Annotated in this window: 54 protein-coding genes (2 of these 54 running past the window's edge); 32 read left to right on the top strand and 22 right to left on the bottom strand. The window is 72.3% G+C overall.

The features are described 5' to 3' along the window. Together J2S57_RS34580 and J2S57_RS34575 are read left to right on the top strand one after the other, a co-directional pair. Positions 1–193: the end of a PASTA domain-containing protein gene (locus J2S57_RS34580; RefSeq protein ID WP_307251159.1), read on the top strand. Its footprint begins 647 nt before the window's first position; only the last 193 of its 840 coding nucleotides appear in the window; its start codon lies off the left edge, out of view; its stop codon occupies positions 191–193. Between the two features lie 79 nt (positions 194–272). Further along, entirely contained in the window at positions 273–419 is a 147-nt protein-coding gene (locus tag J2S57_RS34575) for a hypothetical protein (RefSeq protein WP_307250710.1), read from the top strand. Here J2S57_RS34575 and J2S57_RS34570 read toward each other — a convergent pair. Next, positions 416–1,012, bottom strand: a complete 597-nt coding sequence (locus J2S57_RS34570) for a TetR/AcrR family transcriptional regulator (protein WP_307250707.1) — start codon at positions 1,010–1,012, stop codon at positions 416–418. The genes J2S57_RS34575 and J2S57_RS34570 overlap by 4 nt on opposite strands. Positions 1,013–1,256: 244 nt before the next feature. On the opposite strand from J2S57_RS34570, the gene J2S57_RS34565 reads away from it, so the two are divergent. The 3 genes from J2S57_RS34565 to J2S57_RS34555 all read left to right on the top strand — a co-directional run bounded on the left by J2S57_RS34565 (position 1,257) and on the right by J2S57_RS34555 (position 4,472). Beyond that, positions 1,257–2,606: a sugar porter family MFS transporter gene (locus tag J2S57_RS34565; RefSeq protein ID WP_370882741.1), complete on the top strand. Its 1,350-nt coding sequence runs from the start codon at positions 1,257–1,259 to the stop codon at positions 2,604–2,606. Between the two features lie 248 nt (positions 2,607–2,854). Continuing rightward, positions 2,855–3,796: a serine protein kinase RIO gene (locus tag J2S57_RS34560; RefSeq protein ID WP_307250703.1), complete on the top strand. Its 942-nt coding sequence runs from the start codon at positions 2,855–2,857 to the stop codon at positions 3,794–3,796. Positions 3,797–3,905: 109 nt separating this feature from the next. Continuing rightward, on the top strand, positions 3,906–4,472 hold the full coding sequence (locus tag J2S57_RS34555; protein ID WP_307250701.1) for a fascin domain-containing protein: 567 nt from the start codon (positions 3,906–3,908) through the stop codon (positions 4,470–4,472). Between the two features lie 71 nt (positions 4,473–4,543). Here the strand turns inward: J2S57_RS34555 and J2S57_RS34550 are convergent, their stop codons facing one another. Further along, positions 4,544–6,889 (bottom strand): transglycosylase domain-containing protein, encoded by a 2,346-nt coding sequence (locus J2S57_RS34550; RefSeq protein WP_307250699.1) that lies wholly within the window; start codon positions 6,887–6,889, stop codon positions 4,544–4,546. A 140-nt stretch (positions 6,890–7,029) separates the two neighbouring features. On the opposite strand from J2S57_RS34550, the gene J2S57_RS34545 reads away from it, so the two are divergent. The 3 genes from J2S57_RS34545 to J2S57_RS34535 are packed head-to-tail and all read left to right on the top strand — an operon-like array spanning position 7,030 to position 9,030. Continuing rightward, positions 7,030–7,761, top strand: a complete 732-nt coding sequence (locus J2S57_RS34545) for an NUDIX hydrolase (protein ID WP_307250696.1) — start codon at positions 7,030–7,032, stop codon at positions 7,759–7,761. A 9-nt stretch (positions 7,762–7,770) separates the two neighbouring features. Beyond that, positions 7,771–8,259: a MarR family winged helix-turn-helix transcriptional regulator gene (locus J2S57_RS34540; protein WP_307250693.1), complete on the top strand. Its 489-nt coding sequence runs from the start codon at positions 7,771–7,773 to the stop codon at positions 8,257–8,259. A gap of 36 nt (positions 8,260–8,295) precedes the next feature. After that, positions 8,296–9,030, top strand: a complete 735-nt coding sequence (locus J2S57_RS34535) for an alpha/beta fold hydrolase (RefSeq protein WP_307250691.1) — start codon at positions 8,296–8,298, stop codon at positions 9,028–9,030. A gap of 45 nt (positions 9,031–9,075) precedes the next feature. Here J2S57_RS34535 and J2S57_RS34530 read toward each other — a convergent pair whose 3' ends face one another. Further along, positions 9,076–11,268: a P-loop NTPase family protein gene (locus J2S57_RS34530; RefSeq protein WP_307250689.1), complete on the bottom strand. Its 2,193-nt coding sequence runs from the start codon at positions 11,266–11,268 to the stop codon at positions 9,076–9,078. After that, positions 11,265–11,873 carry a TetR/AcrR family transcriptional regulator gene (locus J2S57_RS34525; RefSeq protein ID WP_307250687.1) on the bottom strand — a complete coding sequence of 203 codons (609 nt, stop codon included), beginning with the start codon at positions 11,871–11,873 and terminating at the stop codon, positions 11,265–11,267. The genes J2S57_RS34530 and J2S57_RS34525 overlap by 4 nt, the downstream gene beginning before the upstream one ends. Before the next feature lie 70 nt (positions 11,874–11,943). Here J2S57_RS34525 and J2S57_RS34520 point away from each other — a divergent pair, with 70 nt between their 5' ends. After that, positions 11,944–13,095, top strand: a complete 1,152-nt coding sequence (locus J2S57_RS34520) for a glycosyltransferase (RefSeq protein WP_307250685.1) — start codon at positions 11,944–11,946, stop codon at positions 13,093–13,095. Between the two features lie 63 nt (positions 13,096–13,158). Here the strand turns inward: J2S57_RS34520 and J2S57_RS34515 are convergent, their stop codons facing one another. Together J2S57_RS34515 and J2S57_RS34510 are read right to left on the bottom strand one after the other, a co-directional pair. Further along, complete coding sequence (locus tag J2S57_RS34515; protein WP_307250683.1) at positions 13,159–13,863, bottom strand: HAD family hydrolase; 705 nt, start codon at positions 13,861–13,863, stop codon at positions 13,159–13,161. Between the two features lie 29 nt (positions 13,864–13,892). After that, positions 13,893–14,738 carry a helix-turn-helix transcriptional regulator gene (locus J2S57_RS34510; protein WP_307250681.1) on the bottom strand — a complete coding sequence of 282 codons (846 nt, stop codon included), beginning with the start codon at positions 14,736–14,738 and terminating at the stop codon, positions 13,893–13,895. A 149-nt stretch (positions 14,739–14,887) separates the two neighbouring features. Between J2S57_RS34510 and J2S57_RS34505 the strand changes: the two genes are divergently transcribed. Further along, positions 14,888–15,421 (top strand): YbhB/YbcL family Raf kinase inhibitor-like protein, encoded by a 534-nt coding sequence (locus J2S57_RS34505; RefSeq protein WP_307250679.1) that lies wholly within the window; start codon positions 14,888–14,890, stop codon positions 15,419–15,421. 63 nt (positions 15,422–15,484) lie between these two features. On the opposite strand, the gene J2S57_RS34500 is transcribed toward J2S57_RS34505, so the two are convergent. From J2S57_RS34500 to J2S57_RS34480, 5 genes are all read right to left on the bottom strand, one after another. After that, positions 15,485–15,727: a hypothetical protein gene (locus tag J2S57_RS34500; protein ID WP_307250676.1), complete on the bottom strand. Its 243-nt coding sequence runs from the start codon at positions 15,725–15,727 to the stop codon at positions 15,485–15,487. Positions 15,728–15,878: 151 nt separating this feature from the next. Next, positions 15,879–16,847 (bottom strand): threonine ammonia-lyase, encoded by a 969-nt coding sequence (locus tag J2S57_RS34495; protein ID WP_307250674.1) that lies wholly within the window; start codon positions 16,845–16,847, stop codon positions 15,879–15,881. A gap of 49 nt (positions 16,848–16,896) precedes the next feature. Continuing rightward, positions 16,897–17,484: a sugar O-acetyltransferase gene (locus J2S57_RS34490; protein WP_307250672.1), complete on the bottom strand. Its 588-nt coding sequence runs from the start codon at positions 17,482–17,484 to the stop codon at positions 16,897–16,899. A 124-nt stretch (positions 17,485–17,608) separates the two neighbouring features. Further along, positions 17,609–19,024, bottom strand: coding sequence for an Nramp family divalent metal transporter (locus J2S57_RS34485; RefSeq protein ID WP_307250670.1), 1,416 nt, complete (start codon positions 19,022–19,024; stop codon positions 17,609–17,611). A gap of 121 nt (positions 19,025–19,145) precedes the next feature. Then, positions 19,146–19,445, bottom strand: a complete 300-nt coding sequence (locus tag J2S57_RS34480) for an SCO4225 family membrane protein (protein WP_307250667.1) — start codon at positions 19,443–19,445, stop codon at positions 19,146–19,148. A 166-nt stretch (positions 19,446–19,611) separates the two neighbouring features. On the opposite strand from J2S57_RS34480, the gene J2S57_RS34475 reads away from it, so the two are divergent. After that, entirely contained in the window at positions 19,612–20,184 is a 573-nt protein-coding gene (locus tag J2S57_RS34475; protein ID WP_307250666.1) for a dihydrofolate reductase family protein, read from the top strand. A gap of 86 nt (positions 20,185–20,270) precedes the next feature. Here the strand turns inward: J2S57_RS34475 and J2S57_RS34470 are convergent, their stop codons facing one another. Beyond that, positions 20,271–21,002, bottom strand: coding sequence for a GntR family transcriptional regulator (locus J2S57_RS34470; RefSeq protein WP_307250663.1), 732 nt, complete (start codon positions 21,000–21,002; stop codon positions 20,271–20,273). A 117-nt stretch (positions 21,003–21,119) separates the two neighbouring features. Here J2S57_RS34470 and J2S57_RS34465 point away from each other — a divergent pair, with 117 nt between their 5' ends. From J2S57_RS34465 to iolD, 10 genes are all read left to right on the top strand, one after another. Beyond that, positions 21,120–21,992 carry a TIM barrel protein gene (locus J2S57_RS34465; RefSeq protein WP_307250662.1) on the top strand — a complete coding sequence of 291 codons (873 nt, stop codon included), beginning with the start codon at positions 21,120–21,122 and terminating at the stop codon, positions 21,990–21,992. 67 nt (positions 21,993–22,059) lie between these two features. Then, entirely contained in the window at positions 22,060–23,028 is a 969-nt protein-coding gene (locus tag J2S57_RS34460) for a sugar ABC transporter substrate-binding protein (protein ID WP_307250660.1), read from the top strand. Next, a complete protein-coding gene (locus J2S57_RS34455; RefSeq protein ID WP_307250658.1) occupies positions 23,028–24,065 on the top strand; it encodes an ABC transporter permease in 1,038 nt (345 codons plus the stop codon). The genes J2S57_RS34460 and J2S57_RS34455 overlap by 1 nt, the downstream gene beginning before the upstream one ends. Then, positions 24,032–24,883: an ATP-binding cassette domain-containing protein gene (locus J2S57_RS34450; protein WP_370882531.1), complete on the top strand. Its 852-nt coding sequence runs from the start codon at positions 24,032–24,034 to the stop codon at positions 24,881–24,883. Before J2S57_RS34455 ends, J2S57_RS34450 begins: the two co-directional genes overlap by 34 nt. Further along, a complete protein-coding gene (locus J2S57_RS34445; protein ID WP_307250653.1) occupies positions 24,880–26,043 on the top strand; it encodes a Gfo/Idh/MocA family protein in 1,164 nt (387 codons plus the stop codon). Before J2S57_RS34450 ends, J2S57_RS34445 begins: the two co-directional genes overlap by 4 nt. Then, positions 26,040–27,011: a Gfo/Idh/MocA family oxidoreductase gene (locus J2S57_RS34440; RefSeq protein WP_307250651.1), complete on the top strand. Its 972-nt coding sequence runs from the start codon at positions 26,040–26,042 to the stop codon at positions 27,009–27,011. Before J2S57_RS34445 ends, J2S57_RS34440 begins: the two co-directional genes overlap by 4 nt. Then, on the top strand, positions 27,008–27,964 hold the full coding sequence (iolC, locus tag J2S57_RS34435) for a 5-dehydro-2-deoxygluconokinase (protein WP_307250649.1): 957 nt from the start codon (positions 27,008–27,010) through the stop codon (positions 27,962–27,964). Before J2S57_RS34440 ends, iolC begins: the two co-directional genes overlap by 4 nt. Positions 27,965–27,975: 11 nt before the next feature. Then, positions 27,976–28,845, top strand: a complete 870-nt coding sequence (locus J2S57_RS34430; RefSeq protein ID WP_307250648.1) for a Cgl0159 family (beta/alpha)8-fold protein — start codon at positions 27,976–27,978, stop codon at positions 28,843–28,845. Beyond that, positions 28,842–29,747 (top strand): 5-deoxy-glucuronate isomerase, encoded by a 906-nt coding sequence (gene iolB, locus J2S57_RS34425; RefSeq protein ID WP_307250646.1) that lies wholly within the window; start codon positions 28,842–28,844, stop codon positions 29,745–29,747. The genes J2S57_RS34430 and iolB overlap by 4 nt, the downstream gene beginning before the upstream one ends. Continuing rightward, positions 29,744–31,672, top strand: a complete 1,929-nt coding sequence (iolD, locus tag J2S57_RS34420; RefSeq protein ID WP_307250644.1) for a 3D-(3,5/4)-trihydroxycyclohexane-1,2-dione acylhydrolase (decyclizing) — start codon at positions 29,744–29,746, stop codon at positions 31,670–31,672. The genes iolB and iolD overlap by 4 nt, the downstream gene beginning before the upstream one ends. Positions 31,673–31,677: 5 nt before the next feature. On the opposite strand, the gene J2S57_RS34415 is transcribed toward iolD, so the two are convergent. After that, the gene (locus J2S57_RS34415) at positions 31,678–32,466 is read right to left on the bottom strand and encodes a phospholipase A2 (RefSeq protein ID WP_307250642.1); all 789 of its coding nucleotides are present in this window, start codon (positions 32,464–32,466) and stop codon (positions 31,678–31,680) included. Positions 32,467–32,581: 115 nt separating this feature from the next. Between J2S57_RS34415 and lexA the strand changes: the two genes are divergently transcribed. After that, positions 32,582–33,361, top strand: a complete 780-nt coding sequence (gene lexA / locus J2S57_RS34410) for a transcriptional repressor LexA (RefSeq protein WP_370882530.1) — start codon at positions 32,582–32,584, stop codon at positions 33,359–33,361. A 28-nt stretch (positions 33,362–33,389) separates the two neighbouring features. Here lexA and J2S57_RS34405 read toward each other — a convergent pair whose 3' ends face one another. Continuing rightward, entirely contained in the window at positions 33,390–34,661 is a 1,272-nt protein-coding gene (locus J2S57_RS34405; protein WP_307250638.1) for a hypothetical protein, read from the bottom strand. A 235-nt stretch (positions 34,662–34,896) separates the two neighbouring features. On the opposite strand from J2S57_RS34405, the gene J2S57_RS34400 reads away from it, so the two are divergent. After that, positions 34,897–36,459 (top strand): hypothetical protein, encoded by a 1,563-nt coding sequence (locus J2S57_RS34400; protein ID WP_307250636.1) that lies wholly within the window; start codon positions 34,897–34,899, stop codon positions 36,457–36,459. Positions 36,460–36,556: 97 nt separating this feature from the next. After that, positions 36,557–38,173 (top strand): FGGY-family carbohydrate kinase, encoded by a 1,617-nt coding sequence (locus J2S57_RS34395; protein WP_370882529.1) that lies wholly within the window; start codon positions 36,557–36,559, stop codon positions 38,171–38,173. Between the two features lie 50 nt (positions 38,174–38,223). On the opposite strand, the gene J2S57_RS34390 is transcribed toward J2S57_RS34395, so the two are convergent. Further along, positions 38,224–39,162: an EamA family transporter gene (locus tag J2S57_RS34390; protein WP_307250633.1), complete on the bottom strand. Its 939-nt coding sequence runs from the start codon at positions 39,160–39,162 to the stop codon at positions 38,224–38,226. Positions 39,163–39,241: 79 nt separating this feature from the next. Between J2S57_RS34390 and J2S57_RS34385 the strand changes: the two genes are divergently transcribed. Further along, a complete protein-coding gene (locus J2S57_RS34385) occupies positions 39,242–39,796 on the top strand; it encodes a CGNR zinc finger domain-containing protein (RefSeq protein WP_307250631.1) in 555 nt (184 codons plus the stop codon). A 211-nt stretch (positions 39,797–40,007) separates the two neighbouring features. Here J2S57_RS34385 and J2S57_RS34380 read toward each other — a convergent pair whose 3' ends face one another. After that, positions 40,008–41,963 carry an elongation factor G gene (locus tag J2S57_RS34380; protein ID WP_307250629.1) on the bottom strand — a complete coding sequence of 652 codons (1,956 nt, stop codon included), beginning with the start codon at positions 41,961–41,963 and terminating at the stop codon, positions 40,008–40,010. Between the two features lie 153 nt (positions 41,964–42,116). On the opposite strand from J2S57_RS34380, the gene J2S57_RS34375 reads away from it, so the two are divergent. Beyond that, positions 42,117–42,917: an Fpg/Nei family DNA glycosylase gene (locus tag J2S57_RS34375; protein ID WP_307250627.1), complete on the top strand. Its 801-nt coding sequence runs from the start codon at positions 42,117–42,119 to the stop codon at positions 42,915–42,917. Between the two features lie 4 nt (positions 42,918–42,921). Here J2S57_RS34375 and J2S57_RS34370 read toward each other — a convergent pair whose 3' ends face one another. Next, a complete protein-coding gene (locus J2S57_RS34370) occupies positions 42,922–43,518 on the bottom strand; it encodes a GNAT family N-acetyltransferase (RefSeq protein WP_307250624.1) in 597 nt (198 codons plus the stop codon). A 64-nt stretch (positions 43,519–43,582) separates the two neighbouring features. Between J2S57_RS34370 and J2S57_RS34365 the strand changes: the two genes are divergently transcribed. After that, on the top strand, positions 43,583–44,407 hold the full coding sequence (locus J2S57_RS34365; protein ID WP_307250622.1) for a DUF4253 domain-containing protein: 825 nt from the start codon (positions 43,583–43,585) through the stop codon (positions 44,405–44,407). 16 nt (positions 44,408–44,423) lie between these two features. On the opposite strand, the gene uxaC is transcribed toward J2S57_RS34365, so the two are convergent. Continuing rightward, the gene (uxaC, locus tag J2S57_RS34360; protein WP_307250620.1) at positions 44,424–45,839 is read right to left on the bottom strand and encodes a glucuronate isomerase; all 1,416 of its coding nucleotides are present in this window, start codon (positions 45,837–45,839) and stop codon (positions 44,424–44,426) included. Positions 45,840–45,934: 95 nt separating this feature from the next. Here uxaC and J2S57_RS34355 point away from each other — a divergent pair, with 95 nt between their 5' ends. The 3 genes from J2S57_RS34355 to J2S57_RS34345 are packed head-to-tail and all read left to right on the top strand — an operon-like array spanning position 45,935 to position 49,829. Beyond that, entirely contained in the window at positions 45,935–46,984 is a 1,050-nt protein-coding gene (locus tag J2S57_RS34355; protein WP_307250618.1) for a LacI family DNA-binding transcriptional regulator, read from the top strand. Beyond that, positions 46,981–48,498, top strand: a complete 1,518-nt coding sequence (locus J2S57_RS34350) for a UxaA family hydrolase (protein WP_307250616.1) — start codon at positions 46,981–46,983, stop codon at positions 48,496–48,498. The genes J2S57_RS34355 and J2S57_RS34350 overlap by 4 nt, the downstream gene beginning before the upstream one ends. After that, the gene (locus J2S57_RS34345) at positions 48,495–49,829 is read left to right on the top strand and encodes a mannitol dehydrogenase family protein (protein WP_307250614.1); all 1,335 of its coding nucleotides are present in this window, start codon (positions 48,495–48,497) and stop codon (positions 49,827–49,829) included. The genes J2S57_RS34350 and J2S57_RS34345 overlap by 4 nt, the downstream gene beginning before the upstream one ends. Positions 49,830–50,063: 234 nt before the next feature. Here J2S57_RS34345 and J2S57_RS34340 read toward each other — a convergent pair whose 3' ends face one another. Together J2S57_RS34340 and J2S57_RS34335 are read right to left on the bottom strand one after the other, a co-directional pair. After that, entirely contained in the window at positions 50,064–50,921 is an 858-nt protein-coding gene (locus tag J2S57_RS34340; RefSeq protein ID WP_307250612.1) for an SMP-30/gluconolactonase/LRE family protein, read from the bottom strand. After that, positions 50,921–52,627, bottom strand: coding sequence for an IlvD/Edd family dehydratase (locus tag J2S57_RS34335; protein ID WP_307250610.1), 1,707 nt, complete (start codon positions 52,625–52,627; stop codon positions 50,921–50,923). Before J2S57_RS34335 ends, J2S57_RS34340 begins: the two co-directional genes overlap by 1 nt. A 161-nt stretch (positions 52,628–52,788) precedes the next feature. On the opposite strand from J2S57_RS34335, the gene fabG reads away from it, so the two are divergent. Then, on the top strand, positions 52,789–53,565 hold the full coding sequence (gene fabG, locus J2S57_RS34330) for a 3-oxoacyl-ACP reductase FabG (protein WP_307250608.1): 777 nt from the start codon (positions 52,789–52,791) through the stop codon (positions 53,563–53,565). Then, entirely contained in the window at positions 53,562–54,020 is a 459-nt protein-coding gene (locus tag J2S57_RS34325; protein ID WP_307250606.1) for a MaoC family dehydratase, read from the top strand. The genes fabG and J2S57_RS34325 overlap by 4 nt, the downstream gene beginning before the upstream one ends. Before the next feature lie 45 nt (positions 54,021–54,065). On the opposite strand, the gene J2S57_RS34320 is transcribed toward J2S57_RS34325, so the two are convergent. Continuing rightward, positions 54,066–55,274 carry an acetyl-CoA C-acetyltransferase gene (locus J2S57_RS34320; RefSeq protein WP_307250604.1) on the bottom strand — a complete coding sequence of 403 codons (1,209 nt, stop codon included), beginning with the start codon at positions 55,272–55,274 and terminating at the stop codon, positions 54,066–54,068. A gap of 18 nt (positions 55,275–55,292) precedes the next feature. Then, positions 55,293–55,488, bottom strand: partial view of an acyl-CoA dehydrogenase family protein gene (locus J2S57_RS34315; RefSeq protein WP_307250602.1) — the 3' end only. The gene runs 986 nt beyond the window's last position; only the last 196 of its 1,182 coding nucleotides appear in the window; its start codon lies beyond the right edge, outside the window — the gene reads right to left on this strand; the stop codon is at positions 55,293–55,295.

Genomic DNA, 55,488 nt, shown 5'->3' with positions numbered 1-55,488 from the left:
TGAGGTCGAAGCGGAACCCGAGCCCGAGTGTCATCCCAGCTACACCGGCGCGTGCGTCCCCTTCGCCGCCGACGTCGACTGCGAAGGGGGTGGCGGCAACGGCCCGGCGTACCTGAGCGAGGAGGTCCGGGTCGTCGGGCCGGACGTCTACGACCTGGACCGCGACGGGGACGGCGTCGCGTGCGACTCCTGACGACCGGCGCGTCGGTTCAGGTGTACCCGGAGGTAGGCCGCAGGATGTCCGCGCCACACCACCTCTGGAGGGGGACACCATGCGCGCACCGCTGTGGACCGAGAACGCCGAGCAGGCCGAACGCACGGCGTCGAACCAGAACCACGGCCAGGAGGCGCTGCTGCTGATCCTGATCGAGGAGATCCGCGGCCTGCGTGAGGATCTGGCCCGGACGCAGAATCGCTAGGACCTGTCCTGGGGCGTGCGCATCCACGACGGCAGCATCGCGTAGAGCAGGCGGGAGGCCGTGCCGGACTCGACGGCGAGACCGTCGTGCAGCATCGCCGCGTAGTAGCCCTCGACCGCGGAGGCCACGTAGACGTCCTCGGCCTGGAGTTCGTGCTCCGGCCGGGCGTTCTGGCCGGCGCCGAACCGGTTCCGGTACTCGCGCAGCTGCTGGGCCAGAACGTCGGCGATGCCGCGCAGCCCCGACGGTGAGCGCCAGTCGGAGGCCAGCAGGTACAGGCCCCGGTGCCCGGCCAGGTACTCGAACGTGCGCCGGGTGGTGGCCAGGGCGGCCTCCTCGGGCGCGATGCCGGTGCGCCGGGCCGAGGCGTCCTCGCGCATGATCTCGTGCATGCCGACGCCGAGCGCGGCCGCGGCCGCCTCGGGCAGCGAGGTGAAGTGGTTGTAGAACGACGTGCGGTGCACCCCGGCGGCGCGGGCCAGCAGCCCCACGGAGACCTCGGCCAGGTCGTCGTCGCCGAGCTCGAGCAGCGCGGTGAGCAGTGCCTGGCGGGTGCGCGCGTAGCGGGGGTCGTCGGACGGCAGGGCTGGCATCGCCTCAGGATAGGGCCGCTCGCGGCCGGGGCCGCAGCCCTGCGATCCGGTGCGCCGAAGAGGGTGCGGACGTGATCGCGATGGACATCGCGAGCCAGAGGCCCGCGCCGAGAACCGGGCGCGCCGAACCTCGAATGGCCGGGAAGGCACCCTCTTGTCAGCATTGCGGGCGAGAGAGTGACGTTCGAGGGCCGGAGGCGCAATGACGAGCCAGGCACACGATGACGCGGGACTGACCGGATCGGTGGTGGTCGTGGCCCTGGTCTCGGCCATCTCCGGCCTGCTGTACGGCTACGACACCGGCATCATCTCCGGTGCGCTGCTGCAGATCGGCGACGACTTCGACATCGGCTCCGGCTGGGAACAGGTGATCGCCGCCTCGATCCTGGTCGGCGCCGTCATCGGGGCCCTGACCTGCAGTCACCTGGCCGAGCGGCGCGGCCGGCGGGGCACGCTGCTGCTGGTCGGCATCGTGTTCGTGGTCGGGGCCACCGCGGCCGCGCTGGCGCCCAGCCCGATCCTGCTGTCCCTCAGCCGTCTGGTGCTGGGTTTCGCGGTCGGCGGGGCCACCCAGACCGCGCCCGTCTACGTCGCCGAGCTCGCGCCGACCGCCTACCGCGGCCGGCTGGTGCTGTTCTTCCAGATCGCGATCGGCGTCGGCATCGTCATCGCCACGATCGTCGGGGCCAGTGAGGCCGTCGCCTGGCGTCTGGCCATCGGAATCGCCGCCGTACCGGCCGCTCTCATGTTCCTGCTCATGCTCCGGCTGCCCGAGAGCCCGCGCTGGCTGCTGCGCGGCGGTGATCCCGAGGGGGCCCGGGCGGCGCTGCAGCGGGTGCGGCACCCGGACGCCGACCTGGACGGCGAGTTCGGTGAGATCCGGCGCAACGTCGAGGCCGAGCGTGAGGCGGGCACCCGCGGCTGGTCGGGTCTGCGGGCCGGCTGGGTGCGGCCGGCGCTCGTGGTGGGTTGCGGGCTGGCCATTTTCACGCAGCTGTCGGGCATCGAGATGATCGTCTACTACACGCCGACCATCCTCACCGACAACGGCTTCTCCGACTCCACTGCCCTGCGCGTCTCGGTCGCGCTGGGCCTGACCTACCTGATCGCGCAGCTGATCGGGCTGGCCGTGATCGACCGGGTCGGGCGCCGCCGGCTGACCCTGACGACCCTGCCCTGCGCGGCCGTCGCCCTGTTCGTGCTGGGCTCGTTCTTCGTCACCGGTCACGACGGCAAGTCCGCGATCCCGTGGATCATCGCGACCCTGATCGCGTTCATGGCCTTCACCGCCGGCGGGATCCAGCTGATGGGCTGGCTCACCGGTTCGGAGATCTACCCGCTCGCCACCCGGGCCGCCGGGGCGGCCGCGCAGTCGGCGTCGCTGTGGGGCACCAACGTGCTCATCACACTGACGCTCCTGACCATCATGGAGACCATCGGCACCGGCCAGACCTTCTGGATGTACGGCCTTTTCAACGTCGCGGCGTTCGTGTTCCTCTACCGCACGATGCCCGAGATGACCGGTCATAGCCTCGAGGAGATCGAGACGCGCCTCGAGGAGGGGGAATTCACTCCCGCCGGGTTCGCCCGCTGATGATCCACGGGGGACGGATGCTCGCCCCGGGCGTGCCGGTCACCGGCCACCGGGGCGGGCCGCGGTAATTCGGTTGCGCCCGGAATCCGGACGCGCGACGATCTGCTCGAACTGATCACCGGGTGCCCGAGGGGTCCCGGAGCCGAGAGGAGGAAAGACCGTGCGAGTGACCGTGCTGACGCCTGTCCGACTGCTGCCTGCCCTTCTTCCTTCTCTCTCGACTCCGATCTTCACCGAGGACATCTCCCGTGCGCGAAAGCGAATATGACCAGCATCCCGGCCGCCGTCGTGGCCGCCCCCGTTTCGACGACGAGATCGACGAGCTGAGGTCCCGCTCGTCCCGCGGTCCGCTGCCGGACCTCGAACCCGACCCCGCCCCGGACGTCCCGGGCGGGGGCGACCGCTGGAGCACCTGGGCCGACTCGCCCCCGACCGGGCGCGGACCGCGTCCGTACCCCGACTGGCTGGTGACCGAACTGGCCGCCGTGGACAGCGATCTCGGCCTGCTCAAGACCGGCAAGGAGGCCGACGTCTCGCTGCTGCGCCGGGCCGTGCCGGACACCGGCCGTTCGTGTCTGCTGGCCCGCAAGCAGTACCGCTCCACCGAGCACCGCATGTTCCACCGCGACTCCGGCTACCTGGAGGGCCGCCGCGTCAAGGAGTCCCGCAGCAACCGGGCGATGGCCCGGCGCACCGACTTCGGCCGTGAGCTCATCGCCGGGCAGTGGGCCGGATCCGAATTCGGTGCCCTGAGCCAGCTCTGGACGGTGAGCTCGGCCTACGGCGCGCCGATCGTGCCGTACCCGGTGCAGGTGCTGGAGACCGAGCTGCTGATGGAGTTCGTGGGCAACCACGAAACCGGGGAGGGTGCGCCCCGTCTGGCCCAGGTGCGTCCGCCGGCCGCCCAGGCGCAGGATCTCTGGCAGCAGGCCATAGGGGCGATGGGCGTGCTGGCCCGGTGCAGCCTGGCCCACGGCGACCTGTCCGCCTACAACGTCCTGGTGCACGACGGGCGCCTGGTGCTGATCGATCTTCCCCAGGTCGTCGACCTCATCGCCAACCCGCACGGACCCGGCTTCCTGTACCGCGACGTCCGCAATCTGGCCGCCTGGTTCGGGAGCCGCGGCGTGCCCGGGATCGACGCCCGGCAGGTCACCACCGAACTGCTGGCGGAGGCGGGCGTGGAGTGAGCTTCCCGAAAGGGCCGATCCGGCCCGCATAGGTCGGACGACCGATGGCCGTCGCCGTGGGTCCCGTCAGGGTGAGCAGCACGAAACCAGTTCACCCGGAGGGGGAGACGTGACGATCACGGGAAGAATGATCAAGGCCGGAGCCGTCGTGCTCGGAGTGCTGGGCCTCGGCCTGGGCGGGGTGACGTCGGCGGGCGCGGCGAGCGCGGCGACGCCGGGCGCAGCGATGAAAGCCGATGTCGCGCCCGTCAACTGCACCATCCAGACCCGTACCGGCAACTACCTGACCGCGGTGGGCGGGGGCGGGCGTCTCACCGACGTCCTGCACACCGACGCCACCCGGGTCGGTTCGTGGGAGCGGTTCACGCTCGTCGACTCGGGCACCGGCCAGGCGTTCATCGAGTACGGCATCCGCACCACGACCGGCAACTACCTGACCGCGGTCGGCGGCGGCGGCCGGATCACCGACGTGATCCACTCCGACGCCACCCGCATCCAGGCCTGGGAGCGGTTCACGTTCCTGTCCCAGGGCAGCGGCTGGTACGCGATCCGCACCACGAACGGGCACTACCTGACCGCCGTCGGCGGGGGCGGGCGGATCACCGACACGATCCACTCCGACGCCACCCGGATCGGTTCCTGGGAGCTGTTCCGCCCGGTCTGCACCGCGGCCTGACAGGCACGCACGAGAACGGGGTGGTGTCCGCGAGCGCGGACACCACCCCGTTTCTCATCTGCCCTTTCGGGTCAGCGGCCGTTCCCGGGCAGGTTGGTGTTCTCGTTACCGGGGCCGGCGTTGCCCGGGGTGTCACCGTTGCCCGGGGTGTTGCCGTTACCCGGAGTGTCACCGTTGCCCGGGGTGTTGCCGCCGCCGGGGGTGGCCCCGCCGGGCGTCTCCTCCTCGGTCTCCTCGGGCTCCGGCGGCGCCGGCGGGGTGCCGACCAGGTTGCCCGCGGCGTCCGGGAACTGCTTGACCGGCTTGCCCTGGAGGGCCGCCGCCATGACGTCCTTCCAGATCTTGCCGCCGATGCTGGAGCCGTACACGGCGCTGTAGTACGTGCCGTTGATGGTGATGTTCCGCATGAACGGGCGCTTGCCGTTCACCGTTTCCGGGCCGACCCAGACGGCCGTGGCCAGCTGCGGGGTGAAGCCGACGAACCAGGTGTCCTGCGACCGGTTCGTGGTACCGGTCTTGACCGAGGCGGGCTGGCCCGAGGCGAGCGCGCCGACACCCTTGGCTGTGCCCTCGGTCAGGGTCTTGCTCAGGCCCAGGGCGACGGTGTTGGCGACCGCGGCCGAGATGGTGCGCTTGCAGTTGGCGCCGGGCACCTTGAGGCTCTTGCCGTTGCGGTCCTTGATCGAGGTGACCACCGTCGGGTTGCAGCGCACACCGCCCGAGGCGAACGTGGCGTAGGCGTTGGCCATGGTCAGCGGCGACTGGCTGGCGGTACCCAGGGTCACCGAGGGCTGGCACTGCGGGACCTTGTTCGTCATCTTGGGCGCCTTGGCGCTGTAGTTGCCCGCGATGCAGGGGTCGATCACCGACTGGGCGCGGTGCATGCCGAGCTTCGTGGCCATGTCCTGGATGTCGCACATGTCGAGCTTCTGGGTCATCCGGATGTACGGGCCGTTGACCGAGTTCTTGGTCGCGTCCCAGACGCTCATCATGCCCTGGCCCTCACCGTCGGCCGAGTTGGTGAAGGTGTAGCTGGCCGAGCTCTGCAGGTTCTGGCCGCAGTAGCTGAACGAGTTCTCGGGCAGCGTGCCGGCGGAGCCCTCGAGCTGGTCGTAGAGCGAGTGCCCGGCGTCGAGCCAGGCCGCGAGCGTGGCCGGCTTGAAGGTCGAGCCGGTCTGGAAGCCCGAGGAGCCGCCGTACTTGTAGTCGGTGGCGTAGTTGATCGTGGTGTTCTTCGCGCTCTGCTTGGGGTTGTAGAACTTGTTCTGGATCAGCGAGAGCACCTTGCCGGTGCCGGGCTCGACCGTGGCGGTCGCGGTGGCGACGCGGCTCGGGTCGTTCGGCGGGATCCGGGTCTTCACCGAGTCCCAGGCGGCCTTGAGCACCTTCGGGTCGAGGGTGGTGCGGATCGTGTAACCGCCGCGCTTGATGGCGGTCTCGCGCTCCTCCTGGGTCTCGCCGAGGGCCTCGAAGCCGGAGTCCTTGGTGATGACGTTGTAGACGTAGTCGCAGAAGTAGCCGCGGGTGCCGGCGTTGGCGCAGCCCTGGTAGGTCGGCGTGATCTTCGGGCGGATCGGCGTGCGCTCGGCCTCGTCGTGCTCGGCCTGGGTGATCTTGCCCTGGGCGAGCATGTTGCGCAGCACCAGGTTCCGGCGGACCTCGGCCTTCTCGAGCTTGTCCGGGTCGGAGATGTCGTACATCGTCGGCGACTGGATCATCCCGGCCAGCATCGCGGCCTGGGCCAGGGAGAGCTTCTCGGCGGTGGTGCCGAAGTAGTACTTGGCGGCGGCCTGCACGCCGTTGGTCTGGCGCCCGAACCAGGCGATGTTCAGGTAACCCTCGAGGATCTCGTCCTTCGTCATCTTCTTCTCGAGGGCCGTGGCCAGGCGGATCTCGCGCAGCTTGCGCGAGTTCGACTTGGCCGAGGCCGCGTTGTAGGCGTCCTCGTCGTCCTGGGCGTAGGCCGCCTGCTTGAGCAGGTTCTTGACCAGCTGCTGGGTCAGGGTGGAGGCGCCCTGCGAGGCGTCACCGGCGATCTGGTTGACCACCAGGGCTCGCAGCAGACCGGTGCTGTCGACGCCGCCGTGCTCGCGGAAACGCTCGTCCTCGATGGCGATCACGCCGTCCTGCAGGTACTTCGAGATCTTCGCCAGCTTCACCGGCGTGCGGTTCTCGTCGTAGAACGTCGCGATCAGGGAGCCGTCGGAGGCCAGGACGCGGGTGGTCGCGGAGACCTGGGTGGTCTCGAGGTCACTGGGCAGGGCCATGAACGCGTCGACCGCGTTGTTGGAGGCCAGGCCGGTGGCGGCGGCCCCGGGAACGGCCAGTCCCGCGGCCAGGAGCCCGGCCACCAGGCTGAGAATCCCGAAAGCGCCGAGCAGGCCTGGAATGTTCTGTGGGACAGGTGCCTTAGCCATGATCCGGACAATAAGGCACGAAAGTGTGTGCCCCGCGCCATCGGAGCGCCCGTGTGAGGATTCTCGCGCATCGAATTCGTGCCGGGCGGCGGGTGCACCCGTGCACTGTTTCAGCCGTCGGGAACGGGGAGGCAGCGACGATGAAATTTCTGGACGCCGACGGGCCGCTGAGGTTCACCGAGGTGCCGGTGCCCGCCCTCGCGCCGCACCAGGAGGCCGCACTCGCCGAGCGGTGGGGCGAGGGGGTGCACGCCAACCCGCTGATGTTCGACGGGCCGGTGGTCACCGTGCTCGGGGCCGAGCCGGACGGGCGCGGCGGCCTGCTCGTCAGATGGGCCCGCGCCACCTACCGCCGCCACCTGCTCAGGGAGATGCCGGAGGTCACGACACCCGCCTTCCTGTTCGTGGCCACGGCGCAGCCCACCCCGGCCGGCGTCGTGGTGGGGCGGACGGCGGCCTGGACGTCCACCGGGGCCGGGCGCTGGGTGATCCCGGGCGGCACGGTGGAGCCGCCGGAACCCGGCCGTCCCCTGCACGAGGAGCTGATCCGTCAGCACGCCGCGCGCGAGCTCGGGGAGGAGACGGGCGTCGAGGTGCCGGCCCCGGACCTGACCCGCTGGGCCGTGCTGTGGGCGCCGAACGGGAACCTGGGGGTGTGCTTCGGGGCACCGCCCCGGCCCGAGCCCGAGGTGCGTGAACGGTTCGCCGCGCTGCTGGCCGACGCGGTGCAGCGCCGGGAGGAGCCGGAGCTGTCCGCGATCGACTTCGTGAGCACGCCCGCCGACCTGGCCCGTCTGGACGGCACCCCGGCGGTGGCGCTGCCCGCGCTCCTGGAGCGCTACGCGTCCACCCGCGCCGGGGCCGGTCAGTAGGATGACGGGATGCCCGCCCCCGAACCGACGACCGAGGACGGCTCCCGCCAGGAGGTCTACGACGCGCTCGAACGCGAGTTCGGTGTGCTGGTGCGGCGGGCCCGGGGTTTCTCCGCCCGGATGTCGCGTGACCTGCACCCCGACCTCGAGCCCGGGGCGTACGCGATGCTGCTGTGGCTCGACGACGCCGGGCCGGTGCGGATGACCGACCTGGCGGCCTTCTTCGGCATCGGCAAGCCCACCGTGTCGAGGCAGCTGAAGATCATGGAGGGCCTCGACCTGATCACCCGGGAGGTCGAGGAGGGCGATCGGCGGGCGCAGCGGGTCACGCTGAGCGCCCACGGCGCCGAGCTGGTGCACCAGGCCCGGGGCGCGCGCTGGGCCCGGTACGAGTCGACGCTCGCGCACTGGCCGGACGACGACGTGCAGCTCTTCGCCCGCCTGCTGCTGCGCATCAACGCCGAGATGGGCCAGCCCTGGACGCCCCCGCCGGAGTGAACGGATTGTTCGTTCCCGGGTTACGCCCCCAGGGGTGTGACTGACTACCTGCTCATCCACGGCCTCACCTACGACCACCGCAGCTTCGGCCCGCTGCGCCGCCACCTCGACCCCGCCGACCGGGTGCTGGCGATCGACCTGCCCGGCCACGGCAGCTCCCCGCGACGCGAGAGTTACCCCCTGAGCGGCACGGTGGACGACGTGCACCAGCAGGTCACGGCGGCCCACCTCACGCGCCCGGTGGTCGTGGGCCACTCGGTCGGGGCGATCGTCGCGAACGCGTACGCCGCCGTGCACCCGGCCGCGGCCGTGGTCAACCTCGACCAGATGCTGCGGCCCGGGCCGTTCTTCGCCCTGGTCCGCGCCGCCGAACCGCAGCTGCGAGGCCCGGGATGGCGTGACGTCTGGAACCGGATGCTCGCCGGGATGGGCATCGACGCACTCCCGCCGCAGGCCCGCGAGCTGGTGACCACCGCGACCGACCCGCGTCCGGACCTGCTGCTCGGCTACTGGGACGAGATCCTGCGCGACAGCGACGAGACGATCGACGCGCGGGTGGGCGGGGAACTGGCGGAACTCGCCGCCCGGGGCGTCGGGTACCACTGGGTGACGTCGTCGGAACCGCCCGCGGCCTATGCGGACTGGCTGCGCTCGCTGCTGCCGCGGGTCGCGATCACGGTGATCCCGGGCAGTGGGCACTTCCCGCACCTGGCCGATCCGGCGGCCGTGGCCCGGGTGCTGGAGTCGGCCGGTTCGGGTCCCCGGCCGTAGGGCAGGGCTCCACGGCCCTCGCCCCCTGCGGGTGAGCGGCTTCGGTCAGGACACCCGCCAGCGCCGGGGTCCGGCGCCGGTGGGCTGGTAGCGGAAGTGGCCGCCGGTGCGCAGCGAGGCTCGCAGGTGGGCAGCGGCCCGGGGCGCCAGCGGGTCCAGCCGACCGAGGGCGGTGCCGAGCGCCCGGGTCGCGTTGACCCGGGCCCGCTCGGCCTCCGCCCCCGGGCGCCGCGGCCGTCCGGAAAGACCGCTCGCCGAGCGCAGTTCCGCGATCAGGGCGTCACGTTCGGTGGTCAGGTGGGTGGCGCGGGGGGCGTCGCCGGTGCGGTCGGCGTCGTCGAGCTCGGCCTCCAGGGCGGCCAGCCGGGCGCGGTAGGCCTCGCGGGCCGGGGCGTCGAGAACCGGATCCGGCGCGGACGTGCGCAGTCCGGCGCCCCCGGCCACCAGATCGAGCGCGGGGATCTCACGGCCGGGGGCGGAGACCAGCAGCCTCAGGTAGTGCAGCCCCCGGATGTCGCGCAGCCGTGCGGTCTCCCCGTCCGCCTCCAGCAGCCAGGCGTCGCCCTCGCGGGTCAGGCGCCACTCGTCCGTGCCCTCGGTGCCGGTGCCGGTGTCGGCGTCGGCGTCGGCACGCACGTCACCGAACCCGAGCCGCACCGCCAGTTCCCGCGCGCGTTCCCGGTCTCCCGGGGCCCCGCGCGCCTGCAGGATCGCCCCGAGCCAGCCCAGCGCCCCGAGTCGTTCGGCCTGGGCCACCGCGCGGTCGAGGTGGGCGCGGGCCTCGAGCGGGCGGGCGAGGCGGGTCGCGAGCCGTCCGAGCAGGTCGTCGACCAGCCCGGTCACCAGACTCGCCCCGCCCGAGACGACCAGCCGGCCCGCGAACGGCGTGAGCATCCCGTACAGCTCCCGTGCGGTGTCCTGATCGCCCAGACGGGAGGCCACGAACGACAGGTCGGCGACCGCCCCCAGCCAGCGCGGTCCGGTGCCCGCCCGCACCGACGGCAGCAGGCGCTCGAGCTCGAGGCGAGCCTCGTCGTCGCGTCCGCTCACGGCCAGCACCCGCGCGGCGGTCGCCTCGTAGAAGTGGCCGGGCAGCCGGCAGGCCGTGAGACGCAGCGGTTCCAGGTGGCTTTCGGCGTCATCCCGCAGCAGGGCCAGAGCGCCGATGACGGACGCGGTGAGGCGGCCGGTGTCAGCGACACCCGCGTTGCGGCCGGCCCGGGCGACGCGGTGCGTGAGTGCCTCCGCCAGATCGGGACGGCCCCGTACGACGGCCAGCACCGCCTGCCGCGACAGCACCACCACGGCGGCCTGGGCGTCGCCGACGAGTTCCCCGGTGCGTCCGTACACCACCAGCGCGGCCTCGGCCGCCTCCAGGTCGCCGAGTTCGACCAGGGCGATGAACCGCCAGAACAGGCCGCGCATCTCGAGGTCCGGGGCGGTGGCCCGCCGGGCGAGGTCGATGATCTCGGTGGCGGTGCCCAGGCGTTCCGCCGCGGCCCGCGGGTCCCACAGCGCGTGCAGGCGGCCGTCGAGAACCTCGGCCAGCACCCCCGGGTCGCCGGCGTCGCGCGCCCGGCGGGCGGCCTCGTCGGCGAGTTCGCGGCGCCGGGCCGCGGCCGAGGGGTCGCTCAGCAGCTCACGGGCCCAGCGGATCCGGACCCGGGCCTCGACCGCGGGCGGAAGAGGCTGAGAGGCGGCGGTTTCCAGCAGGCGCAGGCGGGTGACGTCCGGAACCAGGAACTCGCCGCCCGGCGCCGGGCGCAGTGCCAGGGCGGTGACGGGATCGGTGTCGTCGGCGAGAGTCTCTAGGTACGAGGCATTCTCGAGTGCCGGACCGGGAAAGCCCGCGGAGGCCAGCCAGATCGCGTGGATCGCCTCGGCCGGTCGCCCGGGCAGCAGCTGCCGCAGGTCGACCGGGCCGAGGCGGAAGTCCACGGGCAGCCCGGGATCGGGGCCTGTCACCACGACGGCCCGCCCGCTGGACGTGATGCGCCCGAGGTCCGCGGCGTCCAGCGGGCCGGCGTCGTCGAGCACGGTCAGGCCCGGTCCGGCACCGAAGTCCGTGGAGACCTCCAGGCCGAGCCGGGAGGCGGAGGCGACCGCCGCGTCCGTCATGCTCGTGCGCCCCGAACCCGGCGGGCCCGCGAAGACCAGCAGGCCGCCGACGCCCCTCGCCGATCGCGCGAGAAGGGTTTCGAGTGCGGCCAGTTCGCGCTGCCGCCCGATCAGGCTCACGCCGTGAGCAGCTGCTGGGGGAGGGTGCGGGTGAGCCACTGCTCGGACTCGTCGAGCGACCAGCCCAGGTCGTCGGTGCGGATGAAATAGGCCGCGTTGCAGAGGTTCAGCCACAGGATGTCGGCGGCCCGCTCGACCGGCACCGCCAGGGCGCCGAGCTCGCCGAGCCGCCGTGCGCCCAGGTCGAGACCGTGGCGCAGGGCGCGGTGGGCGATCTCCTGGCTCTCGCGCACCGCGGGTTCCTGTGGTGCGGCGGCGGCGACCTGACGCATGAGCGACGACCAGCCCTCGAACTTCTCGCGGGTGCTGCGGGCCAGGTAGGCGATGAGGTCGTGCGGGTCGTCGGCGGTGGTGATGCGGGTAAGGATGCCGTCGATGTCGTCGGTCTCGGTGCCGCTCAGCAGCAGGGCCCGCAGCAGACCGCTCTTGCCGCCGCCGACCGCGTAGACCGTGGCCGGGGCGACCCGGGCGGTGCGGGCGATCTCGTCGACCTTGGTGGCGAAGTAGCCCTGTTCGACGAAGAGCTCGCGGGCGGCCTCGAGGATCGCCTGCCGGGTCTGCTCCGCGTACTCCGCCCGCCGGCCCTTGCCTGCCTCTTTCACCACGGCTCGATCCTAGCTGCTATGTTCGCCAGAGTCGGCTCTGATGAAAATACTTGCCTCCAGAAACCGGAGAATGTTCTTGCGTATCCTGATCAGCAGTTGCCCCGCGGTCGGTCACCTGCTGCCGATCCTGCCCCTGGCCCGGGCGGCCCAGCGGGCCGGGCACGAGGTCGCCCTGCTCAGCCACCCGTCCGTCGCACACCTGGCGCCGTCGTTGACGCTGCTGCCGGCCGGGCCCTCGCTCGAGGAGAACCTGGCCGAGGTGATGCGCCGCTCCGGTGTCGACGCCCGCGACGTCGCGATCGACGAGACCGAGGCCAACGCCCGTATCCCCGTCGACTTCTTCGTTCACGCCCGGATGGACCTGGGGGCCGCGGCGGCCCGGGCGGCGGTGCGGGAGTTCGCGCCGGGGCTGGTCGTGGCCGACGCGGCGGATCTCTTCGGCCCGTACACGGCTGCGGCACTGGGAGTTCCGTGGGCCGTGCACGGTGCGAGCCTGCCGTTCAACGAGCAGCTGGCGAAGTTCTTCGACGTGGCCGCGGCCGAGCGGGTGGCCCAGGAGGGGGTGACGCTGACGAGTCCCGTCGCCTATCTCGACCCGTGGCCGGACGCCCTGCTGCGCCCGTCCGACGTGTACCCGGCGCCGCGCATCCCGGTGCGCGCCGTGCCGCACCGTGGCGAGGGAGCGCCGTGGCGGCGCACCCGGCGCGGCGATCGGCCGACCGTGCTGCTCACGCTGGGCACGCTCGTCGACGACCCGCAGGCCCTCGGCGGGGCGCTGGACTCCCTGCTCGAGCTCGACGTCGACGTCATCGTCGCCCCGCACGTCGCCGGTGACCTCGGCGATCGGCAGCCGGACCCCGATCGGGTGCAGGTGGCCGGGTTCGTGCCCATGAAAGACCTTCTCGACAGCGGTGTGGACGTGGTGGTCACCGCGGGTGGGGCCGGCACCGTGCTCTCGGCCCTGTCCGCCGGAATCCCGCTGGTGGTGCTGCCGATGGGGGTCGACAAGCCGATGAACGCCGAGCGGGTCGCCTCCGTCGGGGCCGGGCGCACGGTGACGGCACCCGGTGAGATCGCCGCGGCCGTGGCCGAGGTGCTGGCCACCCCGGCCCACGCCCGGGCCGCGGCGCACGTCGCCGAGAGTGTCTGCTCGTCCTACCCGGCCGAGGCCGCGCTCGACCGGCTGCTCGAGATCGCCTCGGGGAGAACGACGATCGGCTGACGGCAGGGTGCCGGGCCGGGTGGGCCCCGTCCTGCTCACCCTGCCCGGCTCATCCCGCCCGGCTCATCCCCACAGGCGGGCCACGTCGTCCGTCGTCCCGAGCCCGCCCAGCACGACGTCCGCACCCAGGCCGCTCAGCGCGTCCACACCCGTGCGCCCGCTCGCGACCAGCGCGCACCGCAACCCCAGCGCCTGCGCGCAGGCCAGGTCGCGCGGGGTGTCGCCGATGATCCAGCAGTTGTCGGCGTGCGCCGCCCAGTCGTCGCCGAACACCGCGACCAGGCTGGAACGGGCCACCTCGACCCGTGTGGTGCCGCTGTCGCCGTACCCGCCCAGCTCCGGGTCGATCGGCGGAATCAGCTCACCGGCGGTGAGTTTCGCCCGCGCGACGCTACGGATGTTGCCGGTGACGACGGTCTGCGGTACCCCCGCGTCCACCAGCCGGGCCATCACGCCGGTCACGCCCGGCAGCACCCGGGTGTGCGCGTGCAGGGCCTCGAGGTCGGCCTGGACCAGCTCGTCCAGGCGCTTCAGCACCGCCGGCACGTGGCTGTCGTCGTGGTCGATCGAGGCCAGCAGCAGCGTGGCGATCTCCGGGTCGATGCGCCCGCCGAACTCCAGCCCGTCGAGCACCGGCCGACGCCCCACGACCTCCTCCACCGCGCGCAGGAACGCCTGGGCCGCCACCCCGCCCGACGTCAGCAGGGTGCCGTCGATGTCCCACAGCACGGCCGACGCCGCTCCGAGCCCACCCACAGGTGCAGTCATCCGTGCACGATAGCCCGGGCGGTGCGGGATCAGCCGACCACGCGCAGACCCGGCCCCCGGGCGAGGATCGTGAGGAAGGCGTCCTGGGCGTGGGTGTCGGCCGGGGTGACCACCGACAGGCGCTGGCCCGAGCCGTCCTGCACGGCGAGCACGTCGTAGCGAACGGTGATCACGCCCACGGCCGGATGACGCAGGCGCTTGGTGCCGTGGGTGCGCTCGCCGACCGTCTGGTCGTCCCACCACTGCGCGAAATCGGCGCTGCCGCTGCGCAACTTCTCGATCAGGGCGCTCAGACGGGGGTCGGACGGGTGGCGGGCCAGGTTCGCGCGCAGGTTGCCGACGTTCTCGCGGGCGATGCGGGGCCAGTCGAGCTGGAAGTCGCGGGCGCCCGGATCGAGGAAGAGCTGCTCGGCGGAGTTCACGCCGACCGTGAAGCCGGGCCCGAACAGGGCGTTCGAGGCGGCGTTGTGGGCCAGCACGTCGAAGCGGTGGTCGAGGATCCAGGCCGGGGTCGTCGGCAGGCCGTGCAGCAGGGTCCGCAGCGAGTCGCTGACCGGGGCCGGCACCGGGGTGGGCGGCGGCGCCTCACCGCGGGCGATCAGGTGCAGGTGATGCCGCTCGGCCTCGGACAGCGCGAGGGCCTGGGCCACCGCGTCGAGCACGGCCGTGCCCGGCACCCCGACCCGGCCCTGCTCGAGGCGGATGTACCAGTCGATGCTGACGGCCGCGAGCTGCGCGACCTCCTGCCGGCGCAGGCCGGGGGTGCGGCGACGGGCGGCCGGCGGCAGGCCGACGTCCTCGGGCCGCAGCCGTGCCCGCATCGCCATCAGGAACGCGGACAGCTCCGGCCTGCTCTTCGTCCTCGGAACCGTCACCGCCCCAGCGTCCCTGCTCACGGGCACCGGCGTCCACCGCGCAGGGTGGCACTCCGGGCACCAGCATGCGGGAGATCTCCCTGTGCCGGCGGCCGGGCCGCAGAGTTGAGCCCGTCAGCCAGTCGCCCCGTTTCAGGAGCAGCACCCGCATGAACAACCCGTTCGACCGCCTCCCGCAGGTCCCCTCCTTCACCCTCACCAGCACCGCCGCCGCGCCGGGCCAGGCGTTCGCCGACGCCCAGATGTCCGGCGCGTTCGGTGTTCCCGGTGGCCAGGACGTCTCCCCGGACCTGACCTGGTCCGGCGCTCCCGAGAGCACGAAGAGCTACGCGGTGACCGTGTACGACCCCGACGCCCCCACCCAGTCCGGTTTCTGGCACTGGGCGGTCGCGAACATCCCGGCGGCGGTGACCTCGTTGCCCGCGGGCGCCGGGGACGACACCGGTTCCGGTCTGCCCGAGGGCGCTTTCCAGCTGCGCAACGACGCGGGCCTCGCCCGGTTCGTGGGTGCCGCCCCGCCCGCCGGTCACGGTGAGCACCGCTACTTCATCACGGTGCACGCGCTCGACGTCGAGGACATCGGCGTGCCCGTCGAGGGCACCCCGGCCTACCTCGGTTTCACCATCGCCTCGCACATCCTGGCCCGCGCGACCGTGGTCGCGACCGCCGAGATCACGGGCTGAGAGCGCGATGGCGGACGCGGCCCGCCCCGGTGCGGGTCGCGTGCGCCGTCGCGGGTGGTCACCTCAGCCCGACCACTTCGGGATGCCGAGCTCCCGCTCCAGGGCGGCCAGCGCCAGTTCCATCGTGACGCCCTCGCCGGCCACCCAGCGCAGGGGCCCGGTCGCGCGCACCGCCAGCTGGGCCACCCAGGTGCCGTCGTACAGCAGTTCGACCTGGCCGTCGTGGGCGTGTGAGCGGAGCACGTCGTAGCGCTCGTTCATCAGGTCGATGTACCGCTGCGTGGGGCGGTGCTCGCGGTACGTCATCCAGTCACGGTCGTCACGTCGAAGCCCCCGGGATAGACCCGTCCGGGTGACGACGCCCAGCGGTCGGGCGAACTCGTGAGCGGGGTTCGTGAGCGGGGTTCGTGAGCGGGGCCCGTCAGCCGAACCGTCAGCCGAACCGTCAGCCGAACCGTCAGCCGAACAGGAACTCGCGGGCGCGGGCCGGATCGATGTTGCTGCCGCACAGCACCGTGGCCACCGTGCGGCCCGCGTACCGCGCGGGATCGGCCAGCACCGCGGCCAGACCGGCGGCCCCGGAGGGTTCGGCGACCAGCCCGAGGTGCTCGTGCACCAGGCGCACGGCCCGCACCAGCAGCTCGTCGTCGACCTCGACCAGGTCGTGCACCACCTCGCGCATGACGTCGACGGCGTACGCCACGGCCGTGCGCCCGGCCAGGCCGTCGGCGATCGTGTCGACGCTGCTGGTCTCGACCAGACGGCCCTCCCGCCACGAGCGGGCCGTCGCGGGGGCCCCGGCCGCGGCGACGCCCACGACCTCGGTGCCGGGCGACGCGTGCCGGAACCACGTGCCCACCCCACCGGCCAGGGCGCCGTTGCCGACCGGGACGACCATCGCGTTCACCGTCTGCGGCACCGCCCTCTCGATCTCCAGGGCGATCGTGCCCGCCCCCTCGGCGATCGCGCGCTCGTCACCGTCGACGACCATCCGCAGACCGCCGGCCCGGGCGTGGTCGAGCGCGGCCTCCTTCGCCTCGTCGAAGTCGCGGCCCACGAGGTGCACCTGCGCCCCCAGCGCGCGCATGGCCTCGACCTTGGCCGGATTCGCGGCCCGCGCGGCGAACACCGTCGCGCGGAGCCCCCGGCTCGCCGCGGCCCGCGCGACGCCCTGACCGAAGTTGCCGGCCGACACCGTGACCAGCTCGGTGCCCGGCTCCGCGTCGAGGCCCCGCACGAACCAGTCGGTGCCGCGGCCCTTGAAACAGCGCAGCGGGCCCAGTGTCTCGACCTTGACCAGCATCCGGCACCCCAGGGTGCGGTCGAGTGAGGCCGTGCTCGTCAGGGGTGTGCCGGTGAAGACCGGGTCGATCTGCCGGGCGGCCTGCTCGATGGCGGACGCCTGGGGGAACGAGTGATCGGGCATGGTCACCAGGGTAGGGACAACAGTCTGGCCCCGCCCGGCCCGGACAGGCCTAGGCGCGGGTGGTGAGGTCGTCGTCCGTGATCGGTCTCAGCACCCGGCAGGGCGCGCCGAGGGCCACGACCATCGGCGGGATGTCCCGGCTGACAACGCTTCCCGCGCCGATGACGGAGCCCCGGCCGATCCGCACCCCGGGCAGGACGACGACGTTGCTGCCGATCCAGACCTTGTCCTCGATCACGATCGGCTCGGAGAAGCGGGCGAAGTCGACGCGGCGGTCGGGGTGCACCGGGTGCCCGGTGGTGGTGAGCGTGACGCCGGGCGCGATCATCACGCCGTGGCCGATGCGGATGTCCACGTCGTCGACGAACGTGAGGTTGACGTTGCCGAAGAAGTCGTCGCCGATATGCACGTTGCTGCCGAACCCGGCGTGGAACGGCGGCAGCAGCACCGTGCGGGCCCCGACCGACCCGAGGATGGCCTCGAGCAGTTCGCGGCGCCGGGACGCCTCGCCCGGCGGGGTGTGGTTGTACGCGAAGATCTCGTCGGTGCGGCGGAGGTGGTTCCGGAACGCGGCCTGCGACTCGGTGTGGACGAGCCCCTGCTCGATCCGGGCCCGGACCTCGCGTTCGGCGTTCATGCATGCTCCTTCGTCCGGGCGACTCGACGGGGCGAGTCTTCCAGACGACCTCTTCGGGGGGGGGAATCACGACGTCCGGTGAGGGGCGCGCCGGTGGTGACCGGCGCGTGCCCCGTCGGTGGGGTCAGAACTTCTGCACCTGCGTGGAGATCGTGATCACCGACAGGGTGCCGAAGAAACCCGTGCTGAAAAGCAGTGCGGCGGCGCGGATCCCGCCGACTCGGATGGCCTGGGGGAGGGCCCGGCGGTTCATGAGGAGCAGCAGGAAACTGTAGAAGAACATGCTGACGCCGGCCACGCAGGCGGAGATCACCAGCAGCACCAGGGGTTGATCGAGGCCGACGGCGAGGATCGACGCACCGATCAGCACCAGCACCCAGACGCCGGCGAAGTAGATCGTGTTCTCGCTGACCGGGCGGCGGCCCAGGTAGGTGACTTTCAGGTTGTCGGCGATCAGGCGGCTGGTGTAGTCGACGATCCCGGCGGCCGCGGCGAACAGGGAGAACGCGCCGACCGCCCAGAACAGGGTGCCGAACCAGCCGCCCACCGCGGTTTTCAGGGCCTGGCCCTCGACGTCGAGGAAGTCGATCGTGTTGACCAGGCCGGCCGAGCCGAGCACGGTCGAGTGCGCCAGCATCGACGTCAGCAGGATCGTCACGAAGGTGATGAGGGCGAAGGTCAGGGCCTGCTCCCAGTTGGCGAAGCGCCACCAGCGCTGCCAGCGGCGCAGGTTCACCGGGGTCGGTTCGAAGACCGTTGCGCCGGAAGCGGTCGCGGCCGTCGGCCGGCCGGTGATCGGGCTGGTCAGCCGGGGCAGGTAGGCGCCCATGCCGAAGCCCTTGTCACGGATCCAGTTGCTCTGGCACAGGTTCTGCCCGCCGCCGGCCCCGGCGAAGGCGATGGCCCCCATCAGGACGGCGAACTCGATGTCGCCGGGGAACTGCCCGGCGTGGGTGACGGCGTCGGGCAGGGCCTTCCAGGTGTCGGCCGTGATCGCCAGGCTCACCGCGACGACGAAGAACAGCCCGATCACCGCGACCTTGACCACGAGCAGCCGCTCCATCAGCGTGTAGACGACCGGGGCGAGCGTGAGCAGGGCCCCGATCGTCAGCAGCATGAGCACGGCGATCACCGTGACGTTCCCGCCGAACAGGTAGGTGAGCATCGTCGCGGCGGCGGTCACCCAGCCCGGCCAGAGATTCTGGAACACGGCCAGCAGCACGAAGAACAGGCCCCAGTGCTTCCAGTAGCGGTTGAACCCGCTGAGCGCGGTCTCGCCGGTGGCCAGGGTGTAGCGCTCGATCTCCATGTTCAGGAACCACTGCACGGTCAGGCCGAGCGCGGCTCCCCAGAGGAAGACGAGCCCGACCTGGCTGGTGATGTAGGGCCACAGGATGAACTCGCCCGAGGCCAGGCCGACACCGGAGGCGACGATGCCCGGGCCGATCAGCCGGGCCATTCTCCGCGGTGGTTCGGGCAGGTCGCGCACCTCGGGGGCGGGCAGGTTCCCGGTCTTCAGGTCGAAGGCGTCTGTGCTCATGCGTCGTCCTTGTCGCCAGGGAGCGGCAGGTGCGGGAACGACCATGATCCGACGGACGCGGGGTCGGTGGGGTGACGTGTCGGTGAACGGGCGCGCTGCCGGCGGCCCGGGTGGACGCGTCTCAGGAGCGACGCCGGGTGGCCCAGGCGATCAGGGTGGCGTTCACCAGAGCGCTGATCGCGATGACCGCGGCGAAGGCGGCCGGGTTCTCCGGCGTCACCGTCATCAGGGGCAGTGACCACGGCAGCGTCGCGAAAATCGGCCAGACACCGGACAGGTCGGCGTCCGGGGCGTCGTGGGTCGAGGTGGACCAGACGGTGAAGAGCCCGGCCGCGGTCACCACGGCCAGGTAGGCGAGGGCCGGGCGGCTGGCCAGGACGAGCTGGGCCGGGTTCGGCCGGTGGCCGGCGGTGCTGTTCATGATGTGCTCCCCACGTGACTGGAAGGCCTGGGTGGCGCTTCGTCCTGTTGATGAAGGTACGCACCGGATCGTTCACCGGCGTCCGCCCGAAGTGCGAGATCACCGGTCAACCAAAGGATGACCTGCGTAGACTCGCGCCGCTCGGACCCGACGACAGGAAGCAGCCATGCGCACTCTGATCAGCACCGCGTTCGTCTCGCTCGACGGCGTCGTGGAGGGCCCCGGCGGGGAGCCCGAGTACCGCAACTCGGGCTGGACCTACCAGGACATCGAGTTCGTGCCCGAGGCCTACGAGATCAAGGGCCGGGAGCAGACCGAGGCCGGCGCCCTGCTGCTCGGGCGGGTCAGCTACCAGGCGTTCAGCCCGGTCTGGCCCGCGATGGAGGAGTTCTCGACCTACAAGGAGATGCCCAAGTACGTCGTGTCGACGACGCTGGGTGAGGGCGACCTGGTCGACAACTGGGGGCCGACCACGATCCTGCGATCGCTCGAGGAGGTCGCCGCGCTGAAGCAGACCGAGGGCGGCCCGATCCTGATGCACGGCAGCGCCCGGCTCAACCACGCGCTGTCCGACGCCGGCCTGATCGACCGCTACCACCTGCTGGTCTTCCCGGTGCTGCTGGGCGCGGGCAAGCGGCTGTTCAGCGACACCGACAAGGCCAGGCAGAAGCTGGTTCTCGTCGAGCACGAGACCTACGGCAACGGTGTGCAGAAGAACGTCTTCGACGTCGTGCGCTGAGTGCGGCGACCCGTTCTGCCGCCGCACCCAGGTCTGCCGCCGCACCCAGGTCTCCTGCCACCCGAGGTCTGCCGCCGCACCCAGGTCTACCGCTGCACCAGCGTCGTCTCGAAGGAGTACAGGTCGGGTCGGTACACGTGCTGCCCGAACTCGACCACGCGCCCCGCGTTGTCGTAGGCCGTGCGCTCCATGGTCAGCAGGGGCGCGCCCGGATCCTCGCTGAGCAGAGCCGCTTCGGCGGGTGAGGCCCGGCGCGCCCCGACGCGCTGCCGGGCCACCGACATCGAGATGCCCGCCCGGCGCAGCGAGCCGTACAGACCCTGGCGCTCGAGATCGAAGGCCTCGAGGTCGACCAGGCCGGTGCGCAGGCAGTTGCGCAGGACCGCGAGCGGTTCGTCGCCCACCAGGCGCAGCCGTTCCAGGAGCCAGATCGGCTCGCCCGGCGCCACCTGCAGCGGCTGGGCCTGGGCGGGCTCGGCGGAAACCCTTCTCAGCCCGAGGATCTGGGTGCGCGGCGCCTGACCGGCGCGGCTCAGGTCGTCGAACAGGCTGGTCAGTTCCAGCGCCCGGCGCACCTGCGCGTGCACCACCTGTGTGCCGACGCCGCGCTTGCGCACCAGCAGGCCCTTGTCGACGAGCAGCTGGATGGCCTGGCGCACGGTCGGGCGCGAGAGCCCCAGCTGCCGGGCCAGGGCGACCTCGGTCTCGAGCCGGTCGCCCGGCCGGAGCCGTCCGTCCACGATCGCCTGCTCGTACTGCTCGGCGATCTGGAAGTACAGGGGGACCGGACTCGAGCGGTCGAGGGCGAAGGGATCCATGCTCGTCCACCCCTTCCGGTGCTGGTGATCGACCCTTGACAACGAGTGTGGCAGCAACCACAGTGCAGGGATCCGGAACAGTTTGTCATGACAAACTCGTGAGCGGAAGGAACAACGATGTTCACCGACCGTATTGCCGGGGCCCCGATCTCGTGGGGCGTCTGCGAGGTCCCGGGCTGGGGCCACCAGCTGCCCGCACAGCGCGTGCTGGGTGACATGCGCTCACTGGGTCTGAGGGCCACCGAGTTCGGCCCCGACGGTTTCCTGCCCGACGCCCCCGCCGACAAGGCCGCGACCCTGAGCTCGTACGGTCTGCGCGCGGTCGGCGGCTTCCTCCCGGTGGTGCTGCACGACGACCGCCACGACCCGCTGCCCGCGGTCGACGCGTTCGTCGATGCCTGCCGGGCGGCCGGCGCGGGCGTGGTGGTGCTGGCCGCGGTCACCGGGGGCCAGGGGTACGACGCGCGGCCGGTGCTCGACGACACGCAGTGGACGACGCTGCTCGCACGTCTCGACCGGATCTCCGAACACGTCGGTGCGCGTGGCCTTCTCGCGGTGGTGCACCCGCACATGGGCACCCTGGTGGAGAACGCCGACGACGTGCGGCGGGTGCTCGAGGGCTCGCGCATCGGCCTGTGCGTCGACACCGGGCACCTGGTGGCCGCGGGGGCCGATCCGGTCGCGATCACGCTGGCGAATCCGGCGCGGGTCGCTCACGTGCACCTCAAGGACGTGGACGCGGCGCTGGCGGCCCGGGTCCGGGCGGGGGAGATCTCGTTCTCCGACGCGGTCGCCGGGGGCCTGTGGAGGGTTCTGGGTCAGGGATCGGTGGACGTACGGGCCATGATCGACGCGCTCGAGGCCGCGGGGTATCGCGGGTGGTACGTCCTGGAGCAGGATCTGATGCTGCGGGACGGTGAGCCCGACGGCGAGGGCCCGGTCGCCGACGTGCGCCGTTGCCTGGCCTTCGTCGAAGATGCTCTGGCGTAGTTCAGCGTTCGGCCTGCGGTGCTTCCACGGAGACCGGTGGTGGTCTCCCTGACGACAGGGGATGCACGTGAACACCAAGCGAGTGCTCGGCACCATCGGGGCGGTCCTGCTGGCCGGCGGTGTGCTGGCCGCGTGCAGCGGCACGGGCAAGGAGGAGGACGCGTCGGGGACGGCGGACAGCGGGTTCACCTACGCGGTGATCACGCACTCCGGCCCGGGCGACGCGTTCTGGGACCGGGTGAAGTCGGGCGCCGAGAAGGCGGGCAAGGACTACGGCGCGACCGTGGAGTACAACGCCGATCCGGACCCGGCCAAGCAGGCGCAGCTGATCGACGCGGCGGTGGCGAGCAAGTCCGACGGCATCGTGGTCTCGATGGCCAACCCGGACGGGCTCGAGGAGAGCGTGAAAGCGGCCGTGGCGGCGGGCATCCCGGTGGTCACGATCAACTCCGGGGTGGATCGCTCGGCCGAGTTCGGGGCGATCACGCACATCGGCCAGAGCGAGTCGGTCGCGGGCGAGGCGGTCGGTGAGCGTCTGAAGTCCGAGGGGTTGAAGAAGGCGATCTGCGTGATCCACGAGGCCGGCAACGTGGGCCTGGAGGAACGCTGCAAGTCGTCGGCCGGTGCGTTCGGCGCGATGGAGAACCTCCAGGTCGACGGCACCGACGACGCGGCCGTGCAGGCCTCGGTCACCTCCAAGCTGCAGGCGGATCCGGACGTCGACACGGTGCTCACCCTCGGCGGTCAGTACGCGGTGGACGCGGTGAACGCGGTCGGGGAGTCGGGCAGCGATGCCAAGATCGCGACGTTCGACCTGTCCGAGGACGTGGTCAGCAACATCGAGGACGGCAAGATCCTTTTCGCCGTCGACCAGCAGCCCTACGTGCAGGGCTTTCTCGGGGTGACCACGCTGTACCTGAAGTCGGTCAACGGCAACGACGTGGGTGGCGGCCAGCCGATCAACTCCGGCCCGGCGTTCGTGACCAAGGACAACGCCGCGCAGGTGGCCGAGTACGCGGCCAAGGGCACGCGCTGATGGCGGCCGCGGTGGCGGAGGACGAGCGGGTCAGCGGTTCGTCGGGCGTCACGAAGGTGCTGAAGAGACCGGAGAGCGGCGCGATGGTCGCGGCGCTGGTCATCTTCGCCTGGTTCTCGTTCACCACCGACGCGTTCGCGACCTCGGGCGGCTCGAGCACGTGGCTGCTCGGCTCGTCCACCATCGGGATCATGGCGGTCGCGGTGGCGCTGTTGATGATCGGTGGTGAGTTCGACCTGTCGGCCGGGGCGATGACGGGGTTCACCGGTCTGCTGGTCGGCGTCCTCACCACCGAGTACGGCCTGAACATCTGGGTGGCGATCCTGGTCGCGCTGGTGCTGGCCCTGGCCGTCGGTGCGCTCAACGGGGTGCTGGTGATGAAGACCGGCCTGCCGAGTTTCATCGTCACGCTGGGCACGTTCTTCGTGCTGCAGGGCGTCGACCTGGCCGGCACCAAGGCGCTGATCGGGCAGGTCGCGATCCAGGGCATGTCCCGGGTGCCGTTCTACGACCAGCCCCGGGTGCTCTTCGGGTCGGCGCTGCACTGGGGTGAGAACGGCTCCGTCTACGCCTCGGTGTTCTGGTGGGTCGCGGTGACGGCGGTGGCGACGTGGGTGCTGATGCGCACCCGGGTCGGTAACTGGATCTTCGCGCTGGGCGGCGCGCAGGGGGCGGCCCGGCAGGTCGGGGTGCCCGTGTTCCGGGCCAAGGTGGGTCTTTTCATGACGACCGCGGCGGCCGGGTGGCTGGTCGGGATGCTGACGCTGTTCCGTACCTCCACCGTGCAGAGCAACACCGGTGTCGGCCAGGAGTTCATCTACATCATCTGCGCGGTGGTCGGTGGGTGCCTGCTCACCGGGGGCTACGGCTCGGCGATCGGGGCGGCCTTCGGCGCCCTGATCTACGGGATGGTCAACCAGGGCATCGTCTACTCCGGGTGGGACAGCAACTGGCTGCGCACCTTTCTCGGCGCGATGCTGCTGGGGGCGGTGCTGCTCAACGAATGGGTGCGCCGCCGGGCGGAGCTGGCCCGGTGAGCGCGCTCATCGAGGTCCGCGACCTGGGCAAGCGGTTCGGCAACGTCATCGCCCTGCAGGGGATCAGCACCTCGGTGCGTTCGGGGGAGGTCACCTGCGTGCTGGGTGACAACGGCGCGGGCAAGTCGACGCTCATCAAGATCCTGGCGGGGTCGCACCCGCACGGTGAGGGCACCCTGCTGATCGACGACCAGGAGCGCCGCCTCTCGAGCCCCCGCGAGGCGCTGGACGCCGGGATCGCCACGGTGTACCAGGATCTCGCCGTGGTGCCGCTCATGCCGGTGTGGCGCAACTTCTTCCTCGGCAGTGAGGTCACCCGCGGCCGGGGTCCGTTGCGGCGGCTGGACGTGGCGCGGATGAAGGAGACGACCCGCACCGAGCTCGCCGCGATGGGCATCGACCTGCGTGACGTCGACCAGCCGATCGGCACGCTCTCGGGCGGGGAGCGGCAGTGCGTGGCGATCGCCCGGGCCGTGCACTTCGGCGCCCGGGTGCTCATCCTCGACGAGCCGACGGCGGCGCTGGGCGTCAAGCAGTCCGGAGTGGTGCTGAAGTACATCGCCAAGGCGCGTGACCGGGGACTGGGCGTCGTCTTCATCACCCACAACCCGCACCACGCCCATCCGGTCGGCGACCGGTTCGTGCTGCTGCGGCGCGGGCGCAGCCTGGGCGACTTCGCCAAGAAGGACCTGCCGATGGACGAGCTGGTCTCGATGATGGCCGGGGGTGCGGAGCTGGAGTCGCTGGCGCACGAGCTGGAACGCACGATGGGCACCGACTCCAGCGTGGTCAGCGAGCTGAGGGCGGACCTGCAGTGAGGGAACTCGGGATCGGTGTCGTCGGGTTCGGCTGGATGGGGCAGGTGCACGCCCGGGCCTTCAGCCGCCTGCCGCAGCACTACCCGGGCCTGTCCCTCCGGCCGCGGCTCGTGGCGGTGGCCGACACCGCGTCCGACGATCGGGCCGAAAGAGCCTCGCAGGCGTTCGGTTTCGAGTACCGGTTCCGGGACTGGCGGGAACTGGTCGCCCGCGACGACATCGACGTGGTCTGCGTGACCGGGCCGAACTTCATCCACCGGGAGGTGGCCGTCGCGGCGGCCGCGGCGGGCAAGCACCTGTGGGTGGAGAAGCCCGCGGGCCGGGGCGCGGGCGAGACCCGCCAGATCGCCGAGGCGGTGGAGGCCGCCGGGGTGCAGGCGGCCGCCGGGTTCAACTACCGCAACGCCCCGGCCGTCGAGCACGCCCGCGAGCTGGTGCGCTCGGGCCGCCTGGGCCGGGTCGAGCACACCGCCGTGCGCTTCTGCTCGGACTACTCCGCGCACCCGGACGGGGCGCTGACGTGGCGTTTCCAGAACGAGTACGCGGGGTCGGGGGTGCTGGGCGACCTGGTCAGCCACGCGGTCGACCTGACCCGGTTCGTGGTCGGCGAGCTGTCCGAGCTGGTGGTCGACCGGGCCACGTTCATCCCCGAGCGCCCGGCCGCGGTCGGGGCCGCCTCGCACTTCAGCCGGGGTGCGGACGGGCCCCGCCGGCCGGTCGAGAACGAGGACTACGTCGCGGCCCTGCTGCGTCTGCGCGACGGGTCGCGGGGCGTGCTGGAGTCGAGCCGCACCGAGGTCGGCGACCAGAACGCTTACTCCATCGAGGTTCACGGCACCCAGGGGGCGCTGGCCTGGAACTACCGGCGCATGGGCGAGCTGCGCGTGTGCCTGGACCAGGACGTGCAGGACGCGCAGTACGCGACGCTGATGGTGACCCCGGCGCACGGTGAGCTGGGCGCGTTCCAGCCGGGCGCGGCCAACCCGATGAGCTACGACGACCTGAAAGTGGTCGAGGCGTACCGGCTGGCCGAGTCGATCGTCACCGGCAGGCCGGTCGGCGCCACGATCCGGGACGCACTGGTCGCCGCGGAAACCGTGGAGGCGATGAAGGTCTCGGCGGACGAACGCCGCTGGGTCACGCTGGAGGGAGCCACATGAACGAGGTCCGGATCGGCGTCGTCGGGGTCGGGGCGATGGGGGCCGACCACATCCGCACCCTGACCACGAGCGTCCCCGCCGCCCGCGTCACCCAGGTCTTCGACACCGTCAGAACGGGAGTCGGGATACCGCCGGCCGACAGCGCCGAGGCGCTGATCGAAGACCCGGAGGTGGACGCGGTCGTCATCGCCTCACCCGACTTCACGCACGCCGACCTGGCGGTGGCCTGCGTGAAGGCGGGCAAGCCGGTGCTGTGCGAGAAGCCGCTCGCGGTGACCGCGGAAGACGCCCGGCGCGTCGTGGACGCCGAGGTCGCCGCCGGAAGACGTTTCGTGCAGATCGGTTTCATGCGCCGCTACGACCCGGGCTTCGTCGCGCTGCGAGCGGCGATCGCCGACGGCGAGCTGGGGGAGGTGCGCCTGGTGCACGCCGTGCACCGCAACGCGTCCTCCACCACCAGCACCGACGACGTGAGCCTGGTGACCGGCTCGATGGTGCACGAGCTGGACACGGTGCCCTGGCTGCTCGGCGACGAACTCACCGCGATCCGGGTGGAATCGCCGGTGACGCAGGGCTTTCGCGATCCGCAGCTGGCGACGCTGTGGACCCGGCGCGGGGTGATGGCCAGTGTCGAGGTGTTCGTCAACGCCGGCTACGGCTACGACGTGCGCTGCGAGGTCGTCGGCACCAGGGGCAGCGGGAGCCTCGAGCCGGCCTCCACCCTCAGTACCCGGGTCGCCGGGCTGCACGGGCGGCGGGTGCGCGACGACTTCGTGGCCCACTTCGCCGACGCGTACCGCATCGAGCTGGGCAGCTGGGTGCAGTCGGTGGGACAGGGCACGCCCGGCGGCCCGAGCGCGTGGGACGGGTACGCGGCCACGGTGGCGGCCCGCGCCGGGGTCGCCTCGCTCGCCTCCGGCCGGACCGAGAGCGTCGATCCCGGGCCCCGTCCGGAGCTGTACCGGTGAGCTCCGACCGCTTCGACCTGGTCGCGATCGGGCGCACCGGGGTGGACATCTACCCGCTGCAGCACGGCGTCGGCCTGGAAGACGTGCGCACGTTCGAGAAGTTCCTCGGCGGCAGCGCCACCAACGTCGCGGTGGCCGCGGCCCGCTACGGGCGCAGCACCGCCCTGATCACCCGCACCGGCGAGGACGCGTTCGGCCGGTACGTGCGGCGCGAGGCCCAGCGGCTCGGCGTCGACCCGCGGTTCATCGCCGAGGTCGCCGGGCCACCCACCCCGGTCACCTTCTGCGAGGTGTTCCCGCCCGACGACTTCCCGCTCTGGTTCTACCGCTACCCGACCGCACCCGACCTGCTCATCGAGAGCGACGACCTGCCCCTGGACGAGATCCGCGAGGCCCGCGTCTTCTGGGCCACCGGCACCGGCCTGTCCCAGAACCCCTCGCGCGCGGCCCATCACGCGGCCTGGGCCGCCCGCGGGCGCACCCCGCTCACCGTGCTCGACCTCGACTACCGGCCGATGTTCTGGGCCGCGCCGGAACAGGCCGCCTCCGCCGTCGCCGCGGCTCTGGAGAACGTGACGGTCGCCGTCGGCAACCGCGAGGAGTGCGAGATCGCGGTCGGGGAGAGCGATCCCGGCCGGGCGGCCGACGCCCTCCTCGACCGGGGCCTCGAACTGGTGCTGGTCAAGCAGGGACCCCGGGGGGTGCTGGCCGCGACCGCTCATGAGCGCGTCGAGGTGCCGCCGCACCCGGTGCAGGTCGTCAACGGCCTCGGCGCCGGCGACGCGTTCGGCGGCGCCCTCGTGCACGGCCTGCTCGCGGGCTGGGACCTGCGCCGGGTCGTCGAGTTCGCGAACGTCGCCGGGGCCCTGGTCGCGGGCCGCCTGGAGTGCTCCACCGCCATGCCCACGGAGGGCGAGGTCCGGGCCGCCCTGTCCACCCACCCCACCAGGTAAGGACTTCCGACATGCTGGACCTCACCGAGATCCGCGCCCGGCACCCCGAGCGCATCCGGTCGGCCTGGGCCTCCCGCACCCGCCGCGACCTGCTGCCTCCCGACGGGCAGCTGCTCGTCGTGGCCGCCGACCACCCCGCCCGCGGCGCGCTCGGCGTGCGCGGTGACGCCCTGGCCATGGGGCGTCGCCGCGACCTGCTCGAGCGCCTGGCCACCGCCCTGTCGCGCCCCGGCGTCGACGGGGTGCTCGGCACCGCCGACGTGCTCGACGACCTGCTGCTCATGGGCGCCCTGGAGGGCAAGCTGGTCTTCGGCTCGATGAACCGGGGCGGGCTGCAGGGCGCCCGGTTCGAGCTCGACGACCGCTTCACCGGGTACACCGCCGACGAGATCGCCGCCCGCGGCCTGGACGGCGGCAAGACCCTGACCCGCATCTGCCTCGACGATCCGGGCACCGTCGCCACGCTCGAGTCGACCGCCCGCGCGGTGGACGCGCTCGCGGCCCGGGGGCTGGTCGCGATGATCGAGCCGTTCCTGTCGGTGCGCGACGCCCCGAGCGGCAAGGTCCGCAACCTGCTCGACCCGGACAGCACCATCACCTCCATCGGCATCGCCTCCGGGCTGGGCGCCGGCAGCGCGCACACCTGGCTCAAGCTGCCGGTCGTGGCCGAGCTGGAACGGGTGATGGAGTCGACCACACTGCCGTCGCTGCTGCTGGGCGGTGATCCCCAGGGTGATCCGCAGGACACGTACACGCAGTGGGCGGAGGCGCTGAAACTGGCGGCGGTGCGGGGGCTCGTCGTCGGGCGGGCGCTGCTGTACCCGCCCGACGGTGACGTCGCCGCGGCCGTGGACGTCGCGGCCGGCCTGGTGCACGGATGAGCGCCTGGGAGCGCCCCCTGGGCACGGCCGCCGGTGAGGGCTGCGACGTGCTCATCGACGATCGTGTCGAGGGCTGGGCGCACACCGGGCTGCGGGTGGTCACCCTGGCCGAGGGGGTGCGGCACGAGATGCCCGGGAGCGGCTGGGAATTCGTGGTCGTGCCGCTCAGCGGTGGGGTGACGGTGGACGTGGCGGCCGCTTCCGGGGAGCGGCACACGGTGCGTCTGGACGGGCGTGAGAGCGTGTGGGTGGGCCCGACCGACGTCGCCTACGTGCCCTCCGGTGCGCGCCTGGGGCTCTCGGGGGCCGCCGGGACCCGGGTGGCGGTGTGCGCGGCGAGAACTGTTGCGGAGCTGCCCTTCACGTATTACCCGGCGACCGGTGTGCCGGTGGAGATCCGTGGGGCGGGCGCCAGCACCCGGGAGGTGCGCAACTTCGGTGTGCCCGGGGTGCTGGAGGCCGATTCGATCATCGTCTGCGAGGTGATCACCCCGGCCGGGAACTGGAGTTCGTACCCGCCGCACAAGCACGACGAGCACCGGCCCGGGCAGGAGGCCGAGCTCGAGGAGATCTACTACTTCGAGACGCGGGTCGAGGGTGGCGCGGTGGTCGAGGGCGCGGATCCGGTGGGCTATCAGCGGGTCTACGGCACCGCGCAGCGGCCGATCGACGTGTTCGCCGAGGTGCGCACCGGTGACGTGGTGCTGGTGCCGCACGGCTGGCACGGCCCGGCCATGGCCGCGCCCGGTTACGACCTGTACTACCTCAACGTGATGGCCGGGCCGGGCGACGAGCGGGACTGGCTGATCCGTGACGATCCGGGCCACGGCTGGGTGCGGGGCACCTGGCCGGGGCAGGAACCCGATCCGCGACTGCCTTTCGGAGGGGGAGTGCGATCATGAGCGCAACGGTGCGTCTGACGGTGGCCCAGGCCACGGTCGAGTTCCTCACCCATCAGTTCTCCGAGCGGGACGGGGTGCGGCGCCGGCTGTTCGCCGGTTGCCTGGGCATTTTCGGGCACGGCAACGTCGCCGGGATCGGCCAGGCCCTGTTGCAGCACGAGCGGGCCGCGCTGGAGGCCGGTGAGAGCCCCGGCCTGCCCTACGTTCTGGCCCGCAACGAGCAGGCCATGGTGCACACCGCCGTCGGCTACGCGAGACAGAGCGACCGGCTGCGGACCTGGGTGTGCACCGCCTCGGTCGGGCCCGGCTCGACCAACATGCTCACCGGCGCGGCGCTGGCCACGATCAACCGGATCCCGGTGCTGCTGCTGCCCTCGGGCACGTTCGCGACCCGCCGCTCGGCGCCGGTGCTGCAGGAGCTGGAGCACCTTCAGGCCGGCGACGTCACGGTGAACGACGCTTTCCGGCCACTGTCGGCGTATTTCGACCGGGTGACCCGGGCCGAGCAGTTGCCCTCGGCGCTGCTGAACGCGATGCGGGTGCTCACCGACCCGGCGCAGACCGGTGCCGTCACCCTGGCCCTGCCGCAGGACGTGCAGGCCGAGGCCCACGACTGGCCGCTCGAGCTCTTCCACGACCGGGACTGGCACGTCGCGCGCCCGCCGGCCGAGGCGTCCGTCATCGAAAGGGCCGCCGCGATCGTCCGCGCCGCCCACCGGCCGATGATCGTGGCCGGCGGCGGGGTGCACTACAGCGGAGCGGAGGACGCACTGGAGGCCTTCTGCGCGGCGACGGGCATCCCGGTGGGGGAGTCCCAGGCCGGTAAGGGCTCGCTGCTGCACGGGAACCCGCAGCTGATGGGGGCGGTCGGCTCGACCGGCACCACGGCCGCGAACGCGATCGCCCGCGACGCCGACGTGGTGATCGGGATCGGCACCCGGTACGGCGATTTCACCACCGCCTCGCGTACCGCGTTCCAGGCCGAGGGGGTGCGGTTCGTCAACGTCAACGTCGCGAACTTCGACGCGGGCAAGCAGGCCGGGCTGGCGGTGGTCGCCGACGCCCGTGAGGCCCTCACCGCTCTCACCGCGGCGCTGGAGGGCTGGAGCGTGCCGGGGGAGTACCGGGCGGAGCAGGCCCGGTTGTGGTCGGCGTGGGACTCCTCGGTCGAGAGGGCCGGTGTCTCGCCGGAGAAGCAGCCGCTCGCCCAGAGCACGGTGCTCGGCCTGGTGAACGAGCTGAGCGACCCCCGGGACGTGGTGCTGTGCGCGGCCGGCTCGATGCCCGGTGACCTGCACAAGCTGTGGCGGGTGCGCGACCGGCGCGGCTACCACGTCGAATACGGTTACTCGTGCATGGGTTACGAGGTGCCGGCCTCGATCGGGATCCGCCTGGCCGACCCCTCGCGGGACGTGTTCGCGATGGTCGGCGACGGCGGCTACCTGATGATGCCGACCGAGCTCGTCACGGCCGTGCAGGAGCGGGTCAAGGTCGTCGTGGTGCTGGTGCAGAACCACGGTTTCCACTCGATCGGCTCGCTGTCGCAGAGCCTGGGCTCGCAGCGTTACGGCACGCGGTACCGGTTCCGGGGCGCGCACGGTCTCGACGGTGACCGGCTGCCGGTCGATCTGGCCGCGAACGCCCGCAGTCTGGGGGTGCACGTCATCGAGGCCCGCTCGTCCGCGGAGCTGGCGGCGGCGATCCGGGCGGCGAAGGCGGCGCCGCCCGACGGGGGGCCGGTGCTCATCCACGTCGAGACCGACCCGCTCGTGCCCTCGCCGGACAGCGAGTCGTGGTGGGACGTGCCGGTCAGCGAGGTCTCGGACCTGGACAGCACCACCGCGGCCTACGAGGAGTACCTGCGGCAGCGCCGGCGTCAGAAGCCCTACCTGGCGCCGGCGCGCCTGCGCCAGGACAGGGCCTAGTCGGCTCAGTCGTCGTCGCCGAAGGCCGTCACCGCCGCGTAGTACACGTTGGCCACGCCCTGGCAGGTGCCCCGCAGCGGGTTGAGCGAGCCGTAGGCGTAGTTGCAGTTCGTGACGAGGTCGCTCTTGAGGGCCGAGTCGCAGGCGGCCTTGTGGTCGCCCGGCGCCTCGTAGCACAGGTCGTGCCGGGCGCACGGGCCTCGGAAGTCGGCGCTGCCGAACGAGTCCGGGGAGCTCGTGCAGTAGTCGTGCAGGCTGCCCAGGTCGGGGTTGTACACGTAGTCCGACGGCACGCTCACGAACGTGGCGGCCAGGGGCGTGACGCCCCTGGAGGTGGCGGCCGGGGTGGTCCCTGTCGGTGTGTAGTCCGAGAACAGCACGTAGGCGGGAAGCTTCACCGACGCGTCCACCGTCACCGTCTGGATCAGGGAGGTGCCCTCGATGCGGTAGGTGGTCGGCAGGAACGCGCCGTCCTCGGTCACGGTGTAGGGCGCGTCGTAGGCGCCGACCACGTCACCGGCCGCGTTCTCGACGAGAACCTCGCTGGAGAAACGGGACCCGGTGTCGGCGTCGACCGGTTGCAGGCGGCCGCCGGCCGGTACCCGCGCCGCGAACTCGTAGGAGTAGGTGCCGGGTTCGGTGATCCTCACCGGGGGGACGCTCGCGCCCGGCACCTCGGAGACCGAGGTGACCGCGGCGTCCACCATGGACGCGTGTGCCGGGGTGGGGGCGACCAGGGCGAGAACGACGACGATCAGGGAACCGGCGAGACCGGCGGTGCGGATTGCCTTCATGGCGTGGTGCTCTCCTGCCTGCGAGTGCCTGCGAGTGCCTGCGAACGGGCGAACGGGCCTGCGGTGACGGGACGGACCTCGGGCACCAGGAACGGACGCGGCGGCTCGCGCGTCAATGCCCGCCCGGGGCGGGATTCTTCGGCGAGCGGTCGGTGAGCGTGTCCGACCTGCGACCCAGCGTCACGATGTGACCTGCGCCACGGGTGTCCTCGCGGGCAGCCGGTCCGCCCGGAGGGGCAAGTCCGGCCTCTGGCAGAATCCGGACGTGCTTGAAGACCTGGACACGTCCGTCCTGAACGACCGGCAGCGCCGGATCCTCGCGGTCATCCGGACGTCGGCCCTGCGCAACGGCTACTCGCCCAGCACCCGCGAGATCGCCGACGCGGTCGGCCTGGCGTCCACCTCGACCGTGAGCCGGCACCTGAAAGCGCTGGAGGGGCTCGGTTTTCTGCGCCGGGGCCGGGCCACCCGGCCGGTCGACGTGCGGATGTTCCTGGGCGGTGAGGAGAAGCGCGAGCCGGTCACGACGGGTGTGCCGGTGCTCGGTGACATCGCGGCCGGCGCCCCGATCCTGGCCGAGGAGAGCTTCGACGAGGTGCTCGCCCTGCCGCGTGAGCTGGTCGGGCGCGGCACCCTGTTCGCGCTGCGGGTGCGGGGCGACTCGATGATCGACGCGGCGATCTGCGACGGTGACATCGTCGTGGTCAAGCAGCAGCCCGAGGCGTACAACGGTGACATCGTGGCGGCCCTGATCGACGACGAGGCCACGGTCAAGGTGTTCCGCCGCCGCGACGGTCACGTGATCCTCGAGCCGCGCAACCCGGCCTACGCCGACATCGACGGTGACGGGGCGCGCATCCTGGGCAAGGTGGTCTCGGTGCTGCGTCGCACCTGAAACGGATTGCGGCTCAGGTGTTCTGAGGTCAGAAGCTCCCGCCGAACCCCCCGCTGTGCCCGCCGCCGGAGTACCCGCCCCCGCCGTGGTCACCACCGCCGTGCCCGGCCCCGAAGTCACCGCTGCCCGGAGTGGTCGGCCAGCTGCCGCCGGGCCGGTTCACCCGCTCGCGCCAGCGCCGTTCCTGCTCCTTCTCGCGCTCCTGGCGTTCGCGTTCGCGATGCCGGTCGGCCTCCAGGCTCACCGGGTCGGTGAGCTCGTCGGGCGGGGTGCCCAGACGCATCCGGTAGACCCCGTCGAACGTGGCCGGCACCAGCGTGACCAGGGGATCGCCGGTCGAGGTGAGCTGCTCGCTGCGCCACGAGGGTTCCGGCCCGGCGGAATCACCGGGGCGCGGCACCGGCCGCGGCAGGTCGGCCGACGCATCGGCCAGTTCCCGGTCGCACAACCGCACCGAGGCCTCGTCCCACAGCACCGCTTTCAGCTGGCCGAAGCGCAGGTCGCGGGCCTGGTGCTGGACGTCGTGGAGCAGCCCGGCCCGTCGGGTGGGGGCCTGCGGATCCAGGTCGGGGCGCACCAGCCGGAACGACTCGTCACCGGCCGGGACCAGCTGCCAGCGGGTGCGCCCGTACCACCCGTGCACGACCGACAGCCGGGTCTTCACGTCGGCCAGGGCCGAGGCCGTGGCGTCGAGGGCGGCCTCGATCTCCGGGATCACGGGGCGGTACTCCTCGTAGGCCGCGACCAGGCGGCCGGCGTGCGCTTCCAGGGCGTCGCGCCAGGCCCGGCGGCGCCAGGGCAGCAGACGCCCGGGCAGGGCGTCGGCCTCGGTCCAGTCGTGCCGGATGCTGTCGCCGATCTCCCCGGCCAGCTCGGTGAGCGCGGTGCGGGCGGCGTTCCAGCGGCGCAGGTCGGCGTGGTCGGCGATCAGCGCCCGACCCTGCTCACCGACCGGCACGGCGGGCAGCGAGCTCGTGTACGGCCAGCCGAGCTGCTCGAACACGTACACGTCACCGAGCGGGGCGAGGCGCTCGCGCAGCGCCACCGGCCACTGCTGGTCGAGGAGCAGGTGCAGGTGCCAGGCGGCCGTGGTCGTCGTCGGGTGTGGCGCGCTGATCAGGTAACGGTGAGCGCCCGCGCGGTCTTTCAGGGTCAGCTCGTGCGGCGTGGTGCGGAACCCGTTCGAGCGGCGGGGCACCCCGACCGCGCCGGCCGGGCGCTGCGCGCGGGTGAACTCGGCGACCGGGCCCCAGTCGGCCCAGCGGTGCCGGGCCGGGCTCGTCGGCTGCGTCACGGTCATGGTGACCTCCTCGTCATCCCTCTCCAGCGTGGGGGTGACGAGGGGGGCTGCCCAGCCCGGCTGCGGTGCCGGGGCCAGGTGCGGTGAACGGCCCGCCGAAAGACGGATCGGCCGTTCGGTGGGGTGGTCCGCCGGATCGGCGCCCGCGTTGCATAAGGTCACATGTGTGGAAATCGCGCGGGAAGGCATGTCGGACAGGTCAGGAAGGGATGAAACGCCGGCGCCCGGATCACCCATGGTCACCGGGACCATGCTCGATCCGATGGCGGCCGGTGTCGTCGCGCTGACCGTCCAGCCGCTGCTGCGCGCCGGGGAGAAGATCCGCGCGATCATCCCCGAGGACCACTCCCAGCGTCGCCTGCACGTCGTCACGCAGCAGCGCTGCCTCGCCTTCGACCGGCGCCGGCAGACGATCGCCTCCGAGTTCGCGGTGCGCACGGTGGTGCGGGCCGAGCTCGGCCAGGACGGCTTCGGCCACCGCGCCGACATCGAGAGCGTCGAGGGCCGTTTCACCGAACTGCGGGTCACCAGCGCGCAGGACGCCCGCGCGCTCGGCACCGCGATCGTGCGTGCCTGCGACGAGGCGCTGCACGACGTCGAGACCCTGGTGCCGACCGAGATGGCGGACGCGTCGGCGCACCGGATGCTCTCGTCGGGCCAGAGCGAGTGGTCGGTGACCGTCACCCGTCAGGAGGTCCGCGCCCGCGACGTGTCCGGCGTCCTGCGGGTGCTCGCGCCGCTGCTCACCAGCCCGCCGCTGACGCGGCGAGCGGTGGAGGCGGTGTCGCTGAACGTCACCGGCTACGAGGACCGGGGCCAGCCGCTGTGGGAGATCACCGAGGTCCGGACCTTCCTGCAGCACCTCGACGCGCAGTTCCCCTACTGGTTCCTGTTCCTCGACAAGCACGGCCCGGGCCTGCTCGACGTCGTGCGCGGGGCCCTCGCGGTCGACTTCGCCGCCGACCGCCTCGGTGAACGCCTGACCGGCTGGTGGATGCCCGCCCTGCGCCGGATCGCCGAGTTCGCCGAGCTCGACGAGGACGTCACCGACATCCTCGTCGCCCGCAGCCTGTCGTACCTGCGGGGTGGGCCCGGCGAACCGGTCACGCCCACCCTGCCCCGCCTGGTCTACGACGAGCCCGACGACGACATCGAGCCGCTCGACGCCGGCGAGGTGATGGGCGACCTGTCGGTGCTGCTCGAGGAGCTGCCCGCGACCTGGCACCCGGGCCCGGAGAACGACCTGGTCGTCTTCCTCTGGTCGGTGCTGAAGGAGAAGGGCCTGGTGCGCACCCGCAGCCAGGTCGAGCACGTGCGCGGCGTCGCCTCCGTGCTCGCCCTGCACAAGCTGCGCTCACGGTTCCACCAGCAGGCCTTCGGCGCCTACGGCGGCCCCGACGACGAGGCCGGCTACAGCGTGCCCGCCGCCGGCCTGGTCGGCAGCTACCCGCGCGCCGAGCCGTTCTGGATCGGGGTGCACGCCGGCGCCGACGCCACCTACGACGCCCCGCTCGACCCGCTCGCGGCCCTCGACCCGTCCGACCCGCTGGGCACCCGCACCGGCACCCCCTGGGTGGCGGACGCGCTCGCCGAGCTGGCCCGCAACCAGTACGACGAGGTGGTGCCCGCCCTGCGCCGCACCCTCGGCGAGAACGCTCTGTTCGCGGCCCTGCTCGCCTCCAGCACGGCCGACGCCCGCTACCCGATCCCCGACGCGGTGGTCGACGAACTGCGCAGCACCGACCTGGACGGCGCCCTCGGCGAGGCCTGGGCCTGGCTGCGCGAACAGGGCCGCTGACCCACTCCCCGCCCTGGTGTGCACCCGCGTCCCGGTTACCGGGATCATGTGGGGCTGAAGTTCAAAGCGACAGAGTGGTTCGGGACGGGACTGGGATATGGAATCGGCTAGGACAGCTGAGGCAGTGCAGACGGCTATCGCCGAGGGGCGCACGGCGCTCGGCATCGAGCTCGGCTCGACGCGGATCAAGGCCACACTGATCGACGAGAGCGGCACCGCGCTCGCGTCCGGCTCCTCGACCTGGGAGAACCAGTTCGCCGACGGGCTGTGGACCTACTCCCTCGAGGCGGTGCACGCCGGTCTGCGCGACGCCTACGCCGACCTGGTGAAGCAGGTGAACGGCACCTTCGGGGTGACGCCCACCGGCTACGGCGCCCTCGGCGTCTCGGCGATGATGCACGGCTACCTGGCCTTCGGCGCCGACGGCGAGCTGCTGGTGCCGTTCCGGACCTGGCGCAACACCAACACCGGGCCCGCCGCCGCGACCCTGTCGCAGGAGTTCGGCGTGAACATCCCGCTGCGCTGGTCGGTGGCCCACCACTACCAGGCCCTGCTCGACGGGGAGGCCCACGTCGCCCGGGTGACCTCGCTCAACACCCTGGCCGGCTACGTGCACCAGCTGCTGTCCGGGCGCACCGTGCTCGGCGTCGGCGACGCCTCCGGCATGTTCCCGATCGACGCGGCCACCGGCGGCTACGACAGCGCCCTGCTGGCCCGCTTCGACGCGCTCGCCGCCGCCCACGGTGCCCAGGCCCCGCTGCTCGACCTGCTCCCGCCGGTGCTGGCCGCCGGCGCCGACGCGGGCACGCTCACCGAAGAGGGCGCGGCCCTGCTCGACCCCAGCGGCACCCTGCGGCCCGGCGCCCTGCTCTGCCCGCCCGAGGGCGACGCGGGCACCGGCATGGTCGCGACCAACGCGGTGAGCGAGCGCACCGGCAACGTCAGCGCCGGCACCAGCATCTTCGCGATGGTCGTGCTCGAGCGCCCCCTCGGTGGCGTGCACCACGAGATCGACGTGGTCACCACTCCCGAGGGCCTGCCGGTCGCGATGGTGCACTGCAACAACGGCTCCAGCGAACTGGGCGCCTGGGTCGGCATCTTCGGCGAGTTCGCCGCCGCGCTGGGCGTGCAGGCCGACTCCGACGCGATCTTCGGCGCGGTGCTCGGCGGCGCGCTCGAGGCCGACGCCGACGGCCTGCTGGCCTACAACCTGCTGTCCGGCGAGCCGATCGCGGGCACCGACGAGGGCCGCCCGCTGTTCGTGCGCACCCCCGGATCCCGGCTCACCCTGGCCGGTTTCGCCAAGGCCCAGCTGTTCGGCGTGTTCGGCACGCTGAGCCTGGGCATGCGCATCCTGGCGAGCGAGGGCGTCGCGGTCGACACCATGTTCGCCCACGGTGGCCTGTTCCGCACCGGTGGCATCGCGCAGCGCGCGCTCGCCGCGGCGGTCGGCTCGCCGGTGGCCGTCGGTGAGAGCGCGAGCGAGGGCGGCTCGTGGGGCATCGCCCTGCTGGCCGCGTACACGCGCGCCGTCGCCGACGGTTCCGCGGCCGGGCGTGACCTCGGAACCTGGCTGGACGAGACGGTGTTCGCGGCGGCGGCGGTGGAGCCGGTCGTGCCGACCGACGCCGAGATCGCCGACTACGCGGCGTTCATCGAGCGCTGGCAGGCCGGTCTGGCGCTGCAGCACGCGGCGGTCGCGGCGGTGCGCTGAGGTTGTGGCGACGTCCCGTCCCGATCGCGGACGGGACGGGACGTCGTCTCTCACCGAAGTGTCTCGGTCAGAGGTTCGGTGACCGGTGCGTCCGTTCGCTCCGACCTGACCGCCGCGATGCCACCCAGGATGAGCGCGCCGCCGAGAATCTGCAGCAGGCCCAGGTTCTCGCCGAGCAGCACCCAGGCGAACAGGGCCGCGAAGGCCACCTCGAGCAGGCCGGCGAACGAGGCCAGGCGCGAGCCGAGCGCGGCCGAGGCGGTGATCCCGGCGGCGTAGGCCACGGCCGTGCCGATCACGGCCAGCAGGAGCAGGGGCACCCACCAGGGCGTGGTGGCGCCGAACATGTCCAGGTCGCCGAACTCGACGGTGAACGTCAGCAGCCCGCTCGCGCCCACCAGGGCCAGGGTGACGCCGCCGACGAGCAGCCCGGACGCGGCCAGCGCGACCGGGGGCAGGCCGTCACCGGCCTGGGCCGCCACCGCGAAGTACACCGCGCAGCCCAGGGCCGCGGTGAACGCGAACGCCAGGCCGAGCGGGTCGACCGGCCGCAGCGCGCCCGGGCCGATGACCAGCAGCAGCCCGCCCACGGCCAGGGCCGACCCGAGCAGCACGGGTGCACTCGGGGTGCGGCGGGTGGAGGCCCAGGCGTACGCGACCAGGATCAGCGGGGCCAGGAACTCGATGAGCAGCGCGGTGGAGACCGGGATGGTCTGGATCGCCGCGAAGTACGCCAGCTGGGTGCAGGCCACGCCGGCGACGCCCATGAGCAGGACCCGGGAGCGGGCCTGCCACAGCACCCGCCAGCGTCCGCGCACCGTGACCAGGGCGACGGGGGCGAGAAGGGCCGCGCCGACCAGGGCGCGCAGGGTCACGGCCGCGACCGGTGACCAGCCACCGTCCAGAAGGGGTTTCGCCAGGCTGCCGGAGGTGCCGAAGAACGCGGCGGCCAGCAGGGCGCAGAGCAGTCCGTACGACAGGGGCTTCATGGTTCTCCTCAGGCGAGTACCGTCAGGAGCTATCAGCGCGACACTCATGACGCTAGGTCTGCCCCGGTAAGGAGTCAACTTGCATTTTGCCCCTGACACGGAAGAGACGCTGGTGTTCGTCGCCGACCTCGGGAACACCGATCCGGGCGCCACCCGGGCCGGGGACGACGAGCTGGCGACCGTCGCGGACCTGGCCGCTCTGCTCGTCCGTTACTCGTACTCGGGGCGGATCGACCACGACGAGGCCGAGCTGGTGGCGGTGCGGAACACTCGCGATCTGCTGCGCCGGGTCTGGATGCTCGAGCGGGACGAGGCGGTGCGGGAGGTGAACCGGATGCTGCGCCAGGCCCGGGCCCTGCCCCAGCTGGCGCGGCACGACGGCTCGGACTGGCACCTGCACGGTGCCCCGCCCGACGCGCCGCTGGCCCAGCGCGTGCAGGTGGAGGCGGCGCTGGCCTTCGTCGACGTGATCCGCAGCGGGCAGACCGGCCGCCTGCGGGTGTGCGCGGCGCCCGACTGCACCGGGCTGCTGCTGGACCTGTCACGGAACGGGTCCAAGCGGTTCTGCGGGGTGCGGTGCGGAAACCGGGTGAACATGACGGCTTTTCGGGAGCGGCGTCAGGGCGCGGGATGAGTGGCCCTACGAGTACAGGCGGCCGGCACCGACCAGCACGATGCGCTCGACGGTCGCGGCCGCATCGTGCAGTTCCTGCGTGAAACCGGCGCCGCCGTACAGGGTGAGGGCGGTGTCTTCGACGTCGTACCCCTTGGCTTCCAGAAGGTTTCGTGCCGAGGGTCTCCGTTCCGTGCATCGTCTGACAGAAGTACGATTCTGTGAAGATGAGCTACCGAGGGTGGCTGCGGAACCAGGCCGTGCGGTCGGCCGGATCCGCGCCGCGACGGGGACGCACCGCGCTCTGCGGTGAGCGGGAGGCGTCGTAGTGGTCGAAGCGGGTGGTCAGGATGCCGTGGCCGGAGGTCAGGTCGGGCAGGCCGCGGCTGAGCTCGGGCCCCCGCGCCGACTGCACGAAACCGGTCAGCACGTCACCCTGTGAACCGGTGACCTCGGCGCCCAGGCGGGCCAGGGCGGCGAGCACGGCGGGCAGGGCGGGTTCGGGGACCTCCAGCTCGAAGCGGTCGACCGGGTGGCACACGTAGGTGCCCGCCCGGGCCAGGGCGGTGTGCAGCACCACCGGGGCCAGGTGGCGGAAGTCGCCCGCCACCGTGGAGATCGACTTGTTGAACTTCTCGTGCGGGCGGCTCTGACGGGGGCAGTACTGCGAGAAGGTCATGCTGACGTGGAAGTCGAGCACCTCCCAGCCGAAGCGCCCGGCCCGCAGGGCTCTGCGCACGCCCTCCTGGGTGGCGGCGATGAACGCGGTCGGCAGGCGCCCGGGTTCCTGGCCGGCCGAGAACGTCACGCCGCTGTTCTCCGGGCCGGGTTCCACGCGCAGCCCGAGCCCGGCCAGGTACGGGTTGCCGTTCTCCCCGAGCCGTTCCACCGCCGATCCCGGCCCGCGCAGACGTTCCTTGTGCAGCACCGACTGACCGCTGAAACGCACCTGCACGCCGAACCTCTCGGCCAGGACCGCCGCGATCACCTCCTGCTGCACCTCCCCGTACAGGCTGATCGCGGCCTCCTGGTCGGTCTCGCTGAGCTCCAGGTTGATCAGCGGGTCCTCCTCGGCGAGCTCCTGCAGCGCCTGAAAGGCCTGCGTCCGCCGGGAGGCGTCGACCGGCTCGACCAGGGCGCGCACCGTGGCCGGCGGGAAACGGGTGGTGGGGCGCCCGGAGCCGGGCCCGAGGACGTCCCCGATACGGGCGTGCGTGAGTCCCGCCACGGCACCCACCTGACCGGCGCTGATCTCGTGCGCCGGCCGCAGGCCACCGGCGGTGCTGACCGACAGCGCGGTGACCAGTTGCGTGCGCCCCTCACCGAACGCGTAGCGGTAACGGTGGACGAGACGTCCTCGCCACACGCGCACCCAGGTACGGCGCCGGCCCTGCTCGTCGCGGTCGATGGCGAAGACGGTGGCGGTGGGTTCACCGAAGAGGTCGGCGGGTGAGACGGGCAGGCGCCGCAGGGCTTTCAGCAGCTCGTCGAGACCCGCCCCGGTCAGGGCCGAACCGAAGAGCACCGGGGTCACGGCGGGAATGCTGGCCCAGAGCAGCTTGTCCAGCTGCTCGGAACCCGGAAGGCGTTCGTGCACATAGTCTTCCAGTACCTCGTCGTTCACGCCCGCCAGTGCGGTGACCACGGGCTCCGCGGTGAGGTCCAGAGCGCGTACGGACGCGTCGGGGCGTCCTTCGTGGTCGGCCCGGGTGAGGGGGACGGGTGTGTCGGTGAGGTGGTTCGTGATCTGCCGCAGCACGTTCGCGGTGTCGGCGCCCGAACGGTCGACCTTGTTCACGAAGATCAGGGTGGGAACGCCGGCGCGGCGCAGGGCACGCCAGATCTGCACGGTCTGCGACTGCACGCCCTCGACGGCGGACACCACGAGCACGGCCGCGTCGAGCACCCCGATCGAGCGCTCGACCTCGGCGATGAAGTCCGGGTGGCCGGGAGTGTCCACGAGCGTCACGGTCAGGTCGCCCAGGGCGAAGGCCGTGACGGACGCGCGGATGGTGATGCCGCGACGGCGCTCGAGGTCCATCGAGTCGGTGCGGGTGGTGCCGGCGTCGACGCTCCCGAGGAAGGTGGACGCGCCGGTGGCGAACAGCAGCCGTTCGGTCAGGCTGGTCTTGCCGGCGTCAACATGGGCGACGACGCCGAGGGTGAGGCAGCGGGTGGGACGGGACATGCGGCAGCTCCACGATCGATCCGGTCAGGACGCGGGGCGTGGTGGCTGTGCGCATGCTGGTCTCTCCCTCGAAGGCGGTCGCTGCGTCGTTCAGCATCGGGAGTGGTGACGGCGCGCGCAACCGGTTAAATCCCGGTGTGCGAAGCTGCTGCGGTGCCTGAGCTGCCCGAGGTCGAGTCCGCGCGTGCCGTCATCGAGAGACTGGCCCTGAACCGCACGATCGTGGACGTCGACGACACCGATACCTACGAGTGCCGTCCGCACGCGCCCGGCCAGATCCGCGCCGCGCTGCTGGGCCGCACCCTGACGGCCGCGCACCGGCGGGGCAAGAGCATGTGGGTGGACTCGTCCGGTGACGGGCCCGTGGTCGGGATCCACCTGGGGATGTCCGGCAAGATCGTGATCAGCGACGGCGAGGGCACCGAGGTCGACGGTGGTGACTACTGGGAGCGGGGCCGGAAACCGGGTGACCACCGCTTCACCCGGTTCGGCGTGACCTTCGAGGACGGCGGCGGTCTGCTGCTCATCGACCCGCGCCGGCTGGGCCGGGTACGCCTGGACCCGCCGGTCGAGAAGCTCGGCCCGGACGCCCAGTTCATCAGGCCCGACGCCTTCCGGGCGCTGCTGGCGTCCAGCGGTGCACCGGTCAAGGCGCGGCTGATGGACCAGGACCGGATCGCGGGCATCGGCAACCTGCTGGCCGACCAGATCCTCTGGGCCGCCCGCGTCAGCCCGTCCCGCCCGGCCGACGAGCTGGATCCCGACGAGGTCGCCCGGTTGCTGCGCGCGACCCGGGCCGCGATCCGCGACGCGATCGCCGGCGGGGGAGTGCACACCCTGAAAGTCGTGGCCTACCGCAAGAAGGCGGCTCGCTGCCCCCGGGACCGGGCGCCGATGGTGCAGGGCACGGTCGGTGGGCGCACGACCTGGTGGTGCAGCGAGGAACAGGCCTGAGCGGTCACAGCTCGCCGGTCGCGCGTCCCAGGTGCAGGCCCGGGACGGCGGTCGGGATCTCGCGGAAGCCGAGGTGGGCGTAGAACCCCAGGGCCCTGACGTTGGCCGGGTCGACGCCCAGGTGCACGGCGGGAACCCCGGCCGCCGCGAGCTCACGCAGGAAGGTGGCGATGAGCTGACGCCCGAGGCCGCCGCCCTGAGCGCGGGGCAGCAGGTCGATGTGCAGATGGGCCGGGTGCCCGGCGAGTTCGGGCAGCAGCATCCGCTCGGGGTGCAGGCCGAAGCGCAGGATCGACCGGTCGGACCCGGCGCGCGGCTCGGGGTATCGCTCCTCGAGGTAGGGCACCCACTCCCCGGTCCATCGTTCGACCAGGGCGGCGGTGTCGGCGGTGCCGATCACGTAGCCGGTGACGTCACCCTCGTCGTCGAGCACGAACGCCCACTGCGGTTCGAGCGTCACGTAGGGACCGGCGAACAGGTCGCCCAGCAGATCGTCGGTGCTGTGCCGCCCGCGCGCGTCCTCGCCGGCGGCGCCGGTGCGGACGCAGATGTCGTAGACGGCGGAGCGGTCTTCGGGCCGGTACGGGCGGATCGTGACCATGGCCGTGACCCTAGACCAGCTGACCCCTGGACCAGCAGGCCAGGGCACTGCTTATGCTCAGCCCGTGCCGACGACCCCCGGGCTGCCGCCCGAGCTGCAGGAGCTGTTCGACCGGAGCGACGCGAGCCGTTCCCTGACCGTGGTCCTCCCGCCGGGGCGAACGGTGCGAGGTGACGGGACTCCCGCGCTCTGGTTGAGCGATGATCCCGCGACGCTCGATCTGTGGCGCTCGTTCCGGGCCGAGGAGCCCCACAGCGGCCTGACACCCCTCCTGCTCGACCATCTCGACGGCGACCCGGCCCGCCCCTGGGACGACGGCGAGCTCTGGCCGGGCGACATGTCGTCACCCGGCGAACACGATCCGGCCGAGGTGCTCGCCGAGTGGTGGGACGAGCACACCGAGCGGGACGAGGACGACGACCTCACCCCGGACGAGCGCCTGGAGGTCACCGCGCCGTTCGGCGACCGGTGGCCGGGGCTGGCGCCTCGCAGGAACGGGGCGGTCGAGCCCGAGGAGCAGGCCGACCGGTGCGCGGCACGGGTTTTGAGGGAGAAGCCACATCTGCGGCTGGGGCTCGTCGCGGCCCGAGGGGGCAGCGACGCCCTGACCGCCGCGGGGTGGCAGGGGGCGGTCAACTACGTGAACGACACGGCGATGATCTCGGCGGTGCTGCGATCGTGGGAAGAGCGTTTCGGCGCTCGCGTGATCGCCGTGGGCTTCGCCGATCTGTACGTCAGCGTCGCCGCGCCCCCGGCCACCAAGGACGAGGCGCTGCGGGTCGCGGCCGAGCACTTCGCGTTCTGCCCCGACAACGTCTGGGCGACGTCGCTGGCCGAGTACGCCGACGATCTGCTCGGCGACCCGGTGTGGCGCTTCTGGTGGGACTGAACGTCGGGAGCAGGCGCTAACCGCGCGGTGCGTAGGCCCGTTTCGGCAGGTGGTAGGCCAGGTCGGTGGCGGTCTCGAACGCCTCGTCCTCGTCCAGCCGGTGCTCCACCACGAGCGAGGCCAGGTACCCGGCGTCGATCCGGCGGGACAGGTCGTGGCGCGCCGGGATCGAGGCGAACGCCCGGGTGTCGTCGACGAAGCCCGACGTGTTGTGGAAACCGGCCGTCTCGGTGGCGCTCTCGCGGAACCGCCGCATGGCGTGCGGGCTGTCGAGGAACCACCAGGGCGCGCCCAGGCGCACGCTCGGGTACACCCCGGCCAGCGGCGCCAGCTCGCGGCTGTAGCTGGTCTCGTCGACCGTGAAGAGGATGACCCGGAAACCGGGATCGGTGCCGAAGTCGTTGAGCAGCGGGCGCAGTGAGCGCGTGTACTCGGTGTGCACCGGGATGTCCCACCCGCGGTCAGGCCCGTAGGCGCCGAACGCGGCCTCGTGATGGTCGCGCAGCACGCCCGGGTGCAGTTGCATCACCAGCCCGTCGTCGCGCGACATCCCGGCCATCGCGTGCAGCATGTGACCGGCGAAAGCATCTGCCTCCTGGGCGCTCACGTCACCGGCGAGGGCGTCGCGGTAGATGGTGGACGCGTCGGTGCGGCTGAGCGGGGTGGTGTCGGTGCCGAGGTGGCCGTGGTCGGTGGCCAGGGCCCCGGCCTCGACGAACGCGGCGCGCCGCGCCCGCAGGGCCTCGAGATACCCGTCGTAGGAACCGGTGTCGATGCCCGAGACCTCGGCGAGCAGGGCCGCGTCCGCACGCCAGGACGGCCGGCCGAGGTGCACCAGGGCGTCGGGGCGGAAGGTGGGGATCACGCGCTGCCCGTAGCCGTCGGCGGCGAGCTTCGCGTGGTGCTCCAGCCGGGCGGTGGCCGGGTCGGTGGTGGCCAGGACCTCGATGCCGAACCGGTCGAGCAGGGCCCGGGGACGGAACGCCGGGTCGCCGATCACGGCGGTGATCCGGTCGAAGATCTGGTCGGCGGTCCCGGCGCCGGGGCGCACGTCGACGCCGAAGACCTCGACCAGCTCGTGTTCCAGCCAGAACCGGGACGGGGTGCCGCGGAACAGGTTCCAGTGGGTGCAGAAGGTGCGCCAGATCTCGCGGGGCCCGGTGGCGGGATCGCCCGGGCCGCGCACCCCGAGCTCGTGCGGGGCGACGCCCTGCGACACGAGCATGCGGGTGACGTAGTGGTCGGGCGTGACCAGCAGCGCGGCCGGGTCGCCGAAGGGGACGTCGTCGGCCAGGACCTGGGCCTCGACGTGCCCGTGCATGCTCACCAGCGGCAGGGCGGCGGTGTGGGCGTGGATGCGCCGGGCCAGCCCGCGCGTGGCCGGGTCGGCGGGGAGGGCGCGGTCGGGGTGCAGGGTCAGCGTCGTTGCCATGATGAAAACGTTTGCACCTGAAAATGGTCAAAGCAAGCAGCCTTTTACAAACGCCATGGTCTGTGTAAACGTTTGTGTCGAGGAGTGGAGGTCCCGTGGCGGTGACGATCCGTGACGTGGCGCGGGTCGCGGGCGTGTCCACGGCAACCGTGTCCCGGGCGCTCAACGTGCCCGGCAAGGTCGACGAGGTCACCCGCGCCCGCGTGGTGGCCGTGGCCGACGAGCTCGGCTACCGGCCGAACCGGGCCGCGCGGGGCCTGATCACCGGCCGCACCGGCAACCTCGGCCTGCTGGTCCCCGACCTGGCCAACCCGTTCTTCCCCGGCCTGGTGAAGGGGGTGCAGTCCCGCGCCCTGGAGGCCGACCAGCAGCTGTTCGTCGTCGACACCGACGAGGACGCGGAGGCCGAGAGCGAGCTGGTGCGGCAGCTGGCCAAGCAGGCCGACGGGCTGGTGCTGTGCTCGCCCCGCATGCGCCCGGCCGGGCTGCGCGAGGCGGTCAGCCTGGCGCCGACCGTGCTGGTGAACCGGGCGCTGCCCCGGGCCTCCAGCGTCACCTTCGACAACCGGGGCGGCGCCGCGCAGCTGCTGAACCACCTGGGCGGGCTCGGGCACCGCCGCATCGGCTTCCTGGGCGGCCCGGCGGGCAGCTGGTCGGCGGCCCAGCGACTGCGCGGGCTGCGCGAGGCCGCGGCGTCCCACCGCGTCACCCTGAAGGAGCTGGGCCCGGTCGCCCCGACCTTCGAGGGTGGTCTCGGCGCCGCGAGGGTGGTGCTGCAGGCCCGGGTGAGCGCGGTCGTGGCCTTCAACGACCTGGTGGCCGTCGGCCTGGGGCAGGCCCTGGCCGACCGCGGTGTCGACGTGCCCGGCGAGCTGAGCGTGGCCGGCTTCGACGACATCCCGATGGCCGGCATGCTGCGTCCCTCCCTGACCACCGTGGCCATGCCCCTGCACCAGGCCGGGCGCGAGGCGGTCGAGCTGATGCTGGCGCACCTGGCCGATCCCGAGCTGGGCCCGCAGCGCCGCGAGATGCCGACCACCCTGCGCGAGCGGGGCTCCACCGGCCCGGCCCCGAGGCCGCGCCGGGCCGCCCGACCGGACCGCACCCGACCAGACCGCTCCCGACGATCGGACGACGACGAATGAGCATGCTGCTGCGCCTGGGGCCCGACGACGATGTCGCGGTGGTGCGCCGCGAGGTGGCCGCCGGTGACGAACTGGAGCCCGGGCTGCTCGCCGGCCAGGCCATCCCCGCCGGGCACAAGGCCGCGGTGCGAGACCTGTCCCAGGGCGCCGCTGTGCGCAAGTACGGCCAGGTCATCGGCATCACCACCCGTCCGGTGCGGGCGGGGGAGCACGTGCACACCGACAACCTCGCCTTCATCGACGACGGCCCGGGCGAGGCGGGCGTCCGCGCGCAGGGCGTCACCCTCACGCCGCCCGCCGACCTGCCCCGCACGTTCCTCGGCCACCACCGGGCCGACGGGCGGGTCGGCACCCGCAACAGCATCGCGATCCTGACCACCGTCAACTGCTCGGCCGGGGTGGCCCGGGCGATCGCGAGGCGTACGGACGACGTGGTCCGGGAGGATTCCGGCGGCCGGGTCGACGGGGTGGTCGCCCTCACCCACGGAACCGGCTGCGGCATGGCCAACTCCGGTCCCGGGTGGGACATCCTGCGCCGCACCCTGACCGGGTACGCCCGCCACCCCAACATCGGCGCCCTCGTCGTCGTCGGCCTGGGGTGCGAGGTCAACGAGATGACCGGTGTGCTGGCCGATCTCGACCTGTCCCCGGAGATCCCGCTGGTCTCGTTCACCATCCAGGACAGCGGCGGCACCCAGGCCGCCGTGGCCCGAGGGGTGTCCGTGGTGCGCGAGCTGGCCTCCGACCTGGCCCGTCAGGAGCGCCGTCCGGCCGACGTCTCCGAGCTGGTCCTGGGCCTGCAGTGCGGGGGCTCGGACGGCTGGTCGGGGCTGACGGCCAACCCGGCGCTGGGCGTGGCCAGCGACCTGCTGGTCGCGGCCGGGGGCACGAGCATCCTCGGTGAGACCCCCGAGATCTACGGCGCCGAGACGCTTCTCATGCGCCGCGCCACCTCGTCCCACGTGGTCGACGACCTTCGTGCGCGCATCGAATGGTGGCGGGAGTACACCTCGTCGCTGGGCACCACCCTCGACGGCAACCCGTCGCCGGGCAACAAGGCCGGCGGCATCACCACCATTCTCGAGAAGTCGCTCGGCGCCGTCGCCAAGGCCGGGCACAGCCCGCTGTCGGCCGTCGTCGGCTACGGCGAACCGGTGCCCCGGCCCGGTCTGGTCTTCATGGACACCCCCGGCTACGACCCGGTCTCGGTCACCGGCATGGTCGCCGGCGGCGCGACCCTGCTGTGCTTCACCACCGGCCGTGGCTCGGTGCTGGGCAGCCGCCCGGCGCCCACCCTGAAACTGGCCACGAACGCTGAGCTGGCCCGCCGCATGGCCGACGACATCGACGTGGACTGCTCCGACATCGTCGAGAAGGGCACGAGCGTGGCCGAGGTCGGGCGCCGCATCTACGACCTGGTCGTCGAGACCGCCTCGGGCCGGGCCACCCGCAGTGAAGACCTGGGAGCGGGCCAGGAAGAGATCGTCCCCTGGCAGATCGGAGCAGTCCTGTGACCCGCCTGACGCCCGCCACCGCACCGCCCGGCACCCGCGTCCGTGCTTTCGGCCCGTCGGCCCCCGTCGGCATCGTGCACCTGGGCATCGGCGCCTTCCACCGGGCCCACCAGGCGGTCTACACGCAGGAGGCCGATCCCGACGGAGCCTGGGGCATCTGCGGTGTCACCCAGCGCTCGGCCACGGTCGCCGGGCACCTGCGCCCGCAAGATGGTCTCTACACCGTGCTGCAGCGCGACGCCGACCACACCCGGGCCGACGTGGTCTCCCAGGTCCACGACGTCATCGACGGCAGCACCGAGACCGGCCGCCTCACCGAGCGTCTCGCCGACCCCCGCGTCCAGGTCGTCACCCTCACCGTCACCGAGAAGGGCTACCGGCCCGGTGGTGCCGTCGGCCGGCTGATCGACGGCCTGCAGGCCCGCAGGCGCGCCGACGCCGGACCGGTCACCGTTCTGTCCTGCGACAACCTCAGCGGCAACGGCGAGGTCCTGTCCCGGCTCGTGCTCGACCACCGCGACGACGACCTGGCCGCCTGGGCCGCCACGAACGTCCGTTTCCCCAGCTCGATGGTCGACCGCATCGTTCCCGCCACCACCCCGGCCGACCGCGACGAGGTCGCCCGCCGGCTCGGCGTCGACGACGCGGGACTGGTCGTGGCCGAGCCGTTCCGGCAGTGGGTGATCGAAGACCGATTCGCCGCGGCCCGCCCCGCCTGGGAGAAGGCCGGCGCCGAGCTGGTCACCGACGTCGCCCCCTACGAACGCCGAAAACTCCGCGTCCTCAACGGGACCCACTCGCTGCTGGCCTACCTGGGAGCCCTCGCCGGGTACCCGACCATCGCCGAGGCGGTCGCCGACGACTCCCTGGCCGGCGCCGCCTGGCAACTCATCGAGCACGACGTCGCCCCCACCCTGGCCGCCGACGGCCTCGACGTCACCGGCTACGGGCGCACGGTACTGGAACGGTTCGCCAACCCCGCGCTGCGTCACCGCACCGTCCAGGTCGCGATGGACGGAACCCAGAAACTCGGCCCCCGCCTGCTCGGCACCATTCGCGACGCCCGCGCCGTGGGCCACCTGCCCCGGGCCGCGACGCTCGCCGTGGCCGCCTGGATGGTCTACGTCGAACGGGCCACGACCGAGAACGACCTTCCTCTGGACGATCCCCAGGCCGACGTCCTGCGCGAGGCCGTCGGGTCGTCCTCCGATCTGGTCGCCGCCCTGCTGTCGCTGGAAGCGGTATTCGGCGCCGATCTGCCCGAGGACCGCGAATTCCGCGCGCTCCTGGGTGATCTGGTGGCCCAGGTCCGCGCCGGAAGCATCCGCTGAGGACTCCATCGAAAAGCCGCGCGACTCCGGTGAAAGGTCACCGCTCACCTCGGGCACAGGGGGCAGAGCGTGCAGCTGGAAAAGGATCCCCTGAGCGGGAACGGCACTGAATTCGCTCAGGGGCGAAGCTGTCTCATGGCGGCGAACGACGGGAACGTCCGGGAATGCCCGGTCGGGCCGGAGGACGACTCACGGCTGTCGGGGGCCTATCAGCAGGTGTTCGGGCGGTAGCCTTCACAAGGCTTCCAGCGGAGCCACTTTCCAGGCGTTCGCCGGTAAACCGCGCTGAGAGGTGCGATGCGTCAGCAGCGCGCCGGCGCGATCGGAAGGGGGGACGCCGGGTAGGGCCTGGTCGGCCGTCGTCACCACGAGGGTGTCGAGTTCGGGACCGGTGAACGCGCAGCTCGTGGTCAGGGGCGCACCGGTCTCGAGTCGCTCGAGAAGGACGCCCTGGGGCGAGATCACGCGGATCTGCCCGGCTCCCCAGACGGCGACCCAGAGGTTGCCCTCGGCATCGACGGTGAGCCCGTCGGCCCCGCCCATCGCGACCAGCACGTGGCGGGAGCCGACGGTGCCGGAGTCCGGGTCGTAGCGGCGGCGGTACACGATGCCGGGGATGGTGTCGATCTGGTACATCGTGGCGCCGTCGGGGCTCCAGCCCAGGCCGTTCGACAGCGACAGGTCGTCGTCGAGCACGGTCACCGAGCCGTCGTGCTCCAGCCGCCACAGGTGCTCGGCCCCCCGGCGGTTGTCGAGGGCCATGCTGCCGACCACGAAACGCCCTGCCGGGTCGCACGTGCCGTCGTTGAGGCGGCTGTTCACGTCGGAAGGGATCAGCGTCAGGGACCCGACGCTGTCACCGGTCGGATCCACGTGCTCCAGCCCCCGCCGCAGCGCCAGCAGCAGATCGCCGGACTCGCTGTGAACGACCGCGCTCAGCGTGGGTTCGCGTTTGAGCACCACGTGGGGCTCGGACAGTCCCTCCCAGACCCGGCCACCCTCGATGTCCACCCACCGTACGACGTTGCGTGCCTCGTCCCAGATCGGTCCCTCACCCAGAATGCAGTGGGTTCCCCCGACAACCTCGAACATCAGTGCGACTCCCGCGATACCTGGTCACCGGAGGAGCCGACGAGGAAGTCCAGGTCGGCGCCGGTGTCAGCCTGAAGAACATGGTCAACGTAGAGCTTCTCCCAGCCCCGGGTCGGTGCCGCGTACGCGGCGGCCGCTTCGGGGCTGGAGGTTCGGGTGGCCAGTTCGTCGGTCGGGACGTCCAGCGTGAGCGTGCGACCGGGGACATCGAGGATGATCCAGTCGCCGTCGCGTACCAGTGAAAGGGGCCCGCCGGCGGCGGACTCCGGGCTGACATGGAGGACCACGGTTCCGTAGGCCGTGCCGCTCATCCGCCCGTCGCAGATCCGCACCACGTCGCGGATCCCCGCCTCCAGCAGCTTCTTCGGCAGCGGCATGTTCGAGACCTCGGGCATGCCCGGGTATCCCTTCGGACCGCACCCCCGCAGAACCATCACGGAGGCAGCATCGACCGGCAGGTCGGGGTCGTCGACGCGGGCGTGGAAGTCCTCGATGCTGTCGAACACCACGGCCCGCCCCCGGTGCCGGAGGAGGTGCGCCGACGCCGCGGCCGGCTTGATCACCGCCCCCGACGGCGCGAGGTTGCCGCGCAGCACGGCGATCCCGCCCTCCTCGAGCAGCGGCCGCGGGCGGGGCCGGATCACCTCAGGGTCCCAGATCGGCGACGAGCCCAGGTACGACACCAGCGGTTCCCCGGTCACCGTCAGGGCCGTGGGGTCCAGCAGGTCCGAAACCTGCTCGAGCACGGCCAGGAGCCCGCCCGCGCGGAACAGGTCGTCCATCAGGAACCGCCCGGCCGGCGCCAGGTCGACCAGCAGGGGCACCCGGGAGCCGATGCGGTCGAAGTCCTCGAGCGTCAGGTCGATCCCGAGCCGCCCGGCGACGGCCAGCAGGTGCACGACCGCGTTCGTCGAGCCGCCGATCGCGGCCAGGGCCACGATGGCGTTGTGGAAGGACGCCTTCGTCAGGATCGTGCTCGGGCGTCGTTCGGACCGCACGAGATCCACCGCCAGCACGCCGGTCTCGTGCGCGGCCACCAGGAGGCGGCTGTCGGGCGCGGGAGTGCCCGCGGTGCCCGGGATCACGGTACCGAGGGCCTCGGCGAGCAGGCCCATGGTGGACGCGGTGCCCATCGTGTTGCAGTGCCCGCGGCTGCGGATGGTGGCCGACTCACTCCTCAGGAAGTCCTCCTGCGACAGGGTTCCCGCCCTGACCTCCTCCGACAGGCGCCAGACGTCCGTGCCGCAGCCCAGCGGCACCCCGCGGAAGGTGCCGGTCAGCATGGGCCCGCCGGGAACGACGACGGCCGGGATGTCGACGGAGGCCGCGGCCATGAGCAGCGAGGGGATGGTCTTGTCGCACCCGCCGAGCAGCACCACACCGTCGATCGGGTTGGCGCGCAGCATCTCCTCGGTCGCCATCGCGGCCATGTTGCGCCACAGCATCGCGGTGGGCCGCACCAGGGTCTCGCCGAGGGAGACGACGGGCAGCTCGAGCGGGATGCCGCCGGCCTCGTAGATGCCGTTCTTCACCGACCGCGCGACCTCGTCCAGGTGCGAGTTGCAGGGCGTCAGGTCGGAAGCGGTGTTGGCGACGGCGATCTGCGGTCTGCCCTCGAAGGCCGAGTCGGGCACGCCGCGTCGCATCCAGGCCCGATGGATGTAGGCATTGCGGTCGTCGCCCGCGTACCACGCGTCACTGCGCATTCCCGGCACCGTAGCTGGCCGCGGCACCCACGACCAGCCCTATGTGGGTGTTCGGCCGGAGGTATCTTCCGGCCGTCTTCCGGCGGCGGGCGAACTCGGCTAGATTTCTCATACCGACTGGTCGGTTCTGTAGCTCCACTCACTGCCGAGAGGAAGCCATCGTGAGTCCTGAGCCTTTCACGCCTCCGGCCACCCGGGTCGCCGTCGTCACCGGCGCCGCCCGCGGCATCGGCGCGGCGACCGCCCGGCGCCTGGCGGCCGACGGTCACCACGTGGCGGTCGTCGACCTCGACGAGTCGCAGGCCCGGGCCACGGCCGACGAGATCACGGCCGCCGGGGGCACCGCGATCGCGGTGGGCGCCGACATCTCCGGCGAGGACACGGTGACGCAGGCGCTCGAGCGCGTCGTGGCCGAGCTGGGTGAGCCCACGGTGCTGGTCAACAATGCCGGGATCCTGCGTGACAACCTGCTTTTCAAGATGTCCGCCGGGGACTGGGACGACGTGATCACCGTGCACCTGCGCGGCGCGTTCCTGATGAGCCGGGCCGTGCAGCGCTACCAGGTCGCGGCGCGCTGGGGCCGGATCGTGAACCTGTCGAGCACCTCGGCCCTGGGCAACCGGGGGCAGGTCAACTACGCCGCCGCCAAGGCCGGTCTGCAGGGCCTGACCAAGACGCTGGCGATCGAGCTCGGGCCGTTCGGGGTCACGGCCAACGCGGTCGCGCCCGGCCTGATCGAGACCGCCATGACGCAGGCCACCGCGGCCCGGATGGGTGTCGCGTTCGAGGATTTCGTCGCGGCCGCGGCGGCCGAGATCCCGGTGCGGCGCACGGGCCGGCCCGACGACGTGGCGGCGGCCGTGGCGTTCTTCTGTTCTCCCGAGGCCTCTTTCGTCAGTGGGCAGGTGCTCTACGTCGCCGGGGGGCCACGCTCATGACGATCGACGTGGAATCTCCCGCCGCACTGCCCGACGCGGTGGGCCGCTCGGCGACCGGGGAGTGGCTGCGCATCGAGCAGCGCCGCATCGAGCTCTTCGCCGACGTCACCGAGGACCACCAGTGGATCCACCTCGATGCCGAGCGGGCCGCGGCCGGCCCGTTCGGGGCCACGGTCGCGCACGGCTACCTGACGCTCTCGCTGATTCCCCGCCTCACGCACGGTCTTCTGCGCGTCGGCGGGGTCGAGATGATCGTCAACTACGGCCTCGACCGGGTGCGGTTCGTGACCCCGGTGGCCGTGGGCTCACGGGTGCGCGCCACCACCACCGTCGTCTCGGTCGAGCCGTCGAGCAGTGGCACCAAGGCGATGATGGACGTGGTGGTCGAGATCGAGGGGCACGAGCGGCCCGCGATCGTGGCCCGGTCGATCGCACTGATCGTGCCCGCGGCCTGAGTGCCTGGTCCCGCCGAGCCGGGACCAGGCACCGCTGGGGCGGTGTCAGCTCACCCGCTCGAGCACCATCGCCATACCCTGACCGCCGCCGACGCACATGGTCTCGAGCCCGAAAGTGCCGTCGCGCTCCTGCAGCCCGTGGATCAGCGTGGTGGTGATGCGGGCCCCGGTCATGCCGAACGGGTGGCCCACCGCGATGGCCCCGCCGTGCACGTTGACCTTGTCGAGGTCGGCGCCGATCTCCTTGGCCGAGGGCAGCACCTGCGCCGCGAAGGCCTCGTTCAGCTCCACCAGGTCGATGTCGCCGATGGTCAGCCCGGCCCGCGACAGGGCCCGGCGGCTCGCCTCGACCGGTCCCAGGCCCATGATCTCGGGCGACAGGCCGGTCACGGCGGTGGACACGATGCGGGCCAGGGGAGTGAGACCGAGCTCGTCCACGACCCGGTCGCTGACGATCACCAGCGCGGCCGCCCCGTCGTTGAGCGGGCAGGCGTTGCCGGCGGTGACCGTGCCGTCGGGCCGGAAACGCGGCTGCAGCCCGGCCAGGGTCTCGACGGTGGTGCCGGCCCGGGGGCAGTCGTCGGCCGCGATCACCGTGCCGTCGGGCAACGTGACCGGTGTGATGTCCCGTGCCCAGAAGTCTTTCGACGCCTCGGCCCGGCCCTGGCTCAGGGCCGCGAACGCGTCCTGCTCCTCGCGCGTGGTGCCGGTGAGCTGGGCGACGTTCTCCGCGGTCTGGCCCATGGCGATGTAGACGTCGGGCAGAGACCCGTCGTCCTGCCACGTCGTGCCGCCCTCGGCGGCCCGGGCGGTGCGCGAGACGGCCTCGGCGAAGCGTGGATTGGTCAGGTCCTCACCCGGGATGTAGTCGCTGCTGCCGCGGTTCATGCGGCTCACCGCCTCGACCCCGGCCGAGACGAACACGTCGCCCTCACCGGCCCTGATCGCGTGCAGCGCCATGCGGGTGGTCTGCAGACTCGAGGAGCAGTAACGGTTCACGGTGGTGCCGGGCACGTCGCCGAGCCCGGCCAGGATCGCGACCACCCGGGCCATGTTCATGCCCTGCTCGCCGCCGGGCATGCCGCAGCCCAGCATCAGGTCTTCGACCCGGGCCGGGTCCAGCTGCGGCACCTGCGCCAGCGCGGCCTGGACCATCGCGGCGGCGAGGTCGTCACCGCGCATGCCGGTCAGCGAGCCCTTGTGGGCCCGGCCGATCGGCGAGCGGGCGGTGGCGACGATGTAGGCCTCGGCCATCTCAACTCCCAGAATTGTTCACACGAACGCGGAAACACCGGTGATGTCGCGCCCGACGATGAGGTTGCTCATGTCGCGGGTGCCCTCGAGCGAGTAGAGGGCCTCGGCGTCGGCGAAGTATCGCACCACGCCACCGGAGAGCGTGATCCCGTTGCCGCCCAGCAGCTCCCGGCACCAGGCCACCACCTCGCGGGCCCGCGACGTGGCGTAGCCC

Origin of the sequence: Kineosporia succinea (assembly GCF_030811555.1) — a bacterium.
Taxonomy (GTDB): Bacteria; Actinomycetota; Actinomycetes; order Actinomycetales; family Kineosporiaceae; genus Kineosporia; species Kineosporia succinea.
The sequence above is the reverse complement of the archived record's forward strand: the minus strand, read 5'-3'. Positions and strand labels throughout refer to the sequence as shown.

What these genes read in the sequence shown, in the direction of transcription:
- uxaC (WP_307250620.1), bottom strand. Translation starts at nt 45,839, where the DNA reads ATGGCAACGACGCTGACCCTGCACCCCGACCGCGCCCTCCCCGCCGAC.
- lexA (WP_370882530.1), top strand. Translation starts at nt 32,582, where the DNA reads ATGCCCGCCCGGGGCGGGATTCTTCGGCGAGCGGTCGGTGAGCGTGTC.
- J2S57_RS34405 (WP_307250638.1), bottom strand. Translation starts at nt 34,661, where the DNA reads ATGACCGTGACGCAGCCGACGAGCCCGGCCCGGCACCGCTGGGCCGAC.
- J2S57_RS34465 (WP_307250662.1), top strand. Translation starts at nt 21,120, where the DNA reads ATGTTCACCGACCGTATTGCCGGGGCCCCGATCTCGTGGGGCGTCTGC.
- J2S57_RS34380 (WP_307250629.1), bottom strand. Translation starts at nt 41,963, where the DNA reads ATGTCCCGTCCCACCCGCTGCCTCACCCTCGGCGTCGTCGCCCATGTT.
- J2S57_RS34480 (WP_307250667.1), bottom strand. Translation starts at nt 19,445, where the DNA reads ATGAACAGCACCGCCGGCCACCGGCCGAACCCGGCCCAGCTCGTCCTG.
- J2S57_RS34340 (WP_307250612.1), bottom strand. Translation starts at nt 50,921, where the DNA reads ATGTTCGAGGTTGTCGGGGGAACCCACTGCATTCTGGGTGAGGGACCG.
- iolB (WP_307250646.1), top strand. Translation starts at nt 28,842, where the DNA reads ATGAGCGCCTGGGAGCGCCCCCTGGGCACGGCCGCCGGTGAGGGCTGC.
- J2S57_RS34430 (WP_307250648.1), top strand. Translation starts at nt 27,976, where the DNA reads ATGCTGGACCTCACCGAGATCCGCGCCCGGCACCCCGAGCGCATCCGG.
- J2S57_RS34520 (WP_307250685.1), top strand. Translation starts at nt 11,944, where the DNA reads ATGTTCTTGCGTATCCTGATCAGCAGTTGCCCCGCGGTCGGTCACCTG.
- J2S57_RS34550 (WP_307250699.1), bottom strand. Translation starts at nt 6,889, where the DNA reads ATGGCTAAGGCACCTGTCCCACAGAACATTCCAGGCCTGCTCGGCGCT.
- J2S57_RS34575 (WP_307250710.1), top strand. Translation starts at nt 273, where the DNA reads ATGCGCGCACCGCTGTGGACCGAGAACGCCGAGCAGGCCGAACGCACG.
- J2S57_RS34455 (WP_307250658.1), top strand. Translation starts at nt 23,028, where the DNA reads ATGGCGGCCGCGGTGGCGGAGGACGAGCGGGTCAGCGGTTCGTCGGGC.
- J2S57_RS34320 (WP_307250604.1), bottom strand. Translation starts at nt 55,274, where the DNA reads ATGGCCGAGGCCTACATCGTCGCCACCGCCCGCTCGCCGATCGGCCGG.
- iolD (WP_307250644.1), top strand. Translation starts at nt 29,744, where the DNA reads ATGAGCGCAACGGTGCGTCTGACGGTGGCCCAGGCCACGGTCGAGTTC.
- J2S57_RS34440 (WP_307250651.1), top strand. Translation starts at nt 26,040, where the DNA reads ATGAACGAGGTCCGGATCGGCGTCGTCGGGGTCGGGGCGATGGGGGCC.
- J2S57_RS34490 (WP_307250672.1), bottom strand. Translation starts at nt 17,484, where the DNA reads ATGAACGCCGAACGCGAGGTCCGGGCCCGGATCGAGCAGGGGCTCGTC.
- J2S57_RS34485 (WP_307250670.1), bottom strand. Translation starts at nt 19,024, where the DNA reads ATGAGCACAGACGCCTTCGACCTGAAGACCGGGAACCTGCCCGCCCCC.
- J2S57_RS34350 (WP_307250616.1), top strand. Translation starts at nt 46,981, where the DNA reads ATGAGCATGCTGCTGCGCCTGGGGCCCGACGACGATGTCGCGGTGGTG.
- J2S57_RS34370 (WP_307250624.1), bottom strand. Translation starts at nt 43,518, where the DNA reads ATGGTCACGATCCGCCCGTACCGGCCCGAAGACCGCTCCGCCGTCTAC.
- J2S57_RS34450 (WP_370882531.1), top strand. Translation starts at nt 24,032, where the DNA reads ATGGGTGCGCCGCCGGGCGGAGCTGGCCCGGTGAGCGCGCTCATCGAG.
- J2S57_RS34470 (WP_307250663.1), bottom strand. Translation starts at nt 21,002, where the DNA reads ATGGATCCCTTCGCCCTCGACCGCTCGAGTCCGGTCCCCCTGTACTTC.
- J2S57_RS34540 (WP_307250693.1), top strand. Translation starts at nt 7,771, where the DNA reads ATGCCCGCCCCCGAACCGACGACCGAGGACGGCTCCCGCCAGGAGGTC.
- J2S57_RS34390 (WP_307250633.1), bottom strand. Translation starts at nt 39,162, where the DNA reads ATGAAGCCCCTGTCGTACGGACTGCTCTGCGCCCTGCTGGCCGCCGCG.
- J2S57_RS34545 (WP_307250696.1), top strand. Translation starts at nt 7,030, where the DNA reads ATGAAATTTCTGGACGCCGACGGGCCGCTGAGGTTCACCGAGGTGCCG.
- J2S57_RS34395 (WP_370882529.1), top strand. Translation starts at nt 36,557, where the DNA reads ATGGAATCGGCTAGGACAGCTGAGGCAGTGCAGACGGCTATCGCCGAG.
- J2S57_RS34475 (WP_307250666.1), top strand. Translation starts at nt 19,612, where the DNA reads ATGCGCACTCTGATCAGCACCGCGTTCGTCTCGCTCGACGGCGTCGTG.
- J2S57_RS34495 (WP_307250674.1), bottom strand. Translation starts at nt 16,847, where the DNA reads ATGCCCGATCACTCGTTCCCCCAGGCGTCCGCCATCGAGCAGGCCGCC.
- J2S57_RS34505 (WP_307250679.1), top strand. Translation starts at nt 14,888, where the DNA reads ATGAACAACCCGTTCGACCGCCTCCCGCAGGTCCCCTCCTTCACCCTC.
- J2S57_RS34335 (WP_307250610.1), bottom strand. Translation starts at nt 52,627, where the DNA reads ATGCGCAGTGACGCGTGGTACGCGGGCGACGACCGCAATGCCTACATC.
- J2S57_RS34515 (WP_307250683.1), bottom strand. Translation starts at nt 13,863, where the DNA reads ATGACTGCACCTGTGGGTGGGCTCGGAGCGGCGTCGGCCGTGCTGTGG.
- J2S57_RS34325 (WP_307250606.1), top strand. Translation starts at nt 53,562, where the DNA reads ATGACGATCGACGTGGAATCTCCCGCCGCACTGCCCGACGCGGTGGGC.
- J2S57_RS34415 (WP_307250642.1), bottom strand. Translation starts at nt 32,466, where the DNA reads ATGAAGGCAATCCGCACCGCCGGTCTCGCCGGTTCCCTGATCGTCGTC.
- J2S57_RS34500 (WP_307250676.1), bottom strand. Translation starts at nt 15,727, where the DNA reads ATGACGTACCGCGAGCACCGCCCCACGCAGCGGTACATCGACCTGATG.
- J2S57_RS34400 (WP_307250636.1), top strand. Translation starts at nt 34,897, where the DNA reads ATGGTCACCGGGACCATGCTCGATCCGATGGCGGCCGGTGTCGTCGCG.
- J2S57_RS34570 (WP_307250707.1), bottom strand. Translation starts at nt 1,012, where the DNA reads ATGCCAGCCCTGCCGTCCGACGACCCCCGCTACGCGCGCACCCGCCAG.